We start from the raw sequence: 56094 nt of genomic DNA, 5'->3' as shown, positions 1-56094 counted from the left end.
TCCGTATCGCCCTCTGCGCCCTGGCTCTCGTGGGCCTCACCGGGCTGAGCTACGCATGGGTCTCCGGCATCACGCCGAAGCCCCTGCCCAAGCAGCCGCCCATCGCCCCGATCCTGCAGCCCGGAGTCTCCACCGAGCCGCCGGCCCCGCAGGACGCGTCGACGCCGGGTGGTACGGGCTCACACGGCGGCGCGGGCCACAGCGGCGCCTCGCTCTCCCCGTCGGCCACGTCGGCCGGCACCGGCCCGAGCGGCGGCCCTTCGGCGGGCCCCTCGGCGAGTACGACGACGTCGGCCTCGCCGACCGCCTCGGCCCCGGCGTCGGCCAAACCGACCAAGGGCACCCAGAGCGCACCGGCGACCACCAGTCAGGGCCCGACGGACGGCCCGACCGCGTCCGCCCCGGGCACCGGAGGCGGCCCGAGCACCCCACCCACCACCCCGACCCCCACGGAAAGCACCCCACCCTCCCCGCCCCCCACCACCTCGGCCCCACCACCGAGCGGATCACCGGGGGCGTCTTGAGAACGGGCCGCGGACCCCGGGTCACCCCCGACAGACCGAACCTCGCCTTCACCCCGTGGCTGGTCACCGGGGGCGTGTGGGGGAGGGACCACGGACGCCGGGTCAGCCCCGCCAGACCGAACCTCGCCTTCACCTCGTGGCTGGTCACCGGGGGCGTGTGGGGGAGGGGCCACGGACGCCGGGTCAGCCCCGGCGGACCGGACCTCGGCTTCAGCCTCCGGCTGGTCAGCGGGGGCGTCTTGAGAACGGGGGTGTCTCGAGAACGGGGCGCGGGCGTCCGGGGGCTCCTGTCGGGCGACGGGGCCGACTGGGCGCCGGTGATCGGGAACTCCTGCCGCTCGGCGCGGCAGAGGGACTCCCCGCGAGCCCGAGGAACCCGCGACCCTGGTCGGCCGCGACGGGGTGGACGTCCCCGGAAAGGCCGGGAGGGGCGGGCAGCTCGGGGGGAGGGGCGGCCTCCGCGCCGACTGAAGCAGGTCGGCCGGGGGCGGCCGAAACCAGCCTCCTCGGAGCGACGGGGACGGTCGGCACCGGCCTCCCCGGAGCGACGGGAGCGGCGGGGGTCTGCTGAAGGGCCGAGCCGGACCGGGGTGAACGGACCCACCCCGCCCGGCCGTCGGACGGCCAGTCCCGCCTGTTCCGGCGACCTGCCCTCCGCTCCCGCCGCCGCACCACTCGCCCCGGCGCTCATGAGCCCCGAGGCGCACAACTCGCCGTAGCCCAGCACCTCCCGCCGCCGCACAACGCGACGCAGCCCAGCACCTCCCGCGGCCGCACAACTCGCCGTAGCCCCAGCACCCCCCGCCACCGCACCTCTCGCCCCCGCCACCCATTCCATCCAGCAAGGAGTTCTCTTGAGCAGTCATCGAAAGAATCGGCCGGTCAGTAATCCGTTGGCGCGTCGGGCGCTGGGGATAGGGCTGTTCGCGGCCGGAGTCGCGGGGGCCGCGACCGCTGTGCCGGCGCAGGCCGCCACCGGGGTCTCGCACGCCGCGTTCGCGTCGGACCACGTGTTCACCCACGCGGACCGGGCGCACCACACACAGGCCCGGGACTCGTTCACGGTGCGGCAGTTCGGCACCGTCAACGCGGCCACCGCGCGCAACCAGGCCAACGCCGTCTCCGCCGGATGCTCCGCGGACGACGCCTGCCGGTCCGTGGCGCTGTCGTTCCAGATCGTCACGGTCGCCGGAGAGCACGCGCACCTGAAGGCGTTGAACCTCAGTGACGCCGTCAACAAGGAGTGCACGGGCTGCCAGACCCTGGCCGGTGCCTACCAGTTCGTGGTCTCCACGCCCAGGCCGCTGCAACTGAGCGCGGACGCCCAGCGCAAGCTCGCCGACGTCCACCGCCGGCTGGACGCCCTGACCCGGTCCTCGGTGCCGGCGGCCGACCTCAGGACCCAGGCGGACGGTCTCGCCGCCGAGGTCAACGCCATCCTGAAGGACGCCGTGGCGAGCGCGCCGAAGGGCGACGTACAGCCCGACGTCACGCTCCACCGCCACCTGGACGGCTGGCCGCCGGTCCGCTGATCCGGCACGGACTCCGACCGCCGCACCAGCCCCCAGCGGTGCGGCGGTCGGCCGACACCATTGACACCGCCTGGAGGCGGGAGCAGACTCGGTCATCCGAAGATAGTGAAATAAATTTCACTATACGAACAACGTGACCGAAGGATCCGGGATGCGCACCACCGTCGGCATCATCGGAGCCGGCCCCGCCGGCCTCCTCCTCGCCCGTCTGCTCCACAACGCCGGCATCGACTCGGTCGTCCTCGAAAGCCGCGACCGCTCCTACGTCGAACACCGCCAGCGCGCCGGAATCCTCGAACAGGGCACGGTGGACGTCCTGCGCGCGGCCGGCGCCGCGGAGCGCATGGACCGCGAGGGCCTGCGCCACGACGGCATCGAGCTGCGGTACGAGAAGAAGCGCCATCGCGTCGACTTCCCGGGGCTGACCGGCGGCCGGTCCGTGATGGTGTACGCCCAGACCGAGGTGTGCAAGGACCTCATCGCCCTCCAGCTCAAGGAAGGCGGCCCGCTGCTGTTCGAGGCGGAGGCGCTGGAGGTGCTCGGGGCGGAGACCGACAACCCCTCCGTCCGGTTCCGCCACGAGGGCCGGGAGGAGGTGCTGGAGTGCGAGTACGTCGTCGGCTGCGACGGCTTCTGGGGCGTGGCCAGGAAGGCGATCCCCGCAGAACTCACCCGCGTCTTCGAGCGGACGTACCCCTTCGCCTGGCTCGGCATCCTGGCCGACGTACCGCCCTCCCACGACGAGCTCGTCTACGCCCGCCACGACCGCGGCTTCGCCCTTCTCTCCATGCGCTCCCCGTCCGTCTCCCGTCTCTACCTCCAGGTCCCCGAGGGCACGGACGCCCAGGCCTGGGGCGACGAGGAGATCTGGGACGAGCTGGAGCGCAGGTTCGAGACCGAGGACGGCTGGAAGCTGGAGCGCGGGACGATCACCCAGAAGTCCGTCACGCCCATGCGCAGTCACGTCCATGAGCCGATGCGCCACGGCCGGCTCTTCCTGGCCGGCGACGCGGCCCACATCGTGCCGCCGACCGGCGCGAAGGGCCTGAACCTGGCGGTGGGCGACGTGGTCACCTTCGCGCGCGCGGTGACCCACCGGAAGGAGACGGGCTCGGCCGAGCTGCTCGACGCCTACTCCGAGACCTGTCTGCGCCGCGTCTGGCAGGCCGAGCGGTTCTCGTACGACATGACGACGATGCTCCACCCGGCCCCGGACGCGACCCCCTTCGACGCCCGCCTCCAGCTCGCCCGTCTCGACCGGATCGCCGGCTCCCGCGCGGCCGAAACCGACCTCGCCGAGGGATACACGGGATTCCCGCTGGAGTGAGCCCCTCCGGTGAGGGGAATCACGGACCCGCGTAGCGTGTTGCGCAGCACGACGAGGGAAAGATCCTCCCCAAGCAGTAGGGTCAATCCTTTGCCTACCCATTACTCTTGAGGCCAAGGCCGCGTCGTGCGGCCATGGAGGAGTGAAATGAGGAGCAGAAACCCGGTCTTCTCGCGACGGGGGTTCAGCCGCGACAACGGCTACGCGGGCTTCAACACCGCGCCGCAGGCCGGGGGTCCCGCTGTCGGCACACAGGCCAACCCCTACGCGGGGGGCAACCCGTACGCCCAGAACCCGTACGCCCAGCAGGACCTGCAGTACGGCGCCCCGCCCCAGGCCCCGGCCACCACCGGCCGGATGACCATGGACGACGTCGTCCTGCGCACCGCGTCCACCCTCGGCACCCTGATCGTGACGGCCGCGCTCGCCTGGGCGCTGCTGCCGGTCGACGACGCCAACCTCAGCCGTTCCTACGGCATCGGTGTCGGCGCCGCGCTGGTCGGCATGGTCCTGGCGTTCGTGCAGTCCTTCAAGCGCAAGGCCTCGCCCGCGCTGATCCTGTCGTACGCCGCGTTCGAGGGTGTCTTCCTCGGCGTCGTCTCCAGCGTCGTCGACAACCGCATCGCGAGCGGCGCGGCCATGCAGGCCGTGATCGGCACGATGGCGGTCTTCGCCGGTGTGCTGGTGGCGTACAGGGCGGGCTGGATCCGCGTCAACCGCCGTTTCTACGGCTTCGTGATGGCGGCGGCGCTCGGCTTCGTGCTGCTGATGGTCGTGAACATGCTGTTCGCGGTCTTCGGCGGCGGTGACGGCCTCGGCTTCCGCAGCGGCCCGCTCGGCGTCTTCTTCGGTGTCGTCGGTGTGCTGCTCGGCGCCTGCTTCCTCGCCCTGGACTTCAAGCAGGTCGAGGACGGCATCGCGTACGGCGCGCCCAAGGAGGAGGCGTGGCTGGCCGCGTTCGGCCTCACGCTGACGCTGGTGTGGATCTACATGGAGTTCCTGCGGATCATCGCGATCCTCAACAGCAGCGACTAGCCGGCTCCAGCCGTCCGGCGGCGGTCGCGAAGGGCCTCGGGTTCGCACCCGGGGCCCTTCGGCATGTATGGGGTGTTGGTGCGCGCCTAGAGCAGTTTGCGCGCGGCCCTCCTCAGGTCGTACTCGTGGATGATCGCCTTCGCGTGGCCGTACGCGAGGTTGTGCTCGTGGCGGAGCCAGCTGACCTTCTCCTCGAAGCGGAAGAGAGCGGGGCCTTCTTCGACGGTGCGCAGCCAGTCGGACACTTCACGACCGGTGCAATGGGGGATGCGGGCGAGCATGTTGCGGTGGGTCTCCTCGGAGAGGACGTGGGACATCGGCGCCTCCGGACGCAAAGGGGATGTAAGCCGGTCCTTCAGGTCACCGTGCCTGAGCGTTCGCCTGTTGGCAACAGTCCTGCGGCGGCGCGTACGCTCGTTCCGTGGTTGATACGACGCCCTTGACGCGAGCCGTGGATCACTTCGCCGACCGTTTGAGGGCGGCGCCGCAGAGCCGACTGCAACGCGGGGCGGCCTCGGAGGCCCTTGAACTGGCCAGGGAAATGGCCCGCCGGGCGCAGGTGCTGGAGGAGCCCGGGACGGATCCACGGCAGATGCCGGACGCGGGGATGTTCGCGGCGGCCGACCAAATCACCGTGGCCGTACATGACTTGGCCCTCGTCCTCACGGACGAGGGCCAGGTCGAGGAAGTGATGGAACTGATCGCACAGGCACAGCGGCGCGCCGGTGTGTGATCGCTACAGGGACGCTATGACCCTGTCCGCCAGGATGTAGACGTTCTCCTCGCCGCACTCGAACGTCAGCGTGTACGCGCCCGAGATCCCGGAACCGCCCAGCAGGACCGGGGTCTCACCGGCGCGCAGGGCCGCGGCCAGACGCTCCGCGGTCTCACGGTGACCCGGGGTCATGCACAACGTGGTGCCGTCGGCGAAGACGTAGACGTCGAGGGTGCCGAGCGGGCCCGGGCGGACGTCGGCCAGTTCGACACGGGACGCGGCGAGTTCCTCCAGCGTGGCCACCGTGCGCTCATGGTCGTTCGCGACCGGTGACTGGACCGGTACGAAGTCCGGGTGCGAGGGGTGCCGGCGGCGGGCCGCGGCCAGTTCGGGGGAGTCCCCGGCGAACTCGTCGGCGTCCGCGGAGGGCTCGGTCACCGGCTCCAGCGGCTCCAGGCCGACGAAGTCGCTCTGCCGGGGCAGGAACAGCTCACTGTCCGGCAGCCCGAGCAGCGAGGGCGCGTCGGAGACGTCACGCGCCTCCTGGGCGGCCCAGAAGGCCCGCGCCTCGGCCAGTTCACGCTCGCGCTCCTCGGCGAGCGCCTCGGCGACCGCTGCGCGTATCTGGTCGGCCTCGGTGGAGAGCCGGGCGGCCGGCACGAAACCGTGCGGGACGCGCTGCTCGGCGAGCTGGGTGTGCAGGGCGGCGACCTCACGGCGCAGCACCATGAGGGTGCGCAGGACGGCGACGCCCACGGCGCCCGTGGCGGCCGTGATGAGCAGCAAGGCGATCGGCATGGCGCTCACTGACGTACTCCCGGTTCAAAGTCGACCCCCGACTTCCTACATCAGCTTGAAGGGTGGACTAACCAGCTGTCAGTGCGTAACGTCACGAAACGGACAGGAATTTGGGCCCGGAGTTTAGTGGTGCAACGCCACTGACCTGCGCAGATACCTCCCGTAAGGGAGATAGGTCACATCCTGGGGGAGATTGGATCACAAATCGGCCCGGAGCGCGGGGGTTTCCCCGACTCCGGGCCACAGGCTCACGGTTGGTGCTCCGACGGTTACGGAGTGCTCAGCTGAGGCGCTCGATGACCATCGCCATGCCCTGGCCGCCGCCGACGCACATCGTCTCCAGGCCGAACTGCTTGTCGTGGAACTGGAGGGAGTTGATGAGCGTGCCGGTGATGCGGGCGCCGGTCATGCCGAAGGGGTGGCCGACGGCGATGGCGCCACCGTTCACGTTCAGCTTCTCCAGCGGGATGTTCAGGTCCCGGTAGGAGGGGATCACCTGGGCGGCGAACGCCTCGTTGATCTCGACCAGGTCGATGTCGTCGATGGTGAGGCCGGCCAGGCGCAGGGCGCGCTGCGAGGCCTCCACCGGGCCGAGGCCCATGATCTCGGGGGAGAGGCCCGAGACACCGGTCGACACGATGCGGGCGAGCGGGGTCAGGCCCAGCTCGCGGGCCTTGGTGTCGCTCATGATGACGACCGCGGCGGCGCCGTCGTTCAGCGGGCAGCAGTTGCCGGCCGTGACCAGGCCGTCGGGGCGGAAGACGGGCTTGAGGCCCGCGACGCCCTCCAGGGTGACGCCGGCGCGGGGGCCGTCGTCCTTGCTGACGACCGTGCCGTCGGGCAGCGTCACCGGGGTGATCTCGCGCTCCCAGAAGCCGTTCTTGATGGCTTCCTCGGCGAGGTTCTGCGACCGCACGCCGAACTCGTCCATGTCCTGGCGGGTGACGCCCTTGAGCCGGGCCAGGTTCTCCGCGGTCTGCCCCATCGCGATGTAGGGGTCGGGGAGCAGGCCGTCCTCACGCGGGTCGTGCCAGGTGGAGCCCTCGGAGGCGGCCGTGGCGGCGGTACGGGCCTCGGCCTCGCCGAAGAGGGGGTTGCGGCCGCTGGGCATGTCCGAGCTGCCGTTGGCGTAGCGGGAGACCATCTCGACACCGGCCGAGATGAAGACGTCGCCCTCGCCGGCCTTGATGGCGTGCAGGGCCATCCGGCTCGTCTGGAGCGACGAGGAACAGTAACGGGTGATGGTGCAGCCCGGCAGGTGGTCCATGCCCATCTGCACGGCGACGATCCGGCCGAGGTTGTGGCCCTGCTCGCCGCCGGGCAGACCGCAGCCGAGGTGCAGGTCGTCGATGTCGCGCGGGTCCAGCTCGGGGACCTTGGCGAGGGCGGCCTGGATGATCGTGGCCGTCAGGTCGTCGGGGCGCAGGTCCTTCAGAGAGCCCTTGACGGCGCGGCCGATGGGGGAGCGGGCGGTCGAGACGATCACGGCTTCGGGCATCACGGCTCCAGATAAGAAGGGGCGGCGCGCAGCGCCTCGTTGAGGGGCGGCGGTCGGGTGGCGGGTGGGAGTACGGGATTTCTCCGGGCAGGGCTGGTTGGGAAGTTACCCGTACGTATGGTCAGGGTCACGTGTACGGCGGTGTGACCCTGACCTCAAATGTCTAAGCGCTTGCTTTTTTACGGTGCCGGAGAGATCGGGGACGGGGTGGCCGGCGTCGGCTCGGGCACCCGCCGCCTCCGCCGCCGCTTGAGAAGTGCCCAGGGCCCTCGCGGGCCGGTCGGCATCGCGGCGGTGACCTCGGTGCCGGGCTCGGACGCCGCCTCCACGGCCGCCCTGGCCACCGGCAGGAAGCCCTCGCGGCGGGAGACGTCCGGGCGTTCCTCCTCCGCCGGCCACAGGCCCAGGGCCGCGCAGACCGTCGGGAGGACCGCCATCGCGGCCGTGGCGTAGCCCTCCGCCGAGGGGTGGTAGTTGTCGGGGCCGAAGAGCTCGCGGGGGTTGGCCTCGAACTCCGGGCCCAGCAGATCGCCCAGGGACACGGTGCGGCCCCCCTGTTCGACCGTGCCGATGGTCTGGGCCGCCGCCAGCTGCCGGGAGGCCCGGCGGGCCAGCCAGCGCAGGGGCTGCTGCACCCGCTCCACCGTGCCCAGGTCGGGACAGGTGCCGACGACCACCTCCGCGCCGGCCGTACGCAGCCGCCGTACCGCCGCCGAGAGATGACGCACCGAGCGGGTGGCCGGCATGCGGTGGGTGACGTCGTTGGCGCCGACCATGATCACGCAGACGTCCGGCAGCAGGGCGGGGTTGGCCAGCACCAGGGCCACCTGGCGGTCCAGGTCGTCGGAGGTGGCGCCGGGCAGGGCCACGTTGTGCAGCTGCACCGGCCGCTCCGCCACCGCCGACAGGCCCGAGGCGAGCAGCGCGCCCGGCGTCTGGCTCGCCCGGTGCACACCCTGGCCGGCCGCCGTCGAGTCACCGAGCATGGTCAGCCGCAGCGGGGGTTCGTCGGGGACGGTGTACGCCGTGCCGTAGAGACCGTCCGCCACCGGCACCCGCCCGCCGGAACCGTTGCCCACGTGCCGCTTGGCCAGCTGCACCTCGGCCAGCAGCAGGCCGACGGCGGCCGCACCGGCCAGCCCCACCCCACCGCCGCCGTACGCGGCACCGGCCGCGATGCGCCGGGCCACCCGCGCCCTCGACATGCTCGTCATACGTCGCCGCCACCTCCGTCCTTGCCGTACATCCACTCCTTGCCCCGTACAGACCGTTCGCCAATCTCAACGAGGAGTGCACGACCTTTCTGGGCCGTACCCTGGCGGAACCACTACGACCACTTCTTTTGCAGCATCCGGAGACAACGGTGCAATTCCACGACTCGATGATCAGCCTCGTCGGCAACACCCCGCTGGTGAGGCTCAACAGCGTGACCAGGGGCATCAAGGCGACCGTCCTGGCCAAGGTCGAGTACTTCAACCCGGGCGGCTCCGTGAAGGACCGCATCGCCCTGCGCATGATCGAGGCGGCCGAGGAGAGCGGCGCGCTCAAGCCCGGCGGCACGATCGTCGAGCCGACCAGCGGGAACACCGGCGTCGGGCTGGCCATCGTGGCCCAGCAGAAGGGGTACAAGTGCATCTTCGTGTGCCCCGACAAGGTGAGCACCGACAAGATCAACGTGCTGCGGGCCTACGGCGCCGAGGTCGTCGTCTGCCCGACCGCCGTCGACCCCGAGCACCCGGACTCGTACTACAACGTCTCCGACCGGCTGGTGCGCGAGACGCCGGGCGCGTGGAAGCCCGACCAGTACTCCAACCCCAACAACCCCCTCTCCCACTATCACTCGACCGGCCCCGAGCTGTGGGAGCAGACCGAGGGGAGGATCACCCACTTCGTGGCGGGTGTGGGCACGGGCGGGACCATCTCCGGCACCGGCCGGTACCTGAAGGACGCCAGCGACGGCAAGGTCCAGGTCGTCGGCGCCGACCCCGAGGGCTCCGTCTACTCCGGCGGCTCCGGGCGGCCGTATCTCGTCGAGGGCGTCGGTGAGGACTTCTGGCCGACGGCGTACGACCGCACGGTCGCGGACGAGATCGTCGCCGTCTCCGACAAGGACTCCTTCCAGATGACCCGGCGCCTCGCCAAGGAGGAGGGCCTGCTGGTCGGCGGCTCCTGCGGTATGGCGGTCGTGGCGGCGCTGCGGGTCGCCGAGCGGCTCGACGAGAACGGCGTGGTGGTCGTACTGCTGCCCGACAGCGGACGCGGCTACCTCTCCAAGATCTTCAACGACGAGTGGATGGCCGACTACGGCTTCCTCGAGGACGAGGGTCCCAGCGCGCGCGTCGCCGACGTCCTCAGCGACAAGGTGCACGGCGCCATCCCGTCGCTCGTCCACATGCACCCGGACGAGACCGTCGGCCAGGCCATCGAGGTGCTGCGCGAGTACGGCGTCTCGCAGATGCCGATCGTGAAGCCGGGCGCCGGTCACCCGGACGTGATGGCGGCGGAGGTCGTCGGCTCGGTCGTCGAACGGGAGCTGCTCGACGCCCTGTTCACCCAGCGGGCCTCTCTCACCGACCCCCTGGAGAAGCACATGTCGGCCCCGCTGCCGCAGGTCGGCTCCGGTGAGCCGGTCGGCGACCTGATGTCGGTGCTGGGCCGTGCGGACGCGGCGATCGTCCTGGTCGAGGGCAAGCCGACCGGGGTGGTCAGCCGGCAGGACCTGCTGGCCTTCCTCGCCAAGAGCGGGAAGTAGCGGGAAACCTGCGGTGAAGGGCCGGTGCGGGAGGCGAACTTGCGTTTGCCCACCGAATCGGTGGACTTCGTCGAAGTGGTACGAGCGTGTCACGTCCACGCAGCACACGCTTAACACGGGTCCGGCACATTAGTGGGTGTCGGCAGGGCGGGAGCGGCTCCCCGCCCCAGCCGGCACCGAACGTCCAAGGACCTCCGGAGCGGCTCCCGGACCTCCATGGACGCCGGACGTGAGACCTGGCCCTGACCCGGTCCATGTCCCTCGCGGGGACCGCCGTCGTCCCGCCCCCCGGCAACGGGGGTGCGGCGGTCCCCGCGCACATCTCTTTCCGGGACCGACTTCTCCTCCGGCACCCCCCGACCGGGCGTCAGTCCTCCCAGCGGTCCTCGTTCTTCCGGTCGCGCCGGCGGTGGCCGAAGAGGCCCGGGTTGGTGCGGGCGGCCTGGGCGAAGTTGACGCCCACGATGCCGGCCCACGCGGCGAGCAGGCCGGGGAAGTGGGCGATACCGCCGCCGATCGCGGAGAGCGGGATGGCCAGGACCAGGGAGACGACGCCGAAGCCGAAGCGCTCGCCCCAGGAGTCCGTGGCCTTCGGCGCCCGTGAGCCCCGGGCCACCACCATCTGCTGCTCGGCCATCTGCCGCCGCACCCGGCGCTCGACCGTCCCGTCGATACGCTGGTCGACCTTCTCCAGGAACGAGTCGACCAGTGCGGACTCGTACTCCTCACCCAGCTCCCTGCGCGCCTGCAGGGTGGCGTTGAGCTCCTTCTTGAGCTCGGCGTCGCGCGCGTCCATACCGATCTCCGTCCCCGTCCCCATTCCTGTCATGGGACACCACGGTAGGCAGCGGGAGCGGCGGCCGCACTGGGGATAGCCCCCCTGTCGATGAGGGGGTTCACCGCGCGGCCCCCGAGGGGGCGGGAGGTCAGGCGAGCCCGTGCTGCTTCGCGTAGGCGTTCGCCACGTCCTCGGGGTCCTTCTTGTCGTTGTCGACCAGGCTGTTGAGCTGGGTGAGCTGCTCGGTGGTGAGGACGTTGCCGAGCCTGGCGAGGGCCTTGCGGACGGTGTCGTCGGCCTTGCGGTCGGCGATGAGCGGGACGATGTGCTGGCTGGGGATGAGGTTCTTGGGGTCGGTCAGCACCACCCAGCCGTTGGCCGCGATGTCGGTGTCGGTGGTGAAGAGGTTCGCCACGTCCACATCGCCCTTCTTCAGGGCGCCCTTGACCAGCGGCCCGTCCGAGTCGAGCGACTTGAACTCCTTGAACTCGACGCCGTACACGTCCTTCAGCCCGACCGCGCCCACCCGGCGCTTCTTCACCTCGGGCGCGGCGCCGATGACCAGCCTGCCGTTCTGCTTGGCGAGGTCGGCGAGGGTGGTCAGGCCGTACTTCCGCGCGGTCGCCCGGGTGACGACGAAGCAGTCGGAGTCGGCCGCCTGGCCGTAGGGCAGCACCTGGAGGCCGCCGGGCATCGCCAGGGTGAGGGCGTTCTGCATGGTGCCGGGCTCGGAGGAGTTGTCCTTCGGGGCCAGGTAGTTGAGCAGGGCGCCCTGGTACTCGGGCAGCAGGTCGATGTCGCCGCCCCTGAGGGCCGGGATCACGATCTCGCGGGTGCCGAGGTTGGGGCGGACCTTCACCTTCACCCCGGCCTGCTTCAGGACGGCCGCGTAGAGGTAGCCGAGGACCTGGTTCTCGGTGAAGTTGGCGGTGCCGATGGTGAGCCCGCCCTTGCTGGAGCCGCCGCCACCGGAGGCGGAGCCCTGGCTGTCGAGCGAGGTGATGCCGCTCGCGCAGGCGGAGAGCGCGGGGACGGACGCGGCCGCGAACAGGCCGCCGAGGAGGGTACGTCGGTTCATCAGGGGTTCCCTAAGCGGTAGTCCGGGTGCCTCAGGCGGCGCGATGGCGGAAGAGGAGGCGCTGGAGGGTGGAGAGCAGCAGATCGAGGGCCACGGCGACCACGGCGACCAGCACCGCGCCGCCCAGGACCTGCACGAGGTCGCGCTGGGCGAGGCCGTCGAAGACATAGCGGCCGAGGCCGCCGAAGGAGACGTACGCGGCGATGGTCGCCGTGGCGACGACCTGGATGAGCGCCAGGCGCAGGCCCGTCATGATCAGGGGGAGCGCGAGCGGCAACTCGACCTGGAACAGGACCTGGTGGCCCCGCATGCCCTGGCCGCGCGCCGCGTCCTTCACCTCCGGGTCGACGGCGGTCATGCCGGCGTAGGTGTTGGTGACGATCGCCGGGACCGCGAGGGCGACGAGGGCGACGTAGACCGGGAGCATGGACAGCCCGCCGGCCAGGAAGACCAGGACGACCAGACCCACGGTCGGCAGCGCGCGCCCGAAGGACGAGAGGTTGATGGCGAGGAACGCGCCCTTGCCGGTGTGACCGATCAGCAGCCCGACGGGCAGGCCGATCGCGGCGGCGATGAGGGTCGCGAGCAGCGAGTACTGGAGGTGCTCGGCGAGGCGGTGGGCGATGCCGTCCGAGCCGGCCCAGCTCGCGCCGCTGGTCAGCCATGTGCCGAGGTTCTTGAAGAGTTCGAACATGTCAGACTCGCCTCCTGCGCCAGGGGGTCAGCACGTACTGGAGGGCGACCAGGAGCGCGTCCGCGACCACCGCGAGGAGGATCGTGAGCACCACGCCGACGATCACCGGGGTGGGGAAGTCGCGCTGGAAGCCGTCGGTGAAGAGCTGGCCGAGGCCGCCGTCGCCGATGTAGGTGGCGACCGAGACCAGCGAGATCGACATGACGGTGGCGATCCGGACGCCCGCCATGATCACGGGGAGCGCGAGCGGGAACTCGACGGTGAGCAGGGTGCGCAGGGGGCGGGTGCCCATCGCCTTGGCCGCCTCCTTGGTCTTCGCTGGGACCGAGTCGAGGCCCTCGACCGTGTTCCGCAGCAGGACGACCAGCGTGTAGACCGTCAGGCCGATGACCGTGGTGGTGCGGGTCAGTCCGCTGACCGGCAGCAGCAGTACGAAGATCGCGATCGAGGGGATCGTGAACAGGACGTTCGAGAGGCCGAGCAGGAAGCCGCGCAGGGGGCGGACCCGGTGGGCGACCACGGCGAGCGGGAGCGAGATCAGCAGGCCGAAGAAGACGGCGGTCAGGGCGGCCTGGAGATGGGAGAGGGTGAGGGAGGTCAGATCGTCGGTGTGGTCGCCTATCCACGACCAGTCGATGGTCATGCGGCCACCCGCGCTTCCGTGTGCGCCTGGCCGGCGTGCAGGTGGATGTCGTCGCGGGAGGTCACGCCGGTGAGGACACCGTCCGCGTCGACGCGGGCCACCAGTCCGGTGGGAGAGGCGAGCGACTCGTCGAGGGCCGCCAGCAGCGAGTCGCCGTCCTTCAGCGGCCGTACGGGGATCTCGGCGTCCCGCGTGTCCTTCGGCGCCCAGTGCAGGGGCCTGCGTGCCTCGTCGAGTACGAGGGTCCAGGCGCCGCCCTCCGGGGCCGCCCCCTGCGGGACGGCCGCGAGGGTCTTCAGCGAGAGCAGCTTCAGACCGCGCTCGGCGCCGAGGAAGTCGGCCACGAAGTCGTCGGCCGGGCGGGCGAGCAGCTCGGCGGGTGCGGCGCACTGCACCAGATGGCCGCCGGTGCGGAAGATCGCGATCTGGTCGCCGAGGCGGACGGCCTCGTCGACGTCGTGCGTGACGAAGACGATGGTCTTGCTCAACTCCTTCTGGAGCCGCAGCAGTTCGTCCTGGAGCTGGGTGCGCACCACGGGGTCGACCGCACCGAAAGGCTCGTCCATGAGGAGCACCGGCGGGTCGGCGGCGAGCGCGCGGGCCACGCCGACGCGCTGCTGCTGGCCGCCGGAGAGCTGGTGGGGATAGCGCCTGCCGGCGTCGGCGGTGAGGCCGACGGTCTCCAGGAGTTCGGCCGCCCGTGCCCGTGCCCTGCGGCGGCCGTGGCCGAGGAGGAGCGGCACGGTGGCGATGTTGTCGAGCACCGTGCGGTGCGGGAACAGGCCCGCCTGCTGGATGACGTAACCGATGGAACGGCGCAGCTCGGCCGCGTCCTGCCGCGTGACGTCCTTGCCGCCGACCTTGATCGTGCCGGAGGTCGGCTCGATCATACGATTGATCATCCGCAGGGTGGTCGTCTTGCCGCAACCGGAGGATCCGACGAGGACGGTCACACCGCCTTCCGGCATCTCCAGGGAGAGGTCGTGGACTGCTGTCGTGCCGTTGGGGAAGCGCTTGTGGACCGCATCGAACTGGATCATGAGTTGTCCCTTGCCCGGCTGTATAACGTCATGCAGAGTTCTTGGTAGCTGAATAGGTTGTCAACGGTTCGGTGTTAATCCGAGGTAACGGATGACCGTAGAGCAAGATCGAGTGTCCGGATTGAGGAGGTTTTGGGCTTGATGTCGTCTCGAATCGTGGACACGTCGAAAGCCGCGTCCGTCGGACACACCGGGCTGGTGGTCCTCGACGGGATCGGACTCGGGATCGCGGACGTGGTCCGCCTCGCCGACGGGAGCGCGCGACCCGTCCCCGGGACCGATGCCATGAAGCGGGTGAACGAGTCCTGGGACGCCGCCCGGCAGATCGCCGCCACCGGACGCGTCTACGGCCGCTCGACCGGCGTCGGCGCCAACCGGAACGAGGACGTGCCCACCGAGGCGGCCGCCGAGCACGGGCTGCGCCTGCTCCGCAGCCACGCCGGCGCCATCGGCGACGAGCTCCCGGCCCGCCAGGTCCGCGCGATGCTCGCCGTACGCGCCAACCAGCTCCTGGCGGGCGGCGCGGGCCTGAGGCCGACCGTCGTCACGGCCCTGTGCGAGGCGCTGGAGAGCGGCGCGTACCCGGTCGTCAACGAGTTCGGCTCGGTGGGTACGGGCGACATCGCCGCGCTGGCCCAGGTGGGGCTGGCGCTGGCCGGGGAGCACCCCTGGAAGGAGCCCGGCGCCCCCGAGCCCCAGCCCCTCGACAACAACGACGCGCTCGCCTTCATCAGCAGCAACGCCCTCACCCTCGGCCAGGCCGCGCTCGCCCTGCACGAGCTGCGCGGCCTGGTGGAGGCCACCCAGGTCGTCGGCGCCCTCTCGCTGCTCGCCGTCGACGGCTCGCACGAGGCGTACGCCGCCCCCGTGCACGCCGCCCGGCCGCACCGCGGAAGCGCCCGGGTCGCCCGGCGGATGCGGGAGCTGATCGGTGCCGACGAGCGGCCCACCCCACCGCTCGGACGCATCCAGGACCCGTACGGCTTCCGGTGTCTGCCCCAGATCCACGGCCCGGCGCACGACGCGGCAGACGCCCTGGAGGAGGTGCTGGCGGTCGAGATCAACGCCGCCGCCGAGAACCCCCTCATCTCACCCGAGGACATGGCCGCGTACCACCACGGCGGCTTCTACCAGGCCCAACTCGCCCTCGCCCTGGACCACTTCCGGCTGTCGCTCGTGCAGGTGGCCCGGCTGTCGACCTCCCGTCTGTCCACCCTCAACGAGCCGGCCTTCACCCGCCTGCGCCCCTTCCTGGCCAACGAGGAGCCGGCCGCCTCCGGCGTGATGATCCTCGAGTACGCCGCCGGGGCCGCCCTCGGCGACCTGCGGGCCTTCTCCGCCCCCGCGTCGCTCGGCCACGCTGTACTCTCCCGGGGCGTCGAGGAACAGGCCAGCTTCGCCTCGCTCGCCGCACGGCAGACACTGCGCGCCTGCCGTGCGTACCGTCTCGTCGTCGGCTGCGAACTCGTCGCCGCCGTACGGGCGCTGCACCAGCGTGACCTCAGGCCCGATCCGGAGCTTCCGGTGGGCCGGGCGCTGGAGCTCGCCGAGTCGGTGCTGGCGCGGGACCAGGCCGACCGGCCGCTCACACAGGACGTGACGGCGGCGGCCGGGCTGCTGGACCGGTTCACGGACATCTGGAGGGGGAGCGGGGCATGAGCGTGGAGAGGAGCACGGATGTGAGCGCCGGCGTGGGCACGGGCGAGGGCAACGGTGTGGGCGACGACGGTACGGGCACCGGGGTGCCCGACAGCCCGGCCGCCCGGCTGCAGGCGCTCTTCGAGGGGCACCGGCTGACACCGACCCAGCGGCGCATCGCGCACAGCATGGTGCGCAAGGCCGCCGACGTGCCGTTCCTCTCCAGCGTGGAGCTGGCCGAGCTGGCCGGGGTCAGCCAGCCCTCCGTCACCCGCTTCGCCGTCGCCCTCGGCTTCGACGGCTACCCCGCCCTGCGCAAGCACCTGCGCGAGGTCGCGCCCAGCGAGCAGAGCGCCGAGCCGGGCTCGTACAACGAGTACCAGCAGGCCGTCGAGGCCGAGATCGAGAATCTGCGGCACCTGGCGGAGCTGCTGGCCGACCCGCGGCCCGTGCGGCGGGCCGGGCGGCTGCTGGCCGCCTCCCGGCCGCTGCCCGTGCTGGGGCTGCGCGCCGCCGCCTCCCAGGCCTACGGCTTCGCCTACTTCGCCGCCAAGGTCCACCCGGACGTCCGGCTGCTCAACGAGGGCGGCACGATGATCCAGGACCGGATCGAGGCCGCCGTGCGCGCCGGGGCCACCGCCCTGCTGTGCTTCGCGCTGCCCCGGCACCCGCGCGAGGTGGTGGACACCCTGGCCTTCGCGAAGGAGGCGGGCCTGACGGTGGTGACCGTGGCGGACTCCGCGTTCGCGCCGGTCGCCAAGGTGTCGGACCTCCTGCTGCCCGCCGCCGTCGGCACCGGTCTCGCCTTCGACACCGCCTGCGCGCCGATGCTGCTGGGCCGTGTCCTGCTGGAGGCGATGTGCGACGACCTGCCGGACGCACAGGCCCGGCTGGAGGAGTTCGACGCCCGGGCGGCGGCGCGCGGGCTGTTCGTGGAGTAGGGACCGGCAACGGCGTCTTTGCGAGGCGGTCGTCCCGGGCGGCCGTTTTCAGATCCCTCTCACGTTTGCTGGTTAGCGTGCGTCTCACGGATGCCGTACCGAGGTGAGACGGGAGGACGGACGTGGCACGCGCAGAGGGCAGGGCCCAGGGGCTGGCTCGGGTGGCCGTCGTCGTACGGGCCGGAGCCGCGCCGCTGTGGTGGGCCGGGGTGTTCGCGGCCGGCGTCGGAGTGCTGGTGCCGGGCGTCACCGGGCGCGGGATCGGTGTGCCGGCGGGGGCCGCGCTGTTCGTGGTGGCGGCGGCCGTGGTGTCGTACACGCGCCGCAAGCGCTACATGGGGCTCGCCCGCTCGGCGGCCCGCGCCGGCAAGCACGACGTGCTGCAGGACCGTGCCGTGAGTGTGCGCAACTGGCGGCGCGGACACCGCTGGTGGCTGCTGCTCGCGTTCGTGGGGGCGCTCGGCGCCTCCCTCGTCGTACCGGCCGCGGGCGGGATGCTGCTCGCCGGTGCCGGTACGGGCCTCCGGCTGAAGGCCGCCTGGCTCGGGCGGCGCGAGCGGGATCTGGACGCCCTGCTGTGGGTGCGGGTCGACTGGCTCGCCGGGGACGGCGGGCGACCCGCCGGCAGGACGGTGAAGGCCTACCGCAGCACGGGTGTCGCGGCGGGCGACGCGGCCCCCGGAGGGGCGCGACGCCGCACCGCGGCACCCGTGTGACCCGTGCGGCCGGCTAGACCTCCAGGTCCTCCTCGATCCTCTTCAACTGGTGGCGCGCCATCGCCAGGTTGGACCGCTTGGCGTCGAGCACCAGGTAGAGGAAGAGGCCGTTGCCGCCCCTTCCGGCGATCAGCCGGATCAGGTGGTACTGGTCGGAGAGGCTGATCAGGATGTCCTCGATCTGGCCCTTCAGCCCGAGGTGCTCCATCGTGCGCATCTTGGCGCGCACCACGTCGGTGTTGCCGGCGGCGGCGACGTTCAGGTCGAAGCTCTTGCTGCCGCCCATCGTGCCCAGCGCCATGCCGCTGGTGTAGTCGACGAGTGCGACGCCGGTCGCGCCCTCGATGGAGGCGAGGGCTTCCTTCAGACAGGTTTCCGTGTTGGCCATGAGTGTGTTCCTCGGTTCCTTTTCAACTTTCGGTGGTGGAGCGCGCGTTGGTGGTCGTGGTGGTGCGTGGCGCGCGCGGGGTTCTGGTCCGGGTGCCGGTCGTCTTGGCGGCGGCCGGTTTGGCGGGCCTGGGCTGCTTGGCGCGGCCCGCCGGTGCGCCGTGGGTGTCGAGGAGCTCGGCGATACGCGTGGCGGCCCGGCGGCCCTCCAACAGCAGCCGGCCGACGTTCACCCGGTCCTGGGCGAGCAGGGTCAGTACGGCGGGCGCGGCGGTGCCCCCGCCCGCGGTGAACGTCGCCACATAGCCGTACATCCCGCGGACGAGCAGCTCGCGGAAGTCTCCCTGGCCGCTCGCGTCCGCCAGCTTCACGGCGGCGGCGTGCGTGGCCGCGGTGAGCGCGGCCACGCCCTGGGGGTCGACACCGGGGGTGTCCTGGGCGAGGACGACCTCGTCGACGGCGGTCGCGAGGGCGCCGGTGAGCTGGGGGACGCGGGCCCTCAACCGGCGGAGCTCGTCGAGGATATGAGGATCGGGAGCCATCGGGGGTCTCCTCTCGAACCGGTCAAAGGGCCTCCAGCGCATCTCTGAGCCTCTTCAGCAGCGTGATGTGGGGGTCGGGGTGCGGCGGTTCGGACGACGGCGGTCGGGAGGGCGGCCGTTCGGTGTGGGCGGGCGTCCGCGCGCCGGGCGCGGGTCCGGCCGTGCCCACCCGTTCCGCCGTGCGGTACGGATGCTCACGGCCTGGTTCGGGGGACGCCTCGCCCCGGCGGGGCAGCGGTGGCGGCTGGCCCGGGCCGGGTGGTGTCTGCCCGGTGTTCGGCAGGGGGTGGCCGGGGGCCGCGGGCGACGGTTCCCGGCTCGGCGGCGGTGGCTCCCACGGGCCGTCCTGTCTGTGCCGGCCGGGTGGCTGTGGCCGTGCCGGCTCCGTGTCGGGTCGGCGTACCGGCGTCAGGACGCCCGCCGCCGTCAGGCGTCTGACGTCCACCAGGGTGTGGAAGGCCAGGTGGCCCAGGGCTCTGGCTATGTCCGACGCGGTACGGGTGCCGTTCGCCTGGGCCAGGACCGTGCGCTGTCGGCGGGTCAGCGAGGGTGCCGCCGGGAGGTCGGTGAGGGTGAGCGGGGCCTCGTCGGTGGCCGGGTCGGGCCAGATGCGGTGCAGGAGGTCGCGGCGGCGCAGGGTCTCGCGCTCCAGGGCGGCCACGGGGACCGGCCGGACCGTGCCCGGGGGCGTGTGCGCGGTGCCGTAGCGGAAGCGGCCGGGGGTCGAGCTCGGGGCGAGGACGAAGTACGCGGCGTCGTACAGGGCCGTCAGCCGGCACAGTTCGAAGGCGCCGAGGGCCAGCCGGCCCGCGTCGACCAGCCGGAGACCGGCGTGGTGGCCGAGGTCGCCCACGGGGTGGTCGGCGTGGCTGACGGGGGCGTCGGCCGCCGACTCGCCGAGCGCCTGTTGCCAGGCCTCGGCGGCGAGCGTGCCGTGGGCCGTCAGAAGGGCTTCCAGGCCGGGCGCGCACGGGCTCTCGGCGTGCACCACCAGACCCTCGGCGAGGTGCAGGGTGCCGTGCTCACGGAACAGGACGCCGGTGGCCCGCTCGGCGGCGAGCCGGGTCAGCATCGGCGAGACCCCGCCCCAGCCGCGCTCGGCGGCGGCCACCTTCTTGCGCACCGGCAGCCGCGGTGGCTCGGTCATGTGGACGGCGGTCATGCCAGCACCAGCCGTTCCGCCATCTCGCCCAGCCGGATGCGGGCCATCGCCAGATTGCCCTCCGTACGGGCCAGCCACAGATGCAGGAACAAGCTGCCGTCGAAGGAGGACCCCACGAACCGCAGCACGTGGTAGCTGTCCCGGTTGCTGACGATCAGGTCCTCGACCGGCGGATCGGCCGGGTCGGCGTCCGGCGCGTCCTCCGCCCCGGGGTCGTCGGCGGGCGCGAACGCGTGCTGCTCGGCGGCCAGCCGCGCGATCTCGGCGGCCTCCGCGGCGGCCGCCTCCTGGTCGCCGCCCGGCGACTCGCCCACGCTGCCCAGGGCCAGCCCGCTGGTCCAGTCGATCAGCGCGGCGCCGCGCGCGCCGGGCAGTCGCATGGCTTCCAGCAGGCACTCGTCGATTCCGGGCACCGTGGCTCCCCTCCCGCCTGGGGTTCGGCTGAGTGACGCCGAAACTACGCAACGTGTGCGCGGCGGGTGAGGGATCTGGCATTTTCCGGTGGAACATGCTCCGGAGGACTAAGGTGGGTCGACTCGCCCTGTTTCCCGCCCTGTTGGAACCGCGGTCGCACCAGCACGCGGACCAGCAGTTGAACCGCGGATCCATGGGTGTGCGTCAACGGCGCTCGGGGGTACGGAGGGCGGTGAGCGCGCCCGCGTGCGCCCCACCCGACTCGGCCACGATCTCGTCCAGCCGCTGTTCCTCCCGCACGGTCGCGAAGGCGACTCCCCCCGAACCGTCCGGTGCGAAGCCGTGAATGCCGGGCCGGGCGAGGGAGTTGTACGCGTAGTGGTGCGCGAAGTAGTACGCGCCCGTGTCCAGCGCCGCCGCGTAGTCACCCTGCTCCAGCAACGGCAGCGCCCGTCCCTCGGCGAGCAGGTCCCCCGCGAAACAGGCCGGCCCCGCCACGTCCTGCACCACCGCGGGCCCCTCCTTCGGCCGCCCCTTCGCGTCGTACGCGGCGATCCTGAGCGGCCACGACGCTGGTACGTACACCGTCCGCGTCGCCACCTGCACCCCCGCGTGGGTCACCGCGACGGGCCGGCCGCCCGCGCTCTTGGCGTACTCCACCCGCGCCACCACGGTTCCGTGCTTGGCCAGCAGCGACCGTCCGAACTCGGTCACCAGCCCGTACCGCCCGTCGAACAGCCCCGGCACCGCCTCCCGCAGCAGCCGCGCGTACTGCGCGTACGTGGGCGTCGTCACATCGGAGCCGAAGTTCACCGGCAGCCCGCCGCCGATGTCCAGGGTGTCGATCTGCGGCCGCCCGAGACGGCGGTTGATCTCCTCGGCGAGCGCGAAGACCTCGGCCACTCCCTGCGCCATCAGCGACAGCGGGATGCCCTGCGATCCGGTGTGCGCGTGCAGCCGCGTCAGCCACGGGCGGTCCGCGTACGCCCGTACGACCCACTCCCGCGCCCCCTCGTCCCGCAGCGCCACCCCGAACTTCGAGGTGGCCGTCGCCGTCGAGGTGGCTCCGATGGAACCCCCGCCGACCTGCGGGTTCACCCGGATTCCGATCGGTGAGCGGCTGGTGGCCGACCGGATCAGGGCGTCGATCCGGTCCAGCTCCTGGGGGTTGTCCGCGTTGACGGCGATCCCGAGCGCCAGCGCCTCCCGCAGCTCGGCCGGTGTCTTGGCGGGCGAGTCCAGCACCGTGAGGTGCGGCGGCACTCCCGCCGCCCGCGCCAGCGCCAGCTCGCCGGGGCTCGCCACCTCGGCGCCCAGCCCCTCCTCGCGCAGCAGCCGTACCACCGGCACCAGCGGGGTCGCCTTGACCGCGAAGGCGTGCAGCACCGGGGTGCCGGGCGCCACCACCGCGTCGAACGCCGCCCGCAGCTCGGCCGCGGACTCCCGGATGCCCACGACGTCCAGCAGGCCCAGAATGGGCGTGCCCGGTCCGAGCAGACCCCGCTCCACGGCCGCCCGCACCGCTTCGTCACGCCGCGCGGCACCGTCCGTCCGGCCGCCGTTCCCGTAGCCCACAACGCCCCCCGTGATGTCGTCGCCCGCGTCCATGCGTCCAGCCAAACATCTGTGACGTACCCATGCTGCCCACCGGTTCTATTGACTAGCTCTATTCAGGACGTCAGGATGTGAATAACGGCATCAATAATCCGCTAGGAGGCAGACCATGTCAGGACCCCGCCCCGTACGAGCACCGCGCGGTACGGAACTGAGCGCCCTGGGATGGCAGCAGGAAGCCGCCCTGCGGATGCTGCAGAACAACCTGGACCCCGAGGTCGCCGAACACCCCGACAAGCTCGTCGTCTACGGCGGCACCGGCAAGGCCGCCCGTGACTGGCGCTCCTTCGACGCCATGGTGCGCACGCTGAGGACCCTGAAGCAGGACGAGACCATGCTGGTCCAGTCCGGCCGCCCGGTCGGCGTGATGCAGACCCACGAGTGGGCGCCTCGCGTCCTCATCGCCAACTCCAACCTGGTCGGCGACTGGGCCACCTGGGAGGAGTTCCGCCGCCTGGAGGCCCTCGGCCTGACCATGTACGGCCAGATGACCGCCGGTTCCTGGATCTACATCGGCACCCAGGGCATCCTCCAGGGCACCTACGAGACCTTCGCCGCCGTCGCCGCCAAGAAGTTCGGTGGCACGCTCGCGGGGACCATCACGCTGACCGCCGGCCTCGGCGGGATGGGCGGCGCCCAGCCGCTCGCGGTCACGATGAACGACGGCGTCGCGATCTGTATCGACTGCGACCCGCGCGCCATCGAGCGCCGCATCGAGCACCGGTACCTGGATGTGCGGGCCGACTCCCTCGACCACGCCCTCCAGCTGGCCACCGAGGCCCGGGACGCCCGCCGTCCGCTCTCCATCGGCGTCCTCGGCAACGCCGCCGAGATCGTCCCCCAGCTCCTCGCCATGGGCGCCCCCATCGACATCGTCACCGACCAGACCTCGGCCCACGACCCGCTGGCCTATCTGCCGCTGGGCATCGACTTCGAGGACATGGCGGACGCGGCGGCCAAGGATCCGGCCGGCTTCACCGCCCGCGCCCGCGAGGCGATGGCCAGGCACGTCGAGGCCATGGTCGGCTTCATGGACGCCGGCGCCGAGGTCTTCGACTACGGCAACTCGATCCGCGGCGAGGCCCGACTCGCCGGATACGACCGGGCGTTCGCCTTCCCCGGCTTCGTCCCCGCCTACATCCGCCCCCTCTTCTGCGAGGGCAAGGGCCCCTTCCGCTGGGCGGCCCTCTCCGGCGACCCGGCCGACATCGCCAAGACCGACAAGGCGATCCTGGAGCTCTTCCCGGAGAACGAGTCCCTCGCCCGCTGGATCAAGATGGCCGGTGAGCGCGTCCACTTCCAGGGCCTGCCCGCGCGCATCTGCTGGCTCGGCTACGGCGAGCGGGACAAGGCCGGCGAGCGGTTCAACGACATGGTCGCGAGCGGCGAGCTGGCGGCGCCGCTGGCCATCGGCCGCGACCACCTCGACGCCGGGTCCGTCGCCTCCCCGTACCGCGAGACCGAGGCCATGCTCGACGGCTCCGACGCGATCGCCGACTGGCCGCTGCTGAACGCCATGGTCAACGTGGCCTCCGGCGCCTCGTGGGTCTCCATCCACCACGGCGGCGGCGTCGGCATGGGTCGCTCCCTCCACGCCGGCCAGGTCACGGTGGCCGACGGCACCAAGCTGGGCGGCGAGAAGGTCCGGCGGGTGCTGACCAACGACCCCGGGATGGGTGTCATCCGGCACGTGGACGCGGGCTACGACATCGCGGAGTCGGTGGCGGACGAGCGGGGCGTGCGGGTGCCCATGCGTGAAGGTGAGACGGCGTGACGGAGCGCGGCAACTCCTCCGCCCTGCGCGACGACCCCCCGCGGCTCGGCGGATCCTTCCAGGACATGTGGCGCGAGCTGCTGCCCATCGGGCGGCACCCCGGCTCCAAGGGGTACCGCCGCTACGCCTGGACCGGTGCCGACAGCGAGTGCCGGGACTGGTTCAGGGAGCAGGCCGAGCGGCGCGGGCTGCACTACGAGGTCGACCGGAACGGGAACCAGTGGGCCTGGCTCGGTGACCCCGCCGCCGGGGACGCCGTCGTCACCGGGTCGCATCTGGACTCCGTGCCGGACGGCGGGGCCTTCGACGGGCCGCTCGGGGTCGTGTCCTCCTTCGCCGCGCTCGACGAACTCCGCTGGAGGGGAGCGCAGTTCACCAAGCCGCTCGCCATCGTCAACTTCGGCGACGAGGAGGGCGCCCGGTTCGGGCTCGCCTGTGTCGGGTCGCGGCTGACCGCGGGGCAGCTCACCGTCGAGCAGGCGCACCGGCTGACCGACGGGGACGGGATCAGCCTGCCCCGGGCCATGGAGGCCGCCGGACACGACCCCGAGGGCATCGGTGCCGACCCCGAGCGGCTCGCCCGCATCGGTGCCTTCGTCGAGCTGCATGTCGAACAGGGCCGGGCGCTGGACCTCTCCGGCGACCGGGTCGGCATCGCCAGCGCCATCTGGCCGCACGGCCGCTGGCGGTTCGACTTCCGGGGCGAGGCCAACCACGCCGGCACCACCCGCCTCGTGGACCGGCGCGACCCGATGCTGACGTACGCCGAGACCGTGCTCGCCGCCCGCCGTGAGGCCGGGCTCGCCGGCGCCGTCGCCACCTTCGGCAAGATCTCCGTCGAGCCGAACGGCGTCAACGCCATCCCCTCCCTGGTGCGCGGCTGGCTCGACTCACGCGCCGAGGACCAGGCCACCCTCGACCTCGTCGTGGGCGGCATCGAACGGGCCGCCCAGGAGTACGCCGAGGCGCACGGCATCGCCCTCGACGTCGTCCGGGAGTCCTTCACGCCCGTCGTCGAGTTCGACCACGCCCTGCGCGACGAACTCGCCCGCATCCTCGGCAAGAGCCGGGACGGCGACATCACGGTCCCCGTCCTGGGCACCGGAGCCGGACACGACGCCGGGATTCTCTCCGGCAGCGTCCCGACCGCCATGCTGTTCGTGCGCAACCCCACGGGCGTCTCGCACTCCCCGGCCGAGTCCGCCGCCGAGGAGGACTGCGTGGCCGGAGTGCTCGCCCTCGCCGACGTACTGGAAGGACTGGCCTGCGGGTGAACTCGAAGACCTACTGGCTGGAACACGCCTGGCTCGACACCCACGTCGAGCCGGGTGTCGCCGTCGAGGTCGCGGGCGGCCGGATCACGGCCGTCCGCACGGACGTGCCCACCCCGCCCCCCGGTGCGGAGATCCTGCGCGGACTGACCCTCCCGGGTCTCGCCAACGCCCATTCGCACGCCTTCCACCGCGCCCTGCGCGGCACCGTCCAGGTCGGCTCCGGCACCTTCTGGACCTGGCGCGAGGTCATGTACTCCGTCGCCGACAGGCTGACCCCGGAGAGCTATCACGCCCTCGCCCGCGCGGTGTACGCCGAGATGGCCCTGGCGGGCGTGACCTCCGTCGGCGAGTTCCACTACGTCCACCACGCGCCCGGCGGCACTCCCTACGCCGACCCGAACGCGATGGGCGAGGCTCTGATCGCCGCTGCCGCCGACGCCGGTATCCGCGTCACCCTCCTCGACACCGCCTATCTTTCCTCCGGCTTCGGACAGGCGCCCAACACCCATCAGCTCCGCTTCTCCGACGGCAGCGCGGAGGCCTGGGCCGAACGCTGTTCACTTCTCAAGGAACGGGATCACGCGCGGATCGGGGCGGCCATCCACTCCGTACGGGCCGTGCCCGCCGACCAGTTGACGACCGTGGCGCGGTGGGCCGAGGAGCGGCGGGCCCCCCTCCATGTGCACCTGTCCGAGCAGACCGCCGAGAACGACGCCTGCCGGGAGGTCCACGGCTGCACCCCCACCCAGCTCCTTGCCCTGCACGGGGTGCTCGGGCCGCGCACCACCGGCGTCCACAACACCCACCTCACGGCCGAGGACATCTCCCTCATCGGCGGCAGCGGCACCGGCACCTGCATGTGCCCGACGACCGAACGGGACCTCGCGGACGGCATCGGACCCGCAGTGGCCCTGCAGAACGAGGGCTCTCCGCTCTCGCTCGGCTCCGACAGCCACGCCGTCATCGACCTGCTCGAAGAGGCCCGCGCCATGGAGCTGAACGAACGCCTGCACAGCCGCACCCGCGGCCACTGGACGGCGGCGGCCCTTCTGCGCGCCGCCTCCGCCGACGGTCACGCCGCCCTCGGCTGGGACGAGGCGGGGACGATCGAGCAGGGCGCGCTCGCCGACCTCACGACGATCGCCCTGGACTCGGTCAGGACGGCGGGCCCGCTGCCCAGGCTGGGCGCCGAGACGGCCGTATTCGCCGCGACGGCAGCGGACGTACGTCACACGATCGTGGGCGGACGGCACGTCGTACGCGACGGGGCGCACACGCTCGTACCGGATGTGCCGCAAGCCCTCGCGCGGGCGGTCGAAGCCCTCCGCGCCTGACGACCACCCACGAGGACGCCATGAGCAGCAGCACCGTCATCACCAACATCGCCACGCTGGTCACCAACTCCCCCTCCCTGGGCGACGGATCCCCTCTCGGTCTGATCCAGGACGCGGCCGTCGTCATCGAGGGCGACCGTGTCGTGTGGACCGGTGAATCAAGCAAAGCACCCGCCACTGACAACCGGGTCGACGCCGGTGGCCGGGCGGTCCTGCCGGGCTTCGTCGACTCCCACTCCCACCTGGTCTTCGCGGGCGACCGGACGCAGGAGTTCAACGCCCGCATGTCCGGTCGCACCTACACCGCGGGCGGCATCCGGACCACCGTCGCCGCCACCCGCGCCGCGACCGACGAGGCGCTGGAGGCCAACCTCACCCGGTACCTCGCCGAGGCCCTCCGCCAGGGCACGACGACGTTCGAGACCAAGTCGGGCTACGGCCTGACCGTCGAGGACGAGTCGCGCGCCCTGCGCATCGCGGCCCGGCACACCGACGAGGTGACGTACCTCGGCGCGCACATCGTCCCCCCGGACCACGCCGACGACCCGGCGGCCTATGTCGCCCTGGTCACCGGCGAGATGCTCGACGCCTGCGCCCCGTACGCCCGCTGGATCGACGTGTTCTGCGAGAAGGGCGCCTTCGACGGCGACCAGGCCCGGGCGATCCTCACCGCCGGCAAGGCCAGGGGCCTGCACCCGCGCATCCACGCCAACCAGCTCTCCTACGGACCCGGCGTGCAGCTGGCGGTCGAACTGGACGCCGCCAGCGCGGACCACTGCACCCACCTCACCGACGCCGACATCGACGCCCTGGCCAACGGCGACACGGTGGCCACGCTCCTGCCCGGCGCCGAGTTCTCCACCCGCGCCGAATGGCCGGACGCCCGACGGCTCCTCGACGCCGGCGTCACGGTCGCCCTCTCCACGGACTGCAACCCCGGCTCGTCCTTCACCTCCTCCGTGCCCTTCTGTATCGCTCTCGCGGTACGGGACATGCGGATGACCCCGGACGAGGCGGTCTGGTCGGCCACGGCGGGCGGCGCGGCGGCACTCCGGCGCGACGACATCGGCTGCCTGACGCCGGGCGCGTACGCGGACCTCATCGCCCTCGACGCGCCGAGCCATGTCCATCTGGCCTACCGGCCGGGCGTACCGCTGGTCACCGACGTATGGCGACGGGGCGTCCACCAGGGCTGAGCCCGCCCCGGCCCGTCACCGCGCCCCCGCCCGCCACCGCTGCGCGGCACCTCCGTCCAGCGGCCGCACCGCCACCCCGTCCCCGCCCGCCGGGGTCACCCCGGTCTCGATGGCGATCGCCGGGCGGATCACGCCGTCCGGGTCCACCGTGAACCTCAGGTTCTGGCCGTGGTCGCCGCTGACCGAGGCGCACTCCCAGATGCCGACGCCCTTGTCGACGTCGCCCCGGCTGTCGAGGCAGTAGTCCGAGTCGGCGTACGACTGGACCACCCCGCGGGCCGTGTCGACCCGCCAGCGCTGGGTGTCGGAGGAGGTGCAGGGGGCCGTGACGACGTCTGTGCCGTCCGCGAGGTCGCCGTCACGGATGTCGAGGCAGCGGCCGGTGGAGGCGTTCACGATCTGGGCGTAGGTGCCGTTCGGGGCGTGCGCGGCGGGGGAGGGACTGGGCTTCGCCGACTTGGAGGGGGACGGACTCCGGGTGGGGGAAGGGGAGGTGCTCGCGGAGGCGGAGGCGGACGGGGAGGCGGAAGGCGTGGGCGAGACGTCCGCCGTCACCGGTGGCACGCTCGTGGGCGCGCCGGTCGCGCCCGCCGCCTGCCGGGAGGACCCGGCCGGTGAGCCGCCGATCCGGGAGAGCAGGAGGACCAGCAGCGGGGTGAGGGCGACGGCGACGGCGAGCGAGGTGAGCAGCACCCGCCGGGAGGGCGGCCAGGCCGTCGCTCCCGCGAGGGGCTTGGCCCTCCTGGCACCCGCCGCCGACCTGCGTGTCGTCTGCGGACGCGGCTCGTCGCGGATCGCGTACGGCGTCCCCGCCCACGGCAGCAGCCCCTCGGCGAGGGCCCTGCGCGGGGCGTCGCGCAGGGCCGTCAGTTCCGCGTGGGCAGCCGTGCAGTGGACGCAGTGGACCATGTGGGCGCGCAGATCGGCACTGTCGCGGGGGTTGTCGGGCCGTACCGACTCCTCGATGAGGCGGCCGAAGTTGCCGCAGCGGGGATCGGAGGAGGCGGCCAGACGGGAGCGGAGACAGGCGTGGGCCATGGCCTGGAGGGCGAACGGGATCTCATGGGCGACGTCCTCGGGGGTGAGCCCGAGGAGGACGGCGGTGCGCTCATGGGGTTCGCGGTCCACCACGCCGTACCAGATCAGGCCCTGTGCGCGGCTGGGGAGGGACTGGAAGGCGCCGAGGAGGGGCGGGACCGGGCCCTCGGGGTCCGGTGCGCCCAGCGTCAGCAGCAGGCCGGGGTCGAGGCCCGCGACCCGCTCGTCGTAGGCCCAGGAGGCGGCCGAGCGGGCGGTCAGCAGCAGGAGTTCATGGCGCAGCGGGACAAGTGGTTCGGAGCCGCCCGCGATCTGACGCGCCGCCATGGTGAAGGCCTGTGCGGCCAGTTGACCGGCCGTCGAGTCGCTCGTCGTGCACAGCCGGGCGTAGGCGAGCACCGCGGGCCGGTGCCGGGCGCGGAGTTCCTGCAGGGCGGGATACGCGGTGACGGTGCTGGTCCGCAGCAGCTCCACGAGCCGCACATCGGCCGCACCCTCGGTATCGGCGATCCCTGTTCCGCCTTCGACGCCGTTGTCGGTCCGGTCGGCCCGAGCCATCGGCATCCGCCTCCTTGCGCCCTTGCCCGCCGGAGACCTGACCTGCCGGTGGGCATTGGGAGCCCATAGTGATGGAAGCGAACCTCTGGTGAAAGGGTTTCTGTGGGTAACGAAAGCGGCCACTGTGACCTGTCCTGGTCACAGTGGCCGCCGGCCGGGAAAGAACTTTCGGGAAACCGTCACCCGGGCGGTCACGGTCACTCCTCCAGCGTCAGCCCCTTGCGCAGCCGCACCAGTGTGCGCGACAGCAGCCGTGAGACATGCATCTGGGAGATGCCGAGTTCCTCGCCGATCTCCGACTGGGTCATGCCCGCGACGAAGCGCAGGGAGAGGATCTGCCGGTCCCGCGAGGGGAGTTCGGCGATCAGCGGCTTGAGCGACTCGACGTACTCGATGCCCTCCAGGCCGTGGTCCTCGTACCCGATCCGGTCCGCGAGCGCGCCCTCGGAGTCGTCCTCCTCCGGCTGGGCGTCCAGCGAGGAGGCGGTGTACGCGTTCGACGCCGCCATGCCCTCGACGACCTCGTCCCTGGTGAGGCCGAGGCGCTCCGCGAGCTCCGCCACGGTCGGCGCCCGGTCCAGCTTCTGGGACAGCTCGTCACCGGCCTTGGCCAGGTCGAGGCGCAGCTCCTGCAGCCGGCGCGGGACGCGCACGGACCACGAGGTGTCACGGAAGAAGCGCTTGATCTCCCCGACGATGGTCGGCATCGCGAAGGTGGGGAACTCGACGCCCCGGGAGAGCTCGAACCGGTCGATCGCCTTGATCAGGCCTATCGTGCCGACCTGGATGATGTCCTCCATCGGCTCGCTGCGCGAGCGGAAGCGGGAGGCGGCGAACTTGACCAGCGCGAGGTTCAGTTCGACGAGGGTGTTGCGGACGTACGAGTATTCGTACGTGCCTTCCTCCAGCGACTCCAGCCGCTCGAAGAGGGTCTTGGACAGCGCTCGTGCGTCGACCGGGCCCACCTCGTCGAACGGGGGGATCTCCGGAAGGCCGGCGAGCAGGTCCGTGTCGTCATGTTCCGGAGGGGGTGTCGACGTCGCCTGCCGGGTGTGGGGTGCGGGTGCGTCGAGCCGGGGTGACATGATGTCCTCCATCGTTCTCGGCATCGGGCTGCCGAAGCCTTGCGTGCACTGCGGTGTGCGGCGCCTCCAAAGCCGGCCGTGTCGGTTACGTATCTCTACTAGCCCTACCCGCTTTCCCACCGCCGCCGCAAGTGCTCTACGTGGGGATATGTCCGTTTTCGTGCGGTTGTTCGGGTGTCGGAGAGTGTGAGGAAGGCGTAGTGTTCGAGGGCGTACGTCAGCAGCCCACGACGTCGGGAGAGAGAGGCGGCATGGACCGCGGGACGGTCGGCAGCGCACAGTCTGGCCGGCTTCTGGTGGAGGTCAGGGAAGAGGGCTCCAGCGCAGTCGTGACACCGGCGGGTGAGTTGGATCACCACACCGCCGATCTGCTGCGGGAGCCGCTCGAGGACTGCCTCGCCAAAGGATTCAACCGGCTGGTCGTGGACTGCGCACGACTGGAGTTCTGCGACTCCACGGGGCTGAACGTGCTGCTGGGGGCCCGGCTGAAGGCCGAGGCCGCCGGTGGCGGGGTCACGCTCGCCGGGATGCTCCCGGTGGTGGCGCGGGTCTTCGAGATCACGGGGGCGGAGGCGGTCTTCACCGTCCACGACACGCTCGAGGCGGCCCTGTCCGACGAAGCCGGCTGAGCCCGGCCCGGCGGGGTGGTCGGCACTCTGTGCCCCGCCCCGCCGACCTCTGTGTGACCGGCACTTTCCGGGCGGCGCGCCGTCCGTGCCGAAACAGGGGGTGTTCTGCCGGTTCGGTCGGGCAGGAGACATCCTGAACATGTCGGCAGACAACTGGCGGATCAACCGCCGAAACACGTACAGACTGTTGACTCCGTACAGACTCTTGAATCGTGAACCGGTGAATCGGTGAGGTGAAGCGCTGATGAGCACCACCCGGCCTTACCCGCCGGGCGACCGCGGCCCGGAGCCCAGCGGCGCTTCCGGGACGTCCGAGGGGGGCGCACCCGCGGGCGGGACGTCCGAAGAGGACGGCGCGTCGTCGGGTCGGTCCGTGTCGTCATCCGTGTCGTCCGGGGGGCGACAGGCCCGCAGACTGGACTTCGAGGGGACCAGCGGCGTCGTCCCGCTCGCCCGCGACTTCACCCGCCAGGCGCTGTACGCGTGGGGCTGGCTGCCCGCCGACACGGCCGACCGCCGGGCCGCCGCCGAGGACGTCCTGCTCGTCGTCTCCGAGCTGGTGACCAACGCCTGTCTGCACGCCGAGGGCCCCAGCGAGCTGCGGATCACCCTCGACAACAAGGTGATCCGCCTGGAGGTCGCCGACCGCGGCACCGGCCAGCCGACCCCGCGCACCCCGCACCGCGCGGGCCGCCCCGGCGGCCACGGCATGTTCATCGTGCAGCGTCTGTGCCTGGACTGGGGGGTCGTGCGGACGCCCGGAGTGGCCGGCAAGGCGGTCTGGGCGGAGCTCGGCACCCCCGCGTAATTCGGTTCCCTCGCCCCGAGGCGCTGCTCTACCCTCGTCGGCAACGCGCTGACGGAGACAAGTAACCGGGAGCCCGCACGGGCCGCGGTGAATCCACTCCCGAGTGCGGGGAGGAAATGCCCCGCCGGCCGGCCCCCGTCATCGGGCCGCGACGAGACCGTCGTGACCCGTGCTGTGCACATATGTGCCTGTGCATGTGTGTACGTGCGTACGTGTGTACGACGGTGAAGGCGTGGTGGCACCGCGAGCACCCTCTCGCCCACGCCCCGAGGGACCCACCCCGGGGCGGCCGTGTGCCGTTCCGGCAGCACCGGACGGAGCGCACCATGCTCGACGTCACCCTCATCCGCGACCATCCCGACCAGGTCCGCGCCGGTCTGCGCAAACGCGCCGTCGACGCCGACATCCCCGCCTTCCTCGCCCTGGACACCGCCTTCCGCGAGGCGCGCACCGCCGTGGAGCGGCTGCGCGGCGAGCGGCGGCGCCTCTCGGCGGACATCGCGGTACGGCGCCGCGGCGGGCAGGCGGCCGAGGAACTCCAGGTCGAGGAACTCCGGGCCGAGGCGAGGGCCCTCGCCGGCCGCCTCGCCGACGCGGAGGCCCGGCTCGCCGAACTCGCCGGAAGACACCAGGAGTTCCTCGACGCCCTGCCCAACCTTCCGGACGACGACGTGGTCGCCGGCGGCAAGGAGAACAACGAAGTCGTACGGACCGCGGGGGAGCGCCCGGAGTTCGCCTTCCGTCCCAAGGACCATATGGCCCTCGCCCAGGACCTGCGGCTGGTCGACCACGGACGCGGCACCGCACTCGCCGGCAACGGCTACTGGATCTACCGCGGCCAGGGGGCGGCCCTGGAGTGGGCGCTGCTCAACCACTTCCTCGACGCCCACCGACGGGCCGGCTACGAGTTCGTCCTCCCACCGCATCTGCTGACCTACGAAGCGGGTTATACGGCGGGCCAGTTCCCCAAGTTCGCCGACGAGGTCTTCCGCACGGACGACGGGCACTTCCTCCTCCCCACCGCCGAGACCGCCCTGGTCAACCTGCACCGCGGCGAGACCCTCGACGAGCGGGAGCTGCCGCTCAAGTACGTCTCTTACACGCCCTGTTACCGCAGGGAGAGCGGCGGTTACCGGACGGCGGAGCGGGGCACCCTGCGCGGCCACCAGTTCAACAAGGTCGAGCTGTTCCAGTTCGCCCGGCCGGCGGACTCGGCGGCGGCACAGCTCGAACTGCTGGCCCGCGCGGAGGAGTTGGTCGCCGGGCTGGGTCTGCATCACCGGGTCACCCGGCTCGCCGCCGGGGACACCAGCCCCGCCCAGGCCAAGACCTACGACGTGGAGGTCTGGCTGCCCAGCCTCGGCGGCTACGCCGAGGTCAGCTCGGTCTCGAACGCCCGTGAGTACCAGGCCCGGCGCGGTGGCATCCGGTACCGGCCGCAGGGCGGCGGCAGACCCGCGTACGTCCATACGCTCAACGCGTCGGGTCTCGCCACCAGCCGCCTGCTCCCGGCGATCCTGGAGCAGCACCAGCGGGCCGACGGGACGGTGGTCGTGCCCGAGGTGCTGCGGCGCTGGGGGCTGCCGGACGTGCTGGGCGCGGTCTAGCTCGGGTTACCGAGGGTCACCTCCTCCACTCGAACCCCTTTCCGTGCGCGCCGGATCCCCACAACTCCGGCGCGCACCTTCTCTTCCCTCCTCAAGGGCCCGGGCGTACCTTGACGGCCGAATCTGATGTGCCGTCAGGAACGAGTCAAGGGAGCGGAACGTGTCGTACCGGAATCGAACCGCCGCGCTCGCGTCCGTCGCGGCCCTGGCCGGCTCGGCGGTGCTGCTCGCCGCCCCCGCGGCCGAGGCCAACGTCGTCGACGTCAACTACCAGTGCAAGACCCCGATCGGCGACAAAAGCGCCGTCTCACCGATCGACATCAAGGGCGTCAAGAGCGGCAGCGGTTACAAGATCACCATGTCGTGGCAGAAGGGTGTCTCCTCCAGCCCGGTCGAGCTGGGCAAGGGGGCGATGAATCCGAGCGCCACCATCAAACTGGGCGGCGCGGACAGCGGGACCGTGAACGTCTCGGGCCCCGCCAACCAGGAGGCGATCCCCGCCAACACCCCCATCAAGATCAATGACCTGACGGGTACGTACACCCCGAAGAAGACGGGCAGCGTCACCTTCACGCCGGGTGTCCTCACCATCAAGGCCCTGGGGACGACGACCACGTGCACGCCGTCGAACAGCCCCGGTCCGGCACTCACGCTGTCGGTCACGGCGAGCGGCGGCTCGGGCGGCACCGGCGGTACCTCGCAGAGCGGCACGGACTCGGGCGGTTCCCTGCCGCAGACCGGGCCCGACGACTCCGCCATCGCCCTGGGGACGTTGGGCGGCACGGTGCTGCTCGCCGGGGCGGCGGGGGCGCTGTGGCTGACCCGGAGGAACCAGACGGCTCGCGTCCGGCGCTGAGCGCCCGCTCGGACCCAGGTCGCCTCGCCCGGATCGTCCAGACCTCCGCCGTATGGCCGTTGGAGCCGCCCGATGCCCTCGCCCGTCCGTGCCCTGGTCGTCCTGGGGCTGCCGCTGCTGGCCCTCTCGGCGGCTTCGCCCGCCGCGCACGCGGCCGGCGGGTGGTCGGTCGCGCCCTTCGGCGGCGGCCGGCCCTCCTTCTACGCCGAGGGAGCGCCCGGGGCGGTGCTCCAGGACACGGTGTCGGTGGTCAACCGCGGCGGGCGGGCGGTGACCGTGCGGTTGAGCGGCAGCGGGGTCGCGGTCGTCTTCGCCGAGAGCCGGGTGAGAGTGCCGGCCCGCACCCGTGCCGACGTGCCCTTCACCGTGCGGGCGCGGGGGGACCGCGTCGGGGAGATCGTCGTCCGGGACCAGGACGGGCGGCGGGGCACGGTTGCGGTCCGGGTGCGGGCCGGTGGGCCCGCGCTCGCCGCGGTGACCGTGGAGCATGTCGCGGTGCGCGGTGACCGCATCACGTACGACCTGGTCAACAGGGGTACGACCACCCTCGTGCCGACCCTCGCGGTGCACGCCGACGGTGTCTTCGGCACCGCCCTCGACCGGGCCGCGCGCACCCTGCCCGTGCGCCTCCCGCCGGGGCGCCGCCTCCACCTCACCGAGCCCTGGCGCGGTCACCCCGCCCTGGACGCGGTGGACGTACGGCTGACGGTGACGGCGGCCGGCGGGGCGCGGGACTCGGCCGGCGCCTCGGCGCGGTTCGTGCCCTGGGGCGCGGTGGCCCAGGCCGCGGGGGCGGTCGCGGCAGGCGGCGCGCTGCTTCTCGTACGGCATCGCAGGCGTCGTACCTCCGACGGCGAGCCGTCCGGATCCCCGCGTACGCGAGTCGAGTCGACGGGAGCGGTGACGTGAACGGCAAGATGCGGATCGCGGTGGTGCCGGTGGTGTGCGCGCTGCTGCTGCTGCCGCTGACCGCCGGGTGGGCGTCGGCGGCCGGGCCGTCGGTCCGGGTCTCCAAGTCCCAGGCGGGGACCGGCGGTTCGGTCGTCGTCAGTGGCAGTGGCTGGCGGGCGCACGCGCTGCTGATGCTGCTGGTCTGCGGACAGGCCTCGCCCTCGCGCGGAGTGATCGGCGGCACCAACTCCTGTGCCAACGGCGACGGTCGGGCCGTCACCACCGACGCCAGGGGCGCCTTCAGCAAGAAGCTGCCGGTGTCCGAGCCGCCCGTGCCGTGTCCCTGTGTGGTGCATGTGGCGACGGTGGAGGGGGCCAAGGCGCAGGCGGACGCGGCGTTCCAGGTGGCCGGGCACGCCGTGGAGCCGCTTCCCGCACAGCCCACGGGCGGGCAGCTGTCGATGCTCACCGACACCCGGCTCTCCGGCTCCAGCGGACTGCTGACCTGGTTCGGCGCCCCGCCGTCGCGCACCCTCGTCTTCACCGTCGGCAACGCCGGCACCTCCCCGGTCAAGAACCCGGTCTTCCAGGTCGGCACCTCCCACGGGGTGTTCGCCCCGCAGTGGGAGGACCAGGAGTGGCGCGGCACCCTCGCCCCCGGTCAGAAGGCGCGGATCAAACTGCCCGTCGAGCTCGGCGCGGGAGCGCACGGCGACTACACGGTCTCGCTGAAGTACGGCGGGAAGATGCTCGCCGAGCAGCCCTGGGGCGTGGGCCGGCCCTGGGGCGTGACCCTGTTCTGGATCCTGGTCTGTGTCGTCGTACCGGCCGCGCTGTTCCGCGCCGGCATGGCGATCGTGGACCGGATACGGCCCCGCAAGGCGGGCGGCCTGCGCCATCGCGGGCTCAGGCTGCCCGAACTCGCCCTGCGCCTGCCGAAGTTCGGCGGCCAGAAGCCGGGCGCCCATGCCGCGCCCCCCTCCACTCCGACCCTGCCGTGGTTCACCCCGGACGCCGATCCGGGCACGGCCGGCCGGCTCTCCGCACCGCACGACGACAGCCCGACGAGTCCCACGACTCCCACCAGGAAGGGAATCACGTGAGAAAGCGAAGGAGAGTCACACCGGCCGGCAGCGGGAGGCTGGGCGCGGCGGGGGCCGCGCTGGTGCTCGGCGGTGCGGGGGCCCTGCTGGGGCTGACCGCGGGGATCGCGCAGGCGGCGGAGGTGTCGTACGCGACGCACTGTGTGCCGCCCGCGGGCATCACCCCCGTCGACGGCACCACGAAGGTCGAGATCACCGCGCCGGCCACGGCCAAGGTGGGCGACACCGTGGACGTCGTGTGGAAGTTCGTCCAGGCCGCCTCGAAGAACCCGGACATCATCGACCTGCCCGCCGACTCGGTCCAGCCGTCCGGGGTGTTGAAGGCGGCCGGCGCCCAGACCGCCGACATCGCGATGCAGGGCCCGCGGAAGAACCCGGCGATCCCCAAGGGCGGTGCCATGGTGCTGTCCGACATGACGGGCAAGCTGAAGCTGACGACGGCGGGCGAGGTGACGCTGACACCCGGCGCCTACACCGTCAACGCCATGTCGACGGACACCAAGTGCACGCCGACCGAGACGGTCCAGAAGGCGGCGACGATCCAGGTGACAGCGGGCGACGGCACCTCCGACCCCACGGACACGGCGTCCCCGACGGACACGGCTTCCCCCACCGACTCGGCCTCCGCGACGCCGACCGAGAGCCCCTCGGAGACCGCCAGCGCGACCCCGTCCGCGACCGACAGCGGACAGACCTCCTTCACTGGCAAGGAAGTCGAGATCCCCTACACCTGCCAGTCGCCCATCGGCCAGAAGAGGGCGACCTCCCCGATCCAGATCAACGCCACGAAGAACGGCGGGAGTTACGACCTCACCGTGCAGTTCAAGAAGTCGGTGATGGACAGCCCCGTCGACATCCCCAAGGACTCGGTGAAGCCCTCCATGGAGGTCGTCCTCGGTGGCGCCGACAAGGGCACCGTGCATGTCGAGGGCCCCACCAACTCCGCGCCGATCAAGTCGGGCGCCCCGATCGAGATCCCCGACCTCACCGGCACCTACAAGCCGGGCGCCGACGGCACCTCGACCCTCTCCCCGGGCGTCCTCACCATCTCCGCCCTCGGCACCACGACCACCTGCAAGCCGGACAGTACAGCGGTCTCCCTGACCCTGGACACCACGGCCCAGGAAGGCGGCGCGAGCGGCGGCTCCTCGACCTCGGGCGGTACGTCGTCCTCGTCGAGCGGCGGCCTGGCGGCGACGGGTTCCGAAGACCACGGCGCCCTGAAGGCCCTGGGCCTGGTGGCGGGCACCGCGGTCCTGCTGGGCGCGGCGGTCTTCACGTTCATGCCGGGGCGACGCACCCGGTGAGACCCGAGAGCGACAGGAGCCACCCCGTCCCGGAGGACGAGGTGGCTCTATGTCATGTGCCCGGGCGTCAGTGCACGTCGCCCATGAGTTCCCTGACCTTCCTGCGGTACATCCACACCGCGGCGCCCGCGAGGACGGCGAGGACCGCCTGGAGGGCCACGATGCCCGTCCTGTTGAGGTCGACCCCGGCGATGGCGAGCAGGCCGGTCGTCGCGTCGCCCGCGGTGACCGCGAGGAACCACACGCCCATCATCTGCGAGGCGTACTTCGCGGGCGCCATCTTCGTGGTGACCGACAGGCCCACCGGGGACAGCGTCAGCTCACCCACGGTCTGCACGAAGTAGATGCCGACCAGCCACATCGCGGCGGCCTTGTGTCCGCCGTCGGCGATGCCCAGCGGCACGAGGAAGAGGAAGAACGACGCGCCGATCATGACCAGGCCCATCGCGAACTTCACGGCCGTGCTCGGCTCCTTGCCCCGGCGGGCCAGCGCCAGCCACGCCCAGGCGAAGACCGGCGCGAACGCCATGATCATGACCGGGTTGACCGACTGGTACCAGGAGACCGGGAACTCCCAGCCGAAGACCGTGTTGTCCGCGGAGGAGTCGGCGAACAGGGAGACGGTCGAGCCGCCCTGGTCGTAGATCATCCAGAAGACCGCGGCGGCGACGAAGAACCAGATGTACGCCGACATCTTCGACTGCTCGGCCCGGTCCAGTTCCCTGTCCCGCTTGATACGGGTGATGACCATCACCGGGATGACCAGACCGGCGATCGTGATCGGCACCAGCAGCCAGTTCAGGGTGTAGTGGCCGGAGAAGCCGACGACCGCGTAGAAGACGACGGCGACGGCGGCCCAGAAGGCCGACTTGCGCAGGGTCTTCGCCTTCTCCTCGGCGGACAGCGGGGTCGGCACGATGTTCGACTGGCTGCTGAGGTGGCGGCTGCCGAGCAGGTACTGGGCGAGCCCCAGCGCCATGCCGAGCGCGGCCAGCGCGAAGCCCAGGTGCCAGTTGACGTTCTCACCGACGGTGCCGATGACCAGCGGGGCCGCGAAGGCGCCGAGGTTGATGCCGATGTAGAACACCGTGAAGCCGCCGTCGCGGCGCGGGTCGTCCGGGCCGTCGTAGAGGTGCCCGACCATCGTGGAGATGTTGGCCTTCAGCAGACCGGAGCCGATCGCGACGAGGCCGAGGCCCGCGTAGAAGGTGCCGGCGTTCGGCAGGGCCAGGGTGAGGTGGCCGAGCATGATAACCGCGCCGGCGACGGCGACGGTCCTGCGGGGGCCGAGGACGCGGTCCGCGAACCAGCCGCCCGGCAGGGCGAGCAGGTACACGAGCGACAGGTACACCGAGTAGATCGCGGTCGCGGTGGCCGCGCTCAGGTGCAGGCCGCCGGGGGCCACCAGGTACAGCGGGAGCAGGGCCTTCATGCCGTAGTAGGAGAAGCGCTCCCACATCTCGGTCATGAAGAGGGTGGCCAGTCCGCGGGGGTGGCCGAAGAAGGTCCGCTCGGAACCGGGGGTGCCCGGGGTCACCGAGTCCTTCGTCAGGCTGGACGCCATGGTCGATCCTTGCTGGTGGGGGTTTACCGCACACAAAAGAGACCTTCAGCGTCGATGTCCGCCAAAGGTCCCCGCAGTGCTACAGGCATTGCTTTTTCACCATACGGCAGGACAGTGCCTGAAATGGAAGGACTTGAGACACGAATCACAGGTGTCGAAGGAACCGTACACCGCTTTCCAAGGTCTCCTCGAAGATCACACCGTGGATACACAGGTTCGTTTCGTGATCTACGAAGGTAAGAATCACTGGTGCCGATCACACCACAGCACGTGTCAAGAGCGGACTACCATCACCTCATGACCCGTGTACTGCTCGCCGAGGACGACGCGTCCATCTCGGAGCCGCTGGCCCGCGCTCTGCGCCGGGAAGGTTACGAGGTCGAGGTGCGCGAGGACGGCCCGACCGCACTCGACGCCGGGAACGCCGGCGGCATCGACCTGGTCGTGCTGGACCTCGGACTGCCCGGCATGGACGGCCTCGAGGTGGCCCGCCGGCTGCGCGCCGAGGGCCACACCGTGCCGATCCTCATCCTGACCGCGCGTGCCGACGAGGTGGACACCGTCGTCGGTCTCGACGCCGGCGCCGACGACTACGTCACCAAGCCGTTCCGGCTCGCCGAGCTGCTCGCCCGGGTGCGGGCGCTGCTCCGTCGCGGCGCGGCCGAGCCGGCCCAGCCGCCGGCCACGCACGGTGTGCGGATCGACGTGGAGTCGCACCGGGCCTGGATGGGCGACGAGGAACTCCAGCTGACCGCCAAGGAGTTCGACCTGCTGCGGGTGCTGGTGCGGGACGCGGGGCGGGTCGTCACGCGCGACCAGCTGATGCGGGAGGTCTGGGACACCACGTGGTGGTCGTCGACCAAGACGCTCGACATGCACATCTCCTGGCTGCGCAAGAAGCTGGGCGACGACGCGGCGAACCCCCGATACATCGCCACGGTCCGTGGCGTCGGTTTCCGCTTCGAGAAGAGCTGAGCGGCTACGCGCGTTGCGCCGGGGTTGGTTTCGCCGGTGTCTGAAGCCACTGTCCGGAGGGTTTGGTGCGTCGTCGTCTGATTCAGTCCACGCTCGCCGTCGTGCTCGTCGTGATCGCCGTCTTCGGTGTGTCACTCGTCATCGTCGAGACGCGGACCATCAGCAGCAGTGCCCAGGAACGGGTGAGTTCCGAGGCGCAGCGGCTGGCGAGCATCGTGGACAGCCGGCTCAGCACGAACGCGCCCGTCACCAAGGCCGCGCTGAAGGGCCAGGTCACCGGCGAGAAGTACGCCGTGGTGCGAATTCCGGGGAAGCCCGCCATCGCCCTCGGGGCCGAACCGGACGGTGAGGTCATCCGGGGGCACGCCCAGGGCGAGGAGGGCGAGTCGGTCGTCGTCGAGGAGCCCCGGTCGACGGTCAGCCGGGAGGTCGGGCGAACGCTGCTGGTCATCGGCCTCGTCGCCCTGCTCGCGGTCGTCGCCGCCGTACTCCTCGCGATCCGTCAGGCCAACCGGCTCGCCTCGCCGCTGACCGACCTGGCCGAGACGGCGGAGCGGCTGGGCTCGGGCGACCCGCGGCCCCGTCACAAGCGCTACGGCGTCCCGGAGCTGGACCGGGTCGCCGATGTACTGGACTCCTCGGCCGAGCGCATCGCCCGGATGCTCACCGCCGAGCGGCGCCTGGCCGCCGACGCCTCCCACCAGCTGCGCACCCCGCTCACCGCGCTGTCCATGCGGCTGGAGGAGATCACCCTCACCGACGATCCGGACACGGTGAAGGAGGAGGCCAACGTCGCGCTGACGCAGGTCGAGCGGCTGACGGACGTGGTGGAGCGGCTGCTGACCAACTCCCGTGACCCCCGGACCGGCAACGCCGTCTCCTTCGACCTCGACGAGGTCATCCAGCAGCAGCTGGCGGAGTGGCGGCCCGCGTACCGGGGTGTCGGGCGGGCGATCGTCAGCTCCGGCAAGCGCCATCTGCAGGCGGTCGGCACACCGGGCGCGGTCGCCCAGGTCCTGGCGGCCCTGATCGAGAACTCCCTCATGCACGGCGGCGGGACGGTGGCGCTGCGCACCCGTGTCACCGGCAACCAGGCGGTCGTCGAGGTGACGGACGAGGGGCCGGGCGTGCCGGCCGACCTGGGCGCGAGGATCTTCGAGCGGACCATCAGCGGCCGCAACTCGACGGGTATCGGCCTGGCGGTCGCCCGGGACCTCGCGGAGGCCGACGGCGGCCGTCTGGAGATGCTGCAGACCCAGCCCCCGGTCTTCGGTCTGTTCCTGTCCCGGACACCGCCGCTGAAGAGGCCCGAGCAGGAGGAGGAGCCGACGGTCCGCTGAGGGGGCCGCCGGGTCAGCTGACCCGCTGCCGGGCCTTCGGCCGCTCCGCCTCCTCCAGGAAGGACTCCGCGTCGGCCACCGCCTCGCGGGCGGGCAGGGTCTTGAAGACCCAGCTGCGGTAGGACCAGAACCGGAAGAGCGTGCCCAGGCCGATGCCGACGACCTTGAACACGTTCCGCTCGATCGAGCTGTCCCAGCCGAAGCCGTAGATCGCCGCGTACAGGACGCCGTTCTCGATCACGAGGCCCACCGCGCTGAACGCCAGGAACAGCGTCAGCTCCTTGGTGCGGGCGCTCTTGTCGCGGTCGCGGTAGGTGAAGTACCGGAAGCCCAGATAGTTGACGCCGATGGCCACGATCGTCGCGATGACGTTGGCGCGCACCGCCTGCAGGCTGGTGAGATGCCACAGCAGATTGGAGACGCCGAAGTTCACGACGGTGCCGAGCGCACCCACCGCACCGAACTTGGCGATCTCGCGCGTGAGCCTTCGAAGCCCCGAGGAACTGTGTCCCATGGTTGTGAAGGCCCCCATCCGGGTAGGTGTCATCGTTTCGCCGACCCAGCCATGCTAACCATCTCTCCTTCACAAACACCCATGGACGGGCTCACACCCAGGGAACAGCTCGGGAAGAGCCTGGTAAGAGGGCCCGGGAACGGCCGGAAACAGATGGCCCCCGCGCGGCCGATACCCTGGGTGCGTGACGTTCCCGGTAGTCGGCATGGTCGGCGGAGGCCAGCTCGCTCGTATGACACACGAGGCAGGCATCCCGCTCGGCATCAGGTTCAAGCTCCTCAGTGACACCCCGCAGGACTCGGCGGCCCAGGTCGTGAGCGATGTCGTCGTCGGCGACTATCGCGATCTCGACACGCTGCGCGCGTTCGCACAGGGCTGTGACGTGATCACCTTTGATCACGAGCACGTCCCCACCGAGCACCTCAGGGCCCTGGAGGCGGACGGCATCCCCGTGCGCCCCGGCCCCGGCGCGCTGGTGCACGCCCAGGACAAGGGCGTGATGCGGGCGAAGCTCACCTCGATCGGCATCCCCTGCCCGCGGCACCGGATCGTGAGCGACCCGGCCGACGTGGCCGCCTTCGCGGCGGAGGGCCTGGCCGAGGGCGCCGAGGGCGACGGCTTCCCCGTCGTCCTCAAGACCGTCCGCGGCGGCTACGACGGCAAGGGCGTGTGGGTCGTCGACTCCGCCGGGGAGGCCGAGGACCCCTTCCGCGCCGGGGTCCCCGTCCTCGCCGAGGAGAAGGTCGACTACGTCCGCGAGCTCGCCGCCAATGTCGTACGGTCCCCGCACGGCCAGGCCGTCGCCTACCCGGTGGTCGAGTCCCAGCAGGTGAACGGCGTCTGCGACACGGTCGTCGCCCCCGCCCCCGGCCTCGACGAGTCCCTGGCCCTCAAGGCCGAGGAGATGGCCCTGACCATCGCCAAGGAACTGGACGTCGTCGGCCATCTCGCCGTCGAGCTGTTCCAGACCCGCGACGGCCGCATCCTCGTCAACGAGCTGGCGATGCGCCCGCACAACTCGGGCCACTGGACCCAGGACGGCGCGATCACCTCGCAGTTCGCCAACCACGTCCGCGCGGTCCTCGACCTCCCGCTCGGCGACCCGCGCCCCCGCGCGAAGTGGACGGTCATGGTCAACGTCCTCGGCGGCGACTACCCGGACATGTACTCGGCCTATCTGCACTGCATGGCCCGCGACCCCCAGCTGAAGATCCACATGTACGGCAAGGACGTGAAGCCGGGCCGCAAGGTGGGCCACGTCAACACCTACGGCGACGACCTGGACGACGTCCTCGAGCGCGCACGTCACGCAGCCGGTTACCTGAGAGGCACGATCACCGAATGAGTACCGCTGCCGGCCCCGTCGTGGGCATCGTCATGGGTTCGGACTCCGACTGGCCCGTGATGGAGGCCGCCGCCCAGGCCCTCGACGAGTTCGAGATCGAGTACGAGGTCGACGTCGTCTCCGCGCACCGCATGCCGCGCGAGATGATCACATACGGCGAGCAGGCGGCCGAGCGGGGCCTGAAGGTGATCATCGCCGGCGCCGGCGGCGCGGCCCACCTCCCGGGCATGCTCGCGTCCGTCACCCCGCTCCCCGTGATCGGCGTCCCCGTGCCGCTGAAGTACCTCGACGGCATGGACTCCCTCCTGTCGATCGTGCAGATGCCGGCGGGGGTCCCGGTCGCCACCGTCTCCGTCGCCGGCGCCCGCAACGCCGGACTGCTCGCGGCCCGGATCCTCGCCGCCCACGACGAGGACCTGCTGCAGCGGATGCGCGACTTCCAGCAGGAACTGAACGACCAGGCCGGCGACAAGGGCAAGCGTTTGCGCGCCAAGGTCGAGGGCGTCGGCGGCGGCTTCGGCTTCGGGAAGTGACACCGATGACCTCCCTGGCTGAGGCCCGGGAACTGCTCGCCGAGTTCCCGGTCGTCGACGGTCACAACGACCTGCCGTGGGCGCTGCGCAAACAGGTCCGCTACGACCTCGGCGCACGCGACATCGCCGTACACCAGAACGCGTATCTGCACACCGACATCCCGCGCCTGCGCGAGGGCGGGGTGGGCGCGCAGTACTGGTCGGTGTACGTGCCCTCCGATCTCCCGGACGCGGTGCCCGCGACGCTCGAACAGATCGACTGCGTACGGCGGCTGCTGGCGCGCCACCCGGCGGACCTGGCGCCCGCGCACACCGCCGCCGACATGGAGTCGGCACGGCGGGAGGGCCGTATCGCCTCGCTGATGGGCGCGGAGGGCGGGCATTCCATCGCCAACTCCCTCGGCACCCTGCGCGGCCTTCACGCGCTCGGCGTCCGCTACATGACGCTCACCCACAACGACAACGTCGACTGGGCGGACTCGGCGACCGACGAGCCGGGCGTCGGCGGTCTTTCCGCCTTCGGCCGTGAGGTCGTGCGGGAGATGAACCGGCTGGGCATGCTGGTGGACCTCTCGCACGTCGCGGCGACGACCATGCGGGACGCGCTGGACGCCACCTCCGCCCCGGTGATCTTCTCCCACTCCTCCTCGCGTGCCGTCTGCGACCACCCCCGCAACATCCCGGACGACGTCCTCGAACGCCTCCCGGGCAACGGCGGCGTCGCCATGGTGACGTTCGTGCCGAAGTTCGTGCTGCAGGCGGCGGTCGACTGGACGGCCGAGGCCGACGACAACATGCGCGCCCACGGCCTGCACCACCTCGACACGACCCCCGAGGCGATGAAGGTCCACCGCGCCTTCGAGGAGCGCAACCCGCGCCCCGTCGCCACGGTCGCGACGGTCGCCGACCACCTCGACCACATGCGCGAGGTCGCCGGCATCGACCACCTCGGCATCGGCGGCGACTACGACGGCACGGCCTTCACCCCGGACGGCCTGGGCGACGTCTCCGGCTACCCCAACCTGATCGCCGAACTCCTCGACCGCGGCTGGTCCGGGTCCGACCTGGCCAAGCTCACCTGGCAGAACTCGGTACGGGTCCTGGGCGCGGCGGAGGACGTGGCACGGGAGCTCCAGCAGACCCGGGCGCCCTCCCACGCGACGATCGAGTCCCTGGACGGCTGACCGGCGGGCCGGACCGCCGCGGATCCGGTCCGCCTCGGATCCGGTCCGCCGGCGGTCACTGGACCGGCCGACCCCCGAACGCCCCATCCACCGAGAAGGCCTTGCCGCTCCGTGCGACGGTGACCGTAGTGCTGATCACGTCTGATCACGTCGCCGATCACGATGTACGGAGCCCGCATGGCAGACCTCCAGGACGAACTGCACACGACGACCGAGGTCGGCGAACTCGACGGCCTGCCGGATCCGTTCGAGGCCGAGCCCTACACGCCCGTCTCCGACCCGGACACCGCGCCCCTGGAGCGGGCGCACGCCATCCTCGCCGCGCACCCCGTCGCCGACGGTTACAGCGGGCTGCCGTGGGCGCTGCGGCATCTGCCCTGGTACGACCTGGAGCTCGGCGAGAGCGCCGTGGACACCGATGTGCCGCGGCTGCGGGAGGGGCATGTCGGGGCGCTGTTCTGGTCCCTGCATCTGCCGGAGGGGCTGGCGGGGGACCGGGCGGTGGGGGCGACCCTGGAGCAGCTGGACCTGGTGAAGACCGTGGTGCAGGCCCACCCGGAGGGGCTGCGGCTGACCCACGCCGCCGGGCAGGTCACCGACGCGCGCAACTGCGGGCGGGTGGCCGTGCTGCTCGGGCCCGCCGGTGCCGCCGCCCTCGGCGACTCCCTCGGCATCCTGCGCTCCCTGCACTCCCTGGGCCTGCGCGCCCTCACCCTCACCGGCGCCTCCTGGGCCAGCGAGGCCGGGCTCACCCGCTTCGGCGAGGAGGTGGTCCGCGAGATGAACCGGCTCGGTGTGCTCGCCGACCTCTCCGGCGCCTCCGCCGGCACCATCCGCCGCGCCTTCGCCGTCTCCAAGTCGCCGGTGCTGTTCACCCGCTCGGCCGCCCGTGCCCTGCGCCCGCACCCCGTCAACCTCCCCGACGAGCTGCTCACCGAGCTGGGTGCCGCCAAGGGCCTGTGCATGGTGCCCCTGACGGCCGAGCAGACCGGGCCCTCGGTCCGGGACGTCGCCGACCATCTCGACCATGTGCGGGAGGTGGCGGGGCCGGAGTGCGTGGGCCTCTCGGGTACGTACGACGCCGGCACCGCGCATCCCCAGGACCTCGCCGACGCCTCCTGCTACCCGCATCTGATCGCCGAACTCCTGCACCGCGGCTGGAGCGAACCCGACCTGGCCCTGCTCACCTGGGGCAACGTCCAGCGCGTCCTGCGCACCGCCGACTTCACGGCCCGCGCCGCCCGCCGACGCCGCGAGCCGTCCACAGCGAAGATCGCCGACCTGGACGGCTAGGGCGTGTTGCTCTGGGAGGTTGGGGCCCGTCTTCCGGCGGTGCTCTACGGGTGCTCGATCCGGCAGAGGCAGAACGGGTGCCCCGCCGGATCGGCGTACACCTGGAAGTCCTTCTTCTCCCGGTCCTCCAGGTCCAGCGGCGTCGCGCCGAGGGACACCACCTCGGCGTGCGCCGCGTCGATCTCCTCCCAGGTCGACCCGGCGTCGAAGTCGATGTGGAACTGCTGCGAGTTGCGGTCGGCGCGCGGCCACTCGTGCGGTGTGAAGCCCTCCGCCCGCTGGAAGGCGAGCCGCGGGCCGTCCGGCACCTGGAGTACGACCCAGTCGTCGTCCTCGGCCTGCGGGGTGCCGCCGCCGACCCGCGCGTAGAAGTCGGCGAGCGCCCGCGGATCGGGGCAGTCGAGTACGACGGAACGGAAGCGGGCCACGGGCATGGTGTGTCCTCCCTGTTCGGCGGGCGTGCGGCGGGCGTTCGGCGAGCGCGTCAGGTTCAGCAGGCGCACAGACAGAACGGGTGCCCAGCCGGGTCCGCGTACACACGCCAGCCGCGTGCGGGGTCATCCGCGTCCAGCGGCTTCGCGCCCAGCGCCAGCACGCCCGCCTCGGCCGCGTCCAGGTCCTCGACGGTCAGGTCCAGGTGGAACTGCTGGGAGTGGTCGGGCGCGGGCCACTCGGGCGCCACATGCCCGGGGGAGGCCTGGAAGGCCAGCACCCTGCCGTCGGGAGTCGTGAGGTCCACCCAGTCGTCGCCGTCGGTCTCGACCGTGCCGCCCAGCACCTCGGCGTAGAACCCGGCGAGCGCGTGCGGATCGGGACAGTCCAGGACGACGGCGCCCAGCTTGGCGAGAGCCATGACTTCCTCCTGTTACCTGTAGATGGCGTTAACCAGTAACTCGGTTACTGCATGCTGCCGCATTGGGGGTAACGTCGCAAGAGTGAGTGAGAGATCGGCCGCACCGGGAAGCCTGGCCCTGGTCGAGGCCCTGGTGAACACACTGGACATCGAGTCGGGGGCGGACGCGCTCGACACGGTGGACGGCCGCGCGCCGTTCGGGCTCACCCCGGACGAGGTCCCCGCGGCACGCGAACTGCGCGAGTCCCTGCGCGCGACGCTGCTCGCCCACGCCGGGCACCCGCCGCACGCGCCGGTCAGCCCCCTGGACGGCCTGCTGGCGTCAGCGCCGCTGCGGGTGACCGTCGACCCGGCCGACGGTTCGGCGGCCCTCGCACCCGCCGACGCCGGCCCGCTGCTGTCCCGTGTCGCCGTCGCCGTCGCCCAGTCCCTCGTCGACGGCACCTGGACCCGCCTCAAGGCCTGCGAGAGCGTCACCTGCCACTGGGCCTACTACGACCGCAGCCCGGCCGGACGCGGGCGCTGGTGCTCCATGCAGCTGTGCGGGGCGCGCGCGAAGATGCGGCGCTACCGGGCCAAGTAGCACCGGCCGGGAATGCCGACGCCGGTTCGGCCGAGGCTCAGTCGGCCGAACCGGCGTCTTGCTGCATTCTGCACCACCGCCCTGTGCGGCGACCGGGGAACGCGGGCTCACACGCCCCCGCGGGCCTCTTAAGCGGTAGGGCGTCCCATCGCGCGGTATGTCCAGCCGGCCTTGCGCCACAGGGTCGGGTCGAGGGCGTTGCGTCCGTCCAGGATCACCCGGGCCGCCGTGACCTCGCCGAGGGCCGCCGGGTCCAGTTCACGGAACTCGCGCCACTCGGTGAGATGCAGGACGACGTCGGCGCCCCGGACCGCCTCCAGCGCGGTGTCGGCGTAGCCGAGCGTCGGGAAGACCTTGCGGGCGTTGTCCATGCCCTTCGGGTCGTAGACCGTGACCTGGCCGCCCTGGAGGTGGATCTGCCCGGCGACGTTCAGCGCGGGGGAGTCCCGTACGTCGTCCGAGTCGGGCTTGAAGGTGGCGCCCAGCACCGCGACCCGCTTGCCGAGGAACGGCCCGCCGCCCAGTATCTGCCGGGCCAGCTCCACCATCTGCCCGCGCTGGCGCATGTTGATCGAGTCGATCTCGCGCAGGAAGGTCAGTGCCTGGTCGGCGCCGAGCTCACCGGCGCGCGCCATGAACGCCCGGATGTCCTTGGGTAGACAGCCGCCGCCGAACCCGATCCCGGCCCGCAGGAACTTCTTGCCGATCCGGTCGTCGTACCCGATCGCCTCGGCGAGCTTGGTGACATCGCCGCCGGAGGCCTCGCACATCTCGGCCATGGCGTTGATGAAGGAGATCTTGGTGGCCAGGAAGGAGTTCGCGGACGTCTTCACCAGCTCGGCGGTCGGGAAGTCCGTGACGACGAACGGCGTCCCCTCGGAGAGCGGCGTGGCGTACACCTCGCGCAGCAGCTTCTCGGCCCGCTCGCTGCGTACGCCGACCACGATCCGGTCCGGGTGAAGGGTGTCGTCGACGGCGAAGCCCTCGCGCAGGAACTCCGGGTTCCAGGCCAGCTCGGCGTCCTCGCCGGCGGGCGCGTTCTCGGCCAGGTAGCGGGCGAGCCGGTCGGCGGAACCGACGGGGACCGTCGACTTGCCGACGACCAGGGCGGGCCCGGTCAGATGCGGGGCCAGGGAGGCGAAGGCGGAGTCGACGTACGACATGTCGCAGGCGTACTCCCCGTGCTTCTGCGGGGTGTTGATGCACAGGAAGTGCACATCGCCGAAGGCCCCCACCTCGGCCCAGTCCATGGTGACGCGGAGCCGCCCGGTGGACCCCTCGATGCCGGCGACATGCTTGCGCAGGAGCTCGTCGAGGCCGGGCTCGAACATGGGGGCCTCGCCCCGCCGCAGCTTCTCGATCTTCTCGGCCACCACGTCCAGGGCGAGCACCTCGAAGCCCAGCTCGGCCATGGCCGCGGCGTGCGTCGCGCCGAGGTAGCCGGTGCCGATCACGGTGATCTTGAGGCTCATGGGTGCTCCAGACGGGGACGGAGTTTCCTGCGGTGCCCGAGCATATCCGGGGCGTGGGAAGGGCCTTCGACGGGCACTTTTCCCGCTGTCGCCAAGCTCACGTATCACTCCCGTGGGCCGCCCCCTAAAATTTGAGTTACTTAACGGTAATTAGCGTCGGCAATCGCAGCGTTTTGGAGCGTGAGAGACCTTGGCCGGATCGGCTGACTTCGACCTGTACCGCCCGTCCGAGGAGCACGACATGCTCCGTGACGCGATCCGTTCGCTGGCCGAGGCGAAGATCGCGCCGTTCGCCGCCGCGGTGGACGAGGAGGCCCGCTTCCCGCAGGAGGCGCTGGAGGCGCTGGTCGCCAATGACCTGGCGGCCGTCCATGTCCCCGAGGAGTACGGTGGCTCGGGCGCCGACGCGCTCGCCACGGTGATCGTGATCGAGGAGGTGGCGCGCGTCTGCGTCTCGTCCTCGCTGATCCCGGCCGTGAACAAGCTGGGTTCCCTCCCGGTGATCCTCTCGGGCTCCGAGGACCTGAAGAAGAAGTACCTGACCCCGCTCGCCAAGGGCGACGCGATGTTCTCGTACGCCCTGTCCGAGCCGGAGGCGGGCTCGGACGCGGCCGGCATGACGACCAAGGCGGTCCGCGACGGCGACCACTACGTGCTGAACGGCGTGAAGCGCTGGATCACCAACGCGGGCGTCTCCGAGTACTACACGGTCATGGCGGTGACGGACCCCACGAAGCGCTCGAAGGGAATCTCGGCGTTCGTCGTCGAGAAGTCGGACGACGGTGTCTCCTTCGGTGCCCCGGAGAAGAAGCTCGGCATCAAGGGCTCCCCGACCCGCGAGATCTACTTCGACAACGTCCGCATCCCCGCCGACCGCATGATCGGCGAGGAGGGCACCGGTTTCGCGACCGCCATGAAGACCCTCGACCACACCCGCATCACCATCGCCGCCCAGGCGCTCGGTGTGGCCCAGGGGGCCCTTGACTACGCCAAGGGCTATGTCCAGGAGCGCAAGCAGTTCGGCAAGCCGATCGCCGACTTCCAGGGCATCCAGTTCATGCTCGCCGACATGGCCATGAAGATCGCCGCGGCGCGTGCCCTCACGTACCAGGCGGCGGCCGCCTCGGAGCGTGGCGACGGCGACCTGACCTTCCAGGGCGCCGCGGCCAAGTGCTTCGCCTCGGACGTGGCCATGGAGGTCACCACGGACGCGGTGCAGCTGCTGGGCGGTTACGGCTACACCCGTGACTACCCGGTGGAGCGGATGATGCGCGACGCGAAGATCACGCAGATCTACGAGGGCACGAACCAGGTTCAGCGGATCGTGATGGCAAGGAACCTTCCCTAGCAGGGTTTTCGCAGGTCGGACAGCAGCCCCCGGCGTGACGCCGGGGGCTGCTGTCGTACGCGGTACGAAGGCGCCGACCAGGTCCGGCGCGTCGCGATGGCGCTCAACTCCCGTAAGACCGGGGCGGGTTCCGCCCGGCACCGGATTGTGCTGAGATGCGCATGACATGCCGAGCCCGAGGGGGGCACCCATGGCACGCTCAGCACGCACGGTCGTGTTACTCGTACTGGTGCTGGTCACGGCGGCGTTGTCGCCGCACGGGGCCGCGGCGGAGACCGGGGCGGGGGAGCCCGGGTCGGCGCGGGTGTGTCCGGCCCCGGAGCCCGGCCGCTTCTCCTGTCTCGCCCTGGTCCGGACGAGACCCGCGGGGAAGGGCGAGGCGGCCCGGGCGGCCGCCGACGACACGCCCTTCGGCTACGGCCCCGCCGATCTGCAGGACGCCTACCGGCTGCCCTCGGCCACGGCCGGCACGGGCCGGACGGTGGCGGTGGTCGACGCGTACGACAACCCCAACGCGGCCGACGACCTGTCCGCCTACCGCGCCCAGTACGGTCTGCCACCGTGCACCGAGTCGACCGGCTGCTTCACCAAGGTGGACCAGAGAGGGGGCGACGACCTGCCCGTCCCCGACGACGACTGGGCGATGGAGATCGCGCTGGACCTCGACATGGTCTCGGCGGGCTGCCCCAACTGCCGCATCCTGCTGGTCGAGGCGGACAGCAACAGCGTCGAGGACCTCGGCGCCGCCGTGAACACCGCCGTCGCCAAAGGCGCCGGCTATGTCTCCAACAGCTACGGCGCCGACGAGGACGCCGGCGAACTCGCCTACGACACCGCGTACTTCGACCACCCCGGAGTCGTGGTGACCGCCGCGGCCGGCGACGGCGACTACGGCACCGAGTACCCTGCCGCCTCGCCCTATGTGACGGCGGTCGGCGGAACCACGCTCCTGAAGGACTCCAGCGCCCGGGGCTGGTCCGAAACCGTCTGGGGCGACTTCCTCAACTGGTTCGGCGGCACCGGGTCGGGCTGCTCCGCTCAGGAGCCCAAGCCGTCCTGGCAGACCGACCCCGACTGCCCGCGCAGGATGCTGAACGACGTCTCCGCCGTCGCCGACCCCGACAACGGCGTCGCCATCTACGACAGCTTCCAGGACGGCTCCTTCGGCAACTGGTTCGTGGTCGGAGGCACCAGTGCCGCCTCGCCGCTGGTCGCCGCCGCCTACGCATTGGCCGGCCCGCCCCGCCCCGGCTCCCTGCCCGCCTCCTACCCGTACGCCCACCCCGGCGCCCTCAACGACGTGACCTCGGGCGAGAACGGATTCTGCGACACGGAGACCGAGTCCGTGTACTTCTGCACCGCGGGCGAGGGATACGACGGGCCCACCGGACTGGGCTCACCGGCCGGCGTCTCCGCGTTCTCCGGTGCGTCGGGCGGTGACGGTGCCACCGTCACCGTGACCGCGCCCACCGACCAGAACACCCGGACGGGCACGGCGGTCTCCCTCCAGGCGCAGGGACACGACTCGGTCCCGGGACGCACCCTCACCTACACCGCCTCGGGACTGCCGCCCGGGGTGTCGCTCGACCCGGCGACCGGCGCGATCTCCGGTACACCCACCACCTGGGGTACCTGGGGCGTGACCGTGACGGCGCAGGACTCCTCCGGGGCGTACGGCGCCGCCTCGTTCACCTGGCGGATCACCACCGCCGGTGGCTGCTATCCGGGCCAGGTGCTCGGCAACACCGGCTTCGAACTGCCCGACTTCGCCCCCTGGACCCGGCAGTCGCCCTGGTTCCTCTCCGACGACACCTCAGACCCACCGGTCCACTCGGGCCACTACATCGCCCTCTACGACCACCTGGCCGTCTCCGCCAACACCACCCGCACCCTGCGTCAGACCGTCACCCTGCCGACCGGCTGCACGTCCTACAGCCTCGGCTACTGGCTCCGGCCGATCACCGAACTGGCATCCACCGACCCCGCCCGGGACACCCTGCAGGTCCGCGTACTGGACCAGGCCGGGACCGTCCTCGCCACCGTGGCCACCCACTCCAACCGCGACGCGTCCGACGACTACCGGCGCCACAGCGTCGACCTGTCCGCGTACGCCGGAAGGACGGTGACGCTCGCCTTCGGCGTCACGTCGAAGGCGGCGGCGACCGACTTCGCGCTGGACGACATCACCCTGAGGGTGGGATAGGCCCTCAGTCCTCCAGTCCCTCCGCCGCCCGCCGCTCCCGCAGTTCCACGATGGCCCGGCGGCGGGCCAGCCGGTGGGTGCGGCGGATCTGGGCCTCCTGGTAACGGCGCTTGTCCTTCTCCGTCTCCGGGAGGACCGGTGGCACCCGGCGGGGCTTGCCGTCGGAGTCCACGGCAGCGAAGACCAGGTACGCGGAGCCGACCTGGGTGGGCGGGGTGGACTCGTTCCAGCGCTCCGCCAGGACCCGGACGCCGACCTCCATCGAGGTGCGGCCGGTCCAGTTGACCTGGGCCTTCACATGCACCAGGTCGCCGACGCGGACCGGCTCCAGGAACGCCATCTCGTCCATGGACGCGGTGACCGCGGGCCCGCCGCTGTGCCGGCCGGCCACGGCGCCCGCCGCGTCGTCGACCAGCTTCATGATCACACCGCCGTGCACGGTGCCCAGCAGATTGGTGTCGTTGTGGGTCATGATGTGGCTGAGCGTGGTCCGGGACGCCGAGGTGGGCTTGCCGGGAAGCTCCGCGGGGGCGGATATCTCCCCGGTGCCGGGGATAGCCGCGGTGTCCGGTTCCGTGGCCGGGGCCTGGTCTGTCATGGCCTCCACCCTATGCCGAGGTGACATTCGCGGACTTTGTGTTGGGTTCGCAACAGCGGTGCCCTGATTTTCCTACGACCCTTGTAAAGGACACAGCCGCTACCTGCACACTGGGCCCCATGAATGATTGGCCCGAGGCATGGTCCGACGACAACCGCAACCGGTACGGACGCGGCAGCGCCAGCGCACAGCCCGAGGGTGCGCGCGCGATGCGGCAGGTCCGCCGGCCCGCCTCGGGCGCGTACGGGGGCTCCGGCCCGTCCGCCCCGCCGTACGGCGGCGGGGTGCCCCAGCAGCCGTCGTACACCGGCGGCCAGGGGTACGGCGACGGCTACGCCGGTGACCCCGGGTACGACAGCGGCTACAACACCGGGCAGGTCTACGGCGGTGGCGGCCAAGACGGTTTCGCCGGCAGCGGTGAGGGTCGGCCGCGGCCGAACTGGCGGCGCCGTATCAAGTGGACGGCGATCGTGGTCGTGACCGGACTGGTCGTGACGACCGTCGGCACGTACTTCTGGGCCGACTCCAAGCTGCACCGGGACGTCGACCTGTCCAAGGTCATCGACCGTCCGGCCGGCGGTGACGGCACCAACTACCTGATCGTCGGCTCCGACAGCCGTGCCGGCCTCTCCTCCGAGCAGAAGAAGAAGCTGCACACGGGCTCGGCCGAGGGCAAGCGCACGGACTCGATGATGATCCTGCACGTCGGCGACAGCGGCGACACCCTGATCTCGCTGCCACGCGACTCGAACGTGACGATCCCCTCGTACAAGGGTTCCACCTCCGGCAAGACCTACCCGGCGACGGGCCGGCAGACCAAGCTGAACGCCGCCTACGCGGAGGACGGGCCGACCCTGCTGGTGCGGACCGTCGAGGCCAACATGGGTCTGCACATCGACCACTACGTCGAGATCGGCTTCGCCGGGTTCGCGAACATCGTGGACGCGGTCGGCGGTGTGACGATCGACATCGACAAGGGCTTCAAGGACAAGTACTCGGGCGCCGACTTCAAGGCGGGCAAGCAGACGCTCAACGGCGAGCAGGCCCTGGCCTTCGTCCGTACCCGGCACGCCTTCGCGGCGAGCGATCTGCAGCGCACCAAGAACCAGCAGAAGTTCCTGTCCGCGCTGGCCCACCAGGTGGCGACCCCGTCGACCGTCCTCAACCCGTTCAAGCTGTACCCGACGATGGGCGCGGGCCTGGACTCCCTGACCGTCGACAAGGACATGAGCCTGTGGGACCTCGCCTCCATGTTCTGGGCGATGAAGGGGGTCAGCGGCGGTGACGGCACCTCGATGAACATGCCGATCTCCGGCTCGGTCGGCGGCAACCTCGTCTGGGACAAGGCGAAGGTGAAGACCCTGGTGAACGAGCTCAACAACGATCAGAAGGTCACGGTGTCGAGTGACTGACGGCAACAGCGGCAGACCGCCCTTCGGGGCGGTTCTGTGTGACGTGGACAATGTGGTCCGCACCTTCGACTCCGCCCGTCTGGAGGCGCTGGAGCGCGCCGCGGGGGTCGCCGAGGGCAGCACCAAGAAGGTGGCGTTCGCGCCGGAGGTGGATCTGCCGCTGCTGCGGGGCGAGATCACCTCGCAGGAGTGGGCGGAGGCGATCGCGGAGGGCCTCGCCGGGCTGGTGCCGGAGCCGCAGACGGCGTACGAACTGGCCCTGGCGCTGCTGGAGTCGCCCTTCCACGCGGACGACGAGGTGGTCTCCCTGCTGCGCCGCGCCCGGGTCCGGGTCCCGCTGGTCCTCGTCTCCAACGCGGCTCTGGAGCTGGAGTCCGACCTGGACTCGCTGGGGCTGAGCGATCTCGCCGACCATGTCGTCAACAGCGCGCGGGTCGGCATCGCCAAGCCGGACCCGCGTATCTACCGGTTGGCCGCCGATCTGGCCGGGGTGGCTCCCGAGCGCTGTCTCTTCGTCGACGACAGCGAGGAGAACGTGGCGGCGGCGGCCGCGCTGGGGATGCGGGCGGTGCGCTTCCGGGAGGCCGCGGATCTGGAGCGGGCCCTGGAGCCGCTGTTCAGCTGACGGCTCCGGAGGCCAGCAACGCGGTGCTGGGCAGCACCAACTGCCCGTCCCCGTCGAGGAGTTCGGCGCCGAGACGCTCGTACTCCCGCCTGATCCCGACGACGACCTCCGGCGCCTGCGCGCCGATGACGCGCCCGACGTTCCCGATCCCCGCGGCGGCTCCGCTCCACCACTCGTCCACCCCGGCGCGGTGTTCCCAGCGGACCTCGTAGCCGCGCGCCTCCGTGAAGCCCGCCTCGGTGAGCAGGTCCGCGAGGCCGTCCGCGGTCCGCTCGAAGTCCTCGCCGGGGTCGAGGCGGGGCAGATACTCCGGTGCCACCGCCCCCGCGGCCTCGCAGGCCCGCCCCAGCAGCTCCATCCCCACGTTCGGCCCTCCGCCCCACACGCTCACGGCGACCCGTCCGCCCGACCGCAGCACCCGCCGCGCCTCCGCGAGCGCGGCACGCGGCCGACCGATGTGGTTGAGCACGAAGTTGGCGACCACGGCATCGAACTCACCGTCCGGAAAAGGCAGTTTGGGCAGTACGGCGACCCGCGCGTCGACCCCGCGCCCCCGGGCCACCCGCACCATGCCCGCGTCGGCGTCCACCCCCACCACCCGCGCCCCACGCCCCAGCGCCGCAAGCGCCACCGCCCCCGTCCCGGTCCCGGCATCAAGGACCAGAGCCCCCGCCCCCACCGCGCCGGCGTCCAGCAAGGCCCCCACCGGATGAGCACACAGCCGAGCGAAACTCCCGGCGTACACCTCCGCCCGACCCGCCCACATCCCCCGCTCAGCGGCGTCGAAGGCCTCGGTGCCGCGGGTCTCGGTGTCGCTCATGGGACAAGGGTGCCCGAATGCGGTCCAGGGGCACCCCGAGGGGTGCCCCGACCAGCTCCTGGAGACCCCGGCGGGAATCCACCCGCTCTCCGAGATGCTCCCCCAGGCCTTCGGCCCCGAGTACCTCGCCAAGTAAGACCCGAA

General features: G+C 71.6%; 54 protein-coding genes and 1 pseudogene (1 of these 55 only partly in view). 32 read left to right on the top strand and 23 right to left on the bottom strand.

From position 1 onward, the window contains the following. From ABZT17_RS29800 to ABZT17_RS29785, 4 genes are all read left to right on the top strand, one after another. Positions 1-524: the final stretch of a hypothetical protein gene (locus ABZT17_RS29800; protein WP_356353185.1), read on the top strand. 1399 nt of this gene lie to the left of the window's left edge; the window shows 524 of its 1923 coding nt (coding positions 1400-1923); its start codon lies beyond the left edge, outside the window; its stop codon occupies positions 522-524. Between the two features lie 854 nt (positions 525-1378). Then, positions 1379-2056 carry a hypothetical protein gene (locus ABZT17_RS29795; RefSeq protein ID WP_356353184.1) on the top strand — a complete coding sequence of 226 codons (678 nt, stop codon included), beginning with the start codon at positions 1379-1381 and terminating at the stop codon, positions 2054-2056. Positions 2057-2207: 151 nt separating this feature from the next. Beyond that, positions 2208-3383: a 4-hydroxybenzoate 3-monooxygenase gene (locus ABZT17_RS29790; protein WP_356353183.1), complete on the top strand. Its 1176-nt coding sequence runs from the start codon at positions 2208-2210 to the stop codon at positions 3381-3383. 147 nt (positions 3384-3530) lie between these two features. Next, positions 3531-4418 (top strand): Bax inhibitor-1/YccA family protein, encoded by an 888-nt coding sequence (locus tag ABZT17_RS29785; protein ID WP_356353182.1) that lies wholly within the window; start codon positions 3531-3533, stop codon positions 4416-4418. Between the two features lie 86 nt (positions 4419-4504). Here ABZT17_RS29785 and ABZT17_RS29780 read toward each other — a convergent pair whose 3' ends face one another. Further along, positions 4505-4735: a DUF4287 domain-containing protein gene (locus ABZT17_RS29780; RefSeq protein WP_266515704.1), complete on the bottom strand. Its 231-nt coding sequence runs from the start codon at positions 4733-4735 to the stop codon at positions 4505-4507. A 104-nt stretch (positions 4736-4839) separates the two neighbouring features. On the opposite strand from ABZT17_RS29780, the gene ABZT17_RS29775 reads away from it, so the two are divergent. Next, positions 4840-5151, top strand: coding sequence for a hypothetical protein (locus ABZT17_RS29775; RefSeq protein ID WP_356353179.1), 312 nt, complete (start codon positions 4840-4842; stop codon positions 5149-5151). A 3-nt stretch (positions 5152-5154) separates the two neighbouring features. On the opposite strand, the gene ABZT17_RS29770 is transcribed toward ABZT17_RS29775, so the two are convergent. From ABZT17_RS29770 to ABZT17_RS29760, 3 genes are all read right to left on the bottom strand, one after another. Further along, the gene (locus ABZT17_RS29770; RefSeq protein ID WP_356353177.1) at positions 5155-5940 is read right to left on the bottom strand and encodes a hypothetical protein; all 786 of its coding nucleotides are present in this window, start codon (positions 5938-5940) and stop codon (positions 5155-5157) included. Positions 5941-6211: 271 nt separating this feature from the next. After that, positions 6212-7429 carry an acetyl-CoA C-acetyltransferase gene (locus ABZT17_RS29765; protein ID WP_356353175.1) on the bottom strand — a complete coding sequence of 406 codons (1218 nt, stop codon included), beginning with the start codon at positions 7427-7429 and terminating at the stop codon, positions 6212-6214. A 179-nt stretch (positions 7430-7608) separates the two neighbouring features. Continuing rightward, a complete protein-coding gene (locus tag ABZT17_RS29760; protein ID WP_356353173.1) occupies positions 7609-8643 on the bottom strand; it encodes an SGNH/GDSL hydrolase family protein in 1035 nt (344 codons plus the stop codon). A gap of 149 nt (positions 8644-8792) precedes the next feature. Between ABZT17_RS29760 and ABZT17_RS29755 the strand changes: the two genes are divergently transcribed. Continuing rightward, positions 8793-10181: a cystathionine beta-synthase gene (locus ABZT17_RS29755; protein ID WP_356353171.1), complete on the top strand. Its 1389-nt coding sequence runs from the start codon at positions 8793-8795 to the stop codon at positions 10179-10181. A gap of 367 nt (positions 10182-10548) precedes the next feature. On the opposite strand, the gene ABZT17_RS29750 is transcribed toward ABZT17_RS29755, so the two are convergent. The 5 genes from ABZT17_RS29750 to ABZT17_RS29730 all read right to left on the bottom strand — a co-directional run bounded on the left by ABZT17_RS29750 (position 10549) and on the right by ABZT17_RS29730 (position 14414). After that, positions 10549-10977, bottom strand: a complete 429-nt coding sequence (locus tag ABZT17_RS29750; RefSeq protein ID WP_356353191.1) for a hypothetical protein — start codon at positions 10975-10977, stop codon at positions 10549-10551. Between the two features lie 130 nt (positions 10978-11107). Continuing rightward, a complete protein-coding gene (locus ABZT17_RS29745; protein WP_356353169.1) occupies positions 11108-12037 on the bottom strand; it encodes an ABC transporter substrate-binding protein in 930 nt (309 codons plus the stop codon). Positions 12038-12068: 31 nt separating this feature from the next. Beyond that, entirely contained in the window at positions 12069-12731 is a 663-nt protein-coding gene (locus ABZT17_RS29740) for an ABC transporter permease (protein WP_356353167.1), read from the bottom strand. 1 nt (position 12732) lies between these two features. Further along, entirely contained in the window at positions 12733-13374 is a 642-nt protein-coding gene (locus tag ABZT17_RS29735; protein WP_356353165.1) for an ABC transporter permease, read from the bottom strand. Further along, positions 13371-14414, bottom strand: a complete 1044-nt coding sequence (locus ABZT17_RS29730; RefSeq protein ID WP_356353163.1) for an ATP-binding cassette domain-containing protein — start codon at positions 14412-14414, stop codon at positions 13371-13373. Before ABZT17_RS29730 ends, ABZT17_RS29735 begins: the two co-directional genes overlap by 4 nt. Positions 14415-14555: 141 nt before the next feature. On the opposite strand from ABZT17_RS29730, the gene ABZT17_RS29725 reads away from it, so the two are divergent. The 3 genes from ABZT17_RS29725 to ABZT17_RS29715 all read left to right on the top strand — a co-directional run bounded on the left by ABZT17_RS29725 (position 14556) and on the right by ABZT17_RS29715 (position 17709). After that, positions 14556-16073, top strand: coding sequence for an aromatic amino acid ammonia-lyase (locus tag ABZT17_RS29725; protein WP_356353161.1), 1518 nt, complete (start codon positions 14556-14558; stop codon positions 16071-16073). Beyond that, the gene (locus tag ABZT17_RS29720; RefSeq protein WP_356353159.1) at positions 16070-16993 is read left to right on the top strand and encodes a MurR/RpiR family transcriptional regulator; all 924 of its coding nucleotides are present in this window, start codon (positions 16070-16072) and stop codon (positions 16991-16993) included. Before ABZT17_RS29725 ends, ABZT17_RS29720 begins: the two co-directional genes overlap by 4 nt. 161 nt (positions 16994-17154) lie before the next feature. Next, on the top strand, positions 17155-17709 hold the full coding sequence (locus tag ABZT17_RS29715) for a hypothetical protein (RefSeq protein ID WP_356353190.1): 555 nt from the start codon (positions 17155-17157) through the stop codon (positions 17707-17709). 13 nt (positions 17710-17722) lie between these two features. Here ABZT17_RS29715 and ABZT17_RS29710 read toward each other — a convergent pair whose 3' ends face one another. From ABZT17_RS29710 to ABZT17_RS29690, 5 genes are all read right to left on the bottom strand, one after another. Continuing rightward, a complete protein-coding gene (locus ABZT17_RS29710; protein ID WP_356353157.1) occupies positions 17723-18097 on the bottom strand; it encodes a hypothetical protein in 375 nt (124 codons plus the stop codon). Positions 18098-18119: 22 nt separating this feature from the next. Then, positions 18120-18638, bottom strand: coding sequence for a roadblock/LC7 domain-containing protein (locus tag ABZT17_RS29705; protein ID WP_356353155.1), 519 nt, complete (start codon positions 18636-18638; stop codon positions 18120-18122). Between the two features lie 22 nt (positions 18639-18660). Next, positions 18661-19800, bottom strand: a complete 1140-nt coding sequence (locus ABZT17_RS29700) for a hypothetical protein (RefSeq protein WP_356353153.1) — start codon at positions 19798-19800, stop codon at positions 18661-18663. After that, a complete protein-coding gene (locus ABZT17_RS29695) occupies positions 19797-20213 on the bottom strand; it encodes a hypothetical protein (RefSeq protein WP_356353152.1) in 417 nt (138 codons plus the stop codon). The genes ABZT17_RS29700 and ABZT17_RS29695 overlap by 4 nt, the downstream gene beginning before the upstream one ends. A 205-nt stretch (positions 20214-20418) precedes the next feature. Further along, complete coding sequence (locus ABZT17_RS29690) at positions 20419-21822, bottom strand: diaminopimelate decarboxylase (RefSeq protein ID WP_356353150.1); 1404 nt, start codon at positions 21820-21822, stop codon at positions 20419-20421. A 115-nt stretch (positions 21823-21937) separates the two neighbouring features. Between ABZT17_RS29690 and hutU the strand changes: the two genes are divergently transcribed. The 4 genes from hutU to hutI all read left to right on the top strand — a co-directional run bounded on the left by hutU (position 21938) and on the right by hutI (position 27406). After that, positions 21938-23602, top strand: coding sequence for a urocanate hydratase (hutU, locus tag ABZT17_RS29685; RefSeq protein WP_356353148.1), 1665 nt, complete (start codon positions 21938-21940; stop codon positions 23600-23602). A gap of 65 nt (positions 23603-23667) precedes the next feature. Continuing rightward, the gene (locus ABZT17_RS29680) at positions 23668-24876 is read left to right on the top strand and encodes an allantoate amidohydrolase (RefSeq protein WP_356353189.1); all 1209 of its coding nucleotides are present in this window, start codon (positions 23668-23670) and stop codon (positions 24874-24876) included. Next, on the top strand, positions 24873-26210 hold the full coding sequence (locus ABZT17_RS29675) for a formimidoylglutamate deiminase (RefSeq protein WP_356353146.1): 1338 nt from the start codon (positions 24873-24875) through the stop codon (positions 26208-26210). The genes ABZT17_RS29680 and ABZT17_RS29675 overlap by 4 nt, the downstream gene beginning before the upstream one ends. Positions 26211-26230: 20 nt before the next feature. Continuing rightward, the gene (gene hutI, locus ABZT17_RS29670; protein WP_356353144.1) at positions 26231-27406 is read left to right on the top strand and encodes an imidazolonepropionase; all 1176 of its coding nucleotides are present in this window, start codon (positions 26231-26233) and stop codon (positions 27404-27406) included. A 15-nt stretch (positions 27407-27421) separates the two neighbouring features. Here the strand turns inward: hutI and ABZT17_RS29665 are convergent, their stop codons facing one another. Then, entirely contained in the window at positions 27422-29002 is a 1581-nt protein-coding gene (locus tag ABZT17_RS29665; RefSeq protein WP_356353141.1) for an RICIN domain-containing protein, read from the bottom strand. 197 nt (positions 29003-29199) lie between these two features. Further along, on the bottom strand, positions 29200-30099 hold the full coding sequence (locus ABZT17_RS29660) for an RNA polymerase sigma factor SigF (protein ID WP_356353188.1): 900 nt from the start codon (positions 30097-30099) through the stop codon (positions 29200-29202). A 239-nt stretch (positions 30100-30338) separates the two neighbouring features. Here ABZT17_RS29660 and ABZT17_RS29655 point away from each other — a divergent pair, with 239 nt between their 5' ends. From ABZT17_RS29655 to ABZT17_RS29625, 7 genes are all read left to right on the top strand, one after another. Beyond that, positions 30339-30716 carry an STAS domain-containing protein gene (locus ABZT17_RS29655; protein WP_356353139.1) on the top strand — a complete coding sequence of 126 codons (378 nt, stop codon included), beginning with the start codon at positions 30339-30341 and terminating at the stop codon, positions 30714-30716. Positions 30717-30960: 244 nt separating this feature from the next. Continuing rightward, positions 30961-31524 (top strand): ATP-binding protein, encoded by a 564-nt coding sequence (locus ABZT17_RS29650; protein ID WP_356353137.1) that lies wholly within the window; start codon positions 30961-30963, stop codon positions 31522-31524. Positions 31525-31850: 326 nt separating this feature from the next. After that, the gene (gene serS, locus ABZT17_RS29645) at positions 31851-33131 is read left to right on the top strand and encodes a serine--tRNA ligase (protein WP_356353135.1); all 1281 of its coding nucleotides are present in this window, start codon (positions 31851-31853) and stop codon (positions 33129-33131) included. 160 nt (positions 33132-33291) lie between these two features. Then, positions 33292-33987 carry an LPXTG cell wall anchor domain-containing protein gene (locus ABZT17_RS29640; protein WP_356353134.1) on the top strand — a complete coding sequence of 232 codons (696 nt, stop codon included), beginning with the start codon at positions 33292-33294 and terminating at the stop codon, positions 33985-33987. Between the two features lie 72 nt (positions 33988-34059). Next, on the top strand, positions 34060-34896 hold the full coding sequence (locus ABZT17_RS29635; RefSeq protein ID WP_356353132.1) for a hypothetical protein: 837 nt from the start codon (positions 34060-34062) through the stop codon (positions 34894-34896). A gap of 8 nt (positions 34897-34904) precedes the next feature. After that, on the top strand, positions 34905-35981 hold the full coding sequence (locus ABZT17_RS29630) for a hypothetical protein (RefSeq protein WP_356353187.1): 1077 nt from the start codon (positions 34905-34907) through the stop codon (positions 35979-35981). A 62-nt stretch (positions 35982-36043) separates the two neighbouring features. Next, a complete protein-coding gene (locus ABZT17_RS29625; protein WP_356353186.1) occupies positions 36044-37288 on the top strand; it encodes a hypothetical protein in 1245 nt (414 codons plus the stop codon). A gap of 67 nt (positions 37289-37355) precedes the next feature. Here the strand turns inward: ABZT17_RS29625 and ABZT17_RS29620 are convergent, their stop codons facing one another. Then, positions 37356-38852 (bottom strand): oligopeptide:H+ symporter, encoded by a 1497-nt coding sequence (locus tag ABZT17_RS29620; RefSeq protein ID WP_356353130.1) that lies wholly within the window; start codon positions 38850-38852, stop codon positions 37356-37358. A 297-nt stretch (positions 38853-39149) separates the two neighbouring features. Here ABZT17_RS29620 and ABZT17_RS29615 point away from each other — a divergent pair, with 297 nt between their 5' ends. Both ABZT17_RS29615 and ABZT17_RS29610 read left to right on the top strand, forming a co-directional pair. Further along, the gene (locus tag ABZT17_RS29615) at positions 39150-39827 is read left to right on the top strand and encodes a response regulator transcription factor (RefSeq protein ID WP_030941720.1); all 678 of its coding nucleotides are present in this window, start codon (positions 39150-39152) and stop codon (positions 39825-39827) included. A gap of 65 nt (positions 39828-39892) precedes the next feature. Continuing rightward, entirely contained in the window at positions 39893-41167 is a 1275-nt protein-coding gene (locus ABZT17_RS29610) for an ATP-binding protein (protein ID WP_356353127.1), read from the top strand. A gap of 13 nt (positions 41168-41180) precedes the next feature. Here ABZT17_RS29610 and ABZT17_RS29605 read toward each other — a convergent pair whose 3' ends face one another. Then, the gene (locus tag ABZT17_RS29605) at positions 41181-41681 is read right to left on the bottom strand and encodes a GtrA family protein (RefSeq protein WP_356353125.1); all 501 of its coding nucleotides are present in this window, start codon (positions 41679-41681) and stop codon (positions 41181-41183) included. A gap of 184 nt (positions 41682-41865) precedes the next feature. On the opposite strand from ABZT17_RS29605, the gene ABZT17_RS29600 reads away from it, so the two are divergent. The 4 genes from ABZT17_RS29600 to ABZT17_RS29585 all read left to right on the top strand — a co-directional run bounded on the left by ABZT17_RS29600 (position 41866) and on the right by ABZT17_RS29585 (position 46036). Further along, positions 41866-43026 carry a 5-(carboxyamino)imidazole ribonucleotide synthase gene (locus tag ABZT17_RS29600; RefSeq protein WP_356353123.1) on the top strand — a complete coding sequence of 387 codons (1161 nt, stop codon included), beginning with the start codon at positions 41866-41868 and terminating at the stop codon, positions 43024-43026. Further along, entirely contained in the window at positions 43023-43559 is a 537-nt protein-coding gene (purE, locus tag ABZT17_RS29595) for a 5-(carboxyamino)imidazole ribonucleotide mutase (protein WP_356353122.1), read from the top strand. The genes ABZT17_RS29600 and purE overlap by 4 nt, the downstream gene beginning before the upstream one ends. A 5-nt stretch (positions 43560-43564) precedes the next feature. Further along, positions 43565-44743, top strand: a complete 1179-nt coding sequence (locus ABZT17_RS29590) for a dipeptidase (RefSeq protein WP_356353120.1) — start codon at positions 43565-43567, stop codon at positions 44741-44743. A 177-nt stretch (positions 44744-44920) separates the two neighbouring features. Continuing rightward, on the top strand, positions 44921-46036 hold the full coding sequence (locus tag ABZT17_RS29585) for a dipeptidase (protein WP_356353118.1): 1116 nt from the start codon (positions 44921-44923) through the stop codon (positions 46034-46036). 44 nt (positions 46037-46080) lie between these two features. Here the strand turns inward: ABZT17_RS29585 and ABZT17_RS29580 are convergent, their stop codons facing one another. Further along, complete coding sequence (locus ABZT17_RS29580) at positions 46081-46470, bottom strand: VOC family protein (protein ID WP_356353116.1); 390 nt, start codon at positions 46468-46470, stop codon at positions 46081-46083. Positions 46471-46526: 56 nt separating this feature from the next. Then, on the bottom strand, positions 46527-46889 hold the full coding sequence (locus tag ABZT17_RS29575) for a VOC family protein (RefSeq protein WP_356353114.1): 363 nt from the start codon (positions 46887-46889) through the stop codon (positions 46527-46529). An 82-nt stretch (positions 46890-46971) separates the two neighbouring features. Between ABZT17_RS29575 and ABZT17_RS29570 the strand changes: the two genes are divergently transcribed. Continuing rightward, positions 46972-47472 carry a CGNR zinc finger domain-containing protein gene (locus tag ABZT17_RS29570; RefSeq protein ID WP_356353112.1) on the top strand — a complete coding sequence of 167 codons (501 nt, stop codon included), beginning with the start codon at positions 46972-46974 and terminating at the stop codon, positions 47470-47472. A gap of 128 nt (positions 47473-47600) precedes the next feature. Here ABZT17_RS29570 and ABZT17_RS29565 read toward each other — a convergent pair whose 3' ends face one another. After that, positions 47601-48944, bottom strand: a complete 1344-nt coding sequence (locus ABZT17_RS29565; protein WP_356353110.1) for a UDP-glucose/GDP-mannose dehydrogenase family protein — start codon at positions 48942-48944, stop codon at positions 47601-47603. Between the two features lie 190 nt (positions 48945-49134). Between ABZT17_RS29565 and ABZT17_RS29560 the strand changes: the two genes are divergently transcribed. Together ABZT17_RS29560 and ABZT17_RS29555 are read left to right on the top strand one after the other, a co-directional pair. Further along, positions 49135-50292: an acyl-CoA dehydrogenase gene (locus ABZT17_RS29560; RefSeq protein WP_356353108.1), complete on the top strand. Its 1158-nt coding sequence runs from the start codon at positions 49135-49137 to the stop codon at positions 50290-50292. 190 nt (positions 50293-50482) lie between these two features. Continuing rightward, the gene (locus ABZT17_RS29555) at positions 50483-52495 is read left to right on the top strand and encodes a putative Ig domain-containing protein (protein WP_356353106.1); all 2013 of its coding nucleotides are present in this window, start codon (positions 50483-50485) and stop codon (positions 52493-52495) included. 4 nt (positions 52496-52499) lie between these two features. Here ABZT17_RS29555 and ABZT17_RS29550 read toward each other — a convergent pair whose 3' ends face one another. Beyond that, positions 52500-53093, bottom strand: a complete 594-nt coding sequence (locus ABZT17_RS29550) for an acyl-CoA thioesterase (protein ID WP_356353104.1) — start codon at positions 53091-53093, stop codon at positions 52500-52502. A gap of 119 nt (positions 53094-53212) precedes the next feature. Here ABZT17_RS29550 and ABZT17_RS29545 point away from each other — a divergent pair, with 119 nt between their 5' ends. Continuing rightward, positions 53213-54505, top strand: coding sequence for an LCP family protein (locus tag ABZT17_RS29545; protein ID WP_356353103.1), 1293 nt, complete (start codon positions 53213-53215; stop codon positions 54503-54505). Beyond that, positions 54498-55130, top strand: coding sequence for an HAD-IA family hydrolase (locus ABZT17_RS29540; RefSeq protein WP_356353101.1), 633 nt, complete (start codon positions 54498-54500; stop codon positions 55128-55130). The genes ABZT17_RS29545 and ABZT17_RS29540 overlap by 8 nt, the downstream gene beginning before the upstream one ends. On the opposite strand, the gene ABZT17_RS29535 is transcribed toward ABZT17_RS29540, so the two are convergent. Then, positions 55123-55950 (bottom strand): class I SAM-dependent methyltransferase, encoded by an 828-nt coding sequence (locus ABZT17_RS29535; protein WP_356353099.1) that lies wholly within the window; start codon positions 55948-55950, stop codon positions 55123-55125. The genes ABZT17_RS29540 and ABZT17_RS29535 overlap by 8 nt on opposite strands. Positions 55951-55987: 37 nt before the next feature. On the opposite strand from ABZT17_RS29535, the pseudogene ABZT17_RS29530 reads away from it, so the two are divergent. After that, positions 55988-56086 (top strand): annotated as a pseudogene (locus ABZT17_RS29530) (cytidine deaminase); the annotation flags it as partial. Positions 56087-56094: the final 8 nt, after the last annotated feature.

Source organism: Streptomyces sp. NPDC005648 (assembly GCF_040605395.1).
Taxonomy (GTDB): domain Bacteria; phylum Actinomycetota; class Actinomycetes; order Streptomycetales; family Streptomycetaceae; genus Streptomyces.
This window is presented reverse-complemented; position numbering and strand designations above follow the sequence as displayed.

Excerpts from the sequence above, each read along its gene's own strand:
- ABZT17_RS29630 (WP_356353187.1), top strand. The coding sequence starts at position 34,905 with ATGCGGATCGCGGTGGTGCCGGTGGTGTGCGCGCTGCTGCTGCTGCCG.
- ABZT17_RS29660 (WP_356353188.1), bottom strand. The coding sequence starts at position 30,099 with ATGGAGGACATCATGTCACCCCGGCTCGACGCACCCGCACCCCACACC.
- ABZT17_RS29655 (WP_356353139.1), top strand. The coding sequence starts at position 30,339 with ATGGACCGCGGGACGGTCGGCAGCGCACAGTCTGGCCGGCTTCTGGTG.
- ABZT17_RS29680 (WP_356353189.1), top strand. The coding sequence starts at position 23,668 with ATGTGGCGCGAGCTGCTGCCCATCGGGCGGCACCCCGGCTCCAAGGGG.
- ABZT17_RS29545 (WP_356353103.1), top strand. The coding sequence starts at position 53,213 with ATGAATGATTGGCCCGAGGCATGGTCCGACGACAACCGCAACCGGTAC.
- ABZT17_RS29705 (WP_356353155.1), bottom strand. The coding sequence starts at position 18,638 with ATGGCTCCCGATCCTCATATCCTCGACGAGCTCCGCCGGTTGAGGGCC.
- ABZT17_RS29535 (WP_356353099.1), bottom strand. The coding sequence starts at position 55,950 with ATGAGCGACACCGAGACCCGCGGCACCGAGGCCTTCGACGCCGCTGAG.
- serS (WP_356353135.1), top strand. The coding sequence starts at position 31,851 with ATGCTCGACGTCACCCTCATCCGCGACCATCCCGACCAGGTCCGCGCC.
- ABZT17_RS29750 (WP_356353191.1), bottom strand. The coding sequence starts at position 10,977 with ATGGACGCGCGCGACGCCGAGCTCAAGAAGGAGCTCAACGCCACCCTG.
- ABZT17_RS29720 (WP_356353159.1), top strand. The coding sequence starts at position 16,070 with ATGAGCGTGGAGAGGAGCACGGATGTGAGCGCCGGCGTGGGCACGGGC.
- ABZT17_RS29785 (WP_356353182.1), top strand. The coding sequence starts at position 3,531 with ATGAGGAGCAGAAACCCGGTCTTCTCGCGACGGGGGTTCAGCCGCGAC.
- hutI (WP_356353144.1), top strand. The coding sequence starts at position 26,231 with ATGAGCAGCAGCACCGTCATCACCAACATCGCCACGCTGGTCACCAAC.
- ABZT17_RS29605 (WP_356353125.1), bottom strand. The coding sequence starts at position 41,681 with ATGGGACACAGTTCCTCGGGGCTTCGAAGGCTCACGCGCGAGATCGCC.
- ABZT17_RS29565 (WP_356353110.1), bottom strand. The coding sequence starts at position 48,944 with ATGAGCCTCAAGATCACCGTGATCGGCACCGGCTACCTCGGCGCGACG.
- ABZT17_RS29690 (WP_356353150.1), bottom strand. The coding sequence starts at position 21,822 with ATGGACGCGGGCGACGACATCACGGGGGGCGTTGTGGGCTACGGGAAC.
- ABZT17_RS29590 (WP_356353120.1), top strand. The coding sequence starts at position 43,565 with ATGACCTCCCTGGCTGAGGCCCGGGAACTGCTCGCCGAGTTCCCGGTC.
- ABZT17_RS29575 (WP_356353114.1), bottom strand. The coding sequence starts at position 46,889 with ATGGCTCTCGCCAAGCTGGGCGCCGTCGTCCTGGACTGTCCCGATCCG.
- ABZT17_RS29700 (WP_356353153.1), bottom strand. The coding sequence starts at position 19,800 with ATGACCGCCGTCCACATGACCGAGCCACCGCGGCTGCCGGTGCGCAAG.
- ABZT17_RS29760 (WP_356353173.1), bottom strand. The coding sequence starts at position 8,643 with ATGACGAGCATGTCGAGGGCGCGGGTGGCCCGGCGCATCGCGGCCGGT.
- ABZT17_RS29550 (WP_356353104.1), bottom strand. The coding sequence starts at position 53,093 with ATGACAGACCAGGCCCCGGCCACGGAACCGGACACCGCGGCTATCCCC.
- ABZT17_RS29745 (WP_356353169.1), bottom strand. The coding sequence starts at position 12,037 with ATGAACCGACGTACCCTCCTCGGCGGCCTGTTCGCGGCCGCGTCCGTC.
- ABZT17_RS29650 (WP_356353137.1), top strand. The coding sequence starts at position 30,961 with ATGAGCACCACCCGGCCTTACCCGCCGGGCGACCGCGGCCCGGAGCCC.
- ABZT17_RS29735 (WP_356353165.1), bottom strand. The coding sequence starts at position 13,374 with ATGACCATCGACTGGTCGTGGATAGGCGACCACACCGACGATCTGACC.
- ABZT17_RS29730 (WP_356353163.1), bottom strand. The coding sequence starts at position 14,414 with ATGATCCAGTTCGATGCGGTCCACAAGCGCTTCCCCAACGGCACGACA.
- ABZT17_RS29620 (WP_356353130.1), bottom strand. The coding sequence starts at position 38,852 with ATGGCGTCCAGCCTGACGAAGGACTCGGTGACCCCGGGCACCCCCGGT.
- ABZT17_RS29790 (WP_356353183.1), top strand. The coding sequence starts at position 2,208 with ATGCGCACCACCGTCGGCATCATCGGAGCCGGCCCCGCCGGCCTCCTC.
- ABZT17_RS29780 (WP_266515704.1), bottom strand. The coding sequence starts at position 4,735 with ATGTCCCACGTCCTCTCCGAGGAGACCCACCGCAACATGCTCGCCCGC.
- hutU (WP_356353148.1), top strand. The coding sequence starts at position 21,938 with ATGTCAGGACCCCGCCCCGTACGAGCACCGCGCGGTACGGAACTGAGC.
- ABZT17_RS29615 (WP_030941720.1), top strand. The coding sequence starts at position 39,150 with ATGACCCGTGTACTGCTCGCCGAGGACGACGCGTCCATCTCGGAGCCG.
- ABZT17_RS29765 (WP_356353175.1), bottom strand. The coding sequence starts at position 7,429 with ATGCCCGAAGCCGTGATCGTCTCGACCGCCCGCTCCCCCATCGGCCGC.
- purE (WP_356353122.1), top strand. The coding sequence starts at position 43,023 with ATGAGTACCGCTGCCGGCCCCGTCGTGGGCATCGTCATGGGTTCGGAC.
- ABZT17_RS29585 (WP_356353118.1), top strand. The coding sequence starts at position 44,921 with ATGGCAGACCTCCAGGACGAACTGCACACGACGACCGAGGTCGGCGAA.
- ABZT17_RS29725 (WP_356353161.1), top strand. The coding sequence starts at position 14,556 with ATGTCGTCTCGAATCGTGGACACGTCGAAAGCCGCGTCCGTCGGACAC.
- ABZT17_RS29710 (WP_356353157.1), bottom strand. The coding sequence starts at position 18,097 with ATGGCCAACACGGAAACCTGTCTGAAGGAAGCCCTCGCCTCCATCGAG.
- ABZT17_RS29555 (WP_356353106.1), top strand. The coding sequence starts at position 50,483 with ATGGCACGCTCAGCACGCACGGTCGTGTTACTCGTACTGGTGCTGGTC.
- ABZT17_RS29580 (WP_356353116.1), bottom strand. The coding sequence starts at position 46,470 with ATGCCCGTGGCCCGCTTCCGTTCCGTCGTACTCGACTGCCCCGATCCG.
- ABZT17_RS29665 (WP_356353141.1), bottom strand. The coding sequence starts at position 29,002 with ATGGCTCGGGCCGACCGGACCGACAACGGCGTCGAAGGCGGAACAGGG.
- ABZT17_RS29740 (WP_356353167.1), bottom strand. The coding sequence starts at position 12,731 with ATGTTCGAACTCTTCAAGAACCTCGGCACATGGCTGACCAGCGGCGCG.
- ABZT17_RS29635 (WP_356353132.1), top strand. The coding sequence starts at position 34,060 with ATGCCCTCGCCCGTCCGTGCCCTGGTCGTCCTGGGGCTGCCGCTGCTG.